At 72.5% G+C, this 56871-nt stretch carries 52 protein-coding genes, 3 pseudogenes and 2 riboswitches (2 of these 57 running past the window's edge); of the genes and pseudogenes, 31 read left to right on the forward strand and 24 right to left on the reverse strand.

Translation table 11 applies throughout. The features are described from left to right. Together ABZU69_RS20675 and ABZU69_RS20680 are read left to right on the forward strand one after the other, a co-directional pair. On the forward strand, positions 1-164 hold the 3' end of the coding sequence (locus tag ABZU69_RS20675; protein ID WP_354965953.1) for a bifunctional cytidylyltransferase/SDR family oxidoreductase. It extends 1354 nt beyond the left edge of the window; the window shows 164 of its 1518 coding nt (coding positions 1355-1518); its start codon lies beyond the left edge, outside the window; its stop codon occupies positions 162-164. 40 nt (positions 165-204) lie between these two features. Next, a complete protein-coding gene (locus tag ABZU69_RS20680) occupies positions 205-1875 on the forward strand; it encodes a CDP-glycerol glycerophosphotransferase family protein (RefSeq protein ID WP_354965954.1) in 1671 nt (556 codons plus the stop codon). Positions 1876-1892: 17 nt separating this feature from the next. Here the strand turns inward: ABZU69_RS20680 and ABZU69_RS20685 are convergent, their stop codons facing one another. The 4 genes from ABZU69_RS20685 to ABZU69_RS20700 all read right to left on the reverse strand — a co-directional run bounded on the left by ABZU69_RS20685 (position 1893) and on the right by ABZU69_RS20700 (position 5631). Beyond that, the gene (locus tag ABZU69_RS20685; RefSeq protein ID WP_354965955.1) at positions 1893-2639 is read right to left on the reverse strand and encodes an alpha/beta hydrolase; all 747 of its coding nucleotides are present in this window, start codon (positions 2637-2639) and stop codon (positions 1893-1895) included. A gap of 165 nt (positions 2640-2804) precedes the next feature. Further along, entirely contained in the window at positions 2805-3650 is an 846-nt protein-coding gene (locus ABZU69_RS20690) for a C39 family peptidase (RefSeq protein WP_354965956.1), read from the reverse strand. A gap of 226 nt (positions 3651-3876) precedes the next feature. Continuing rightward, positions 3877-4018: riboswitch (cyclic di-AMP (ydaO/yuaA leader) on the reverse strand. Positions 4019-4311: 293 nt separating this feature from the next. Continuing rightward, the gene (locus ABZU69_RS20695) at positions 4312-5076 is read right to left on the reverse strand and encodes a hypothetical protein (protein WP_354965957.1); all 765 of its coding nucleotides are present in this window, start codon (positions 5074-5076) and stop codon (positions 4312-4314) included. A gap of 150 nt (positions 5077-5226) precedes the next feature. Beyond that, a complete protein-coding gene (locus ABZU69_RS20700) occupies positions 5227-5631 on the reverse strand; it encodes a hypothetical protein (RefSeq protein ID WP_354965958.1) in 405 nt (134 codons plus the stop codon). A gap of 396 nt (positions 5632-6027) precedes the next feature. Between ABZU69_RS20700 and ABZU69_RS20705 the strand changes: the two genes are divergently transcribed. From ABZU69_RS20705 to pseI, 4 genes are all read left to right on the forward strand, one after another. Next, positions 6028-7353, forward strand: coding sequence for a polysaccharide pyruvyl transferase family protein (locus ABZU69_RS20705; protein ID WP_354965959.1), 1326 nt, complete (start codon positions 6028-6030; stop codon positions 7351-7353). A gap of 89 nt (positions 7354-7442) precedes the next feature. After that, positions 7443-8567: a glycosyltransferase gene (locus ABZU69_RS20710; protein WP_354965960.1), complete on the forward strand. Its 1125-nt coding sequence runs from the start codon at positions 7443-7445 to the stop codon at positions 8565-8567. Beyond that, positions 8564-9067: a GNAT family N-acetyltransferase gene (locus ABZU69_RS20715; RefSeq protein WP_354965961.1), complete on the forward strand. Its 504-nt coding sequence runs from the start codon at positions 8564-8566 to the stop codon at positions 9065-9067. Before ABZU69_RS20710 ends, ABZU69_RS20715 begins: the two co-directional genes overlap by 4 nt. Continuing rightward, a complete protein-coding gene (pseI, locus tag ABZU69_RS20720) occupies positions 9064-10110 on the forward strand; it encodes a pseudaminic acid synthase (protein WP_354965962.1) in 1047 nt (348 codons plus the stop codon). Before ABZU69_RS20715 ends, pseI begins: the two co-directional genes overlap by 4 nt. Before the next feature lie 63 nt (positions 10111-10173). Here the strand turns inward: pseI and ABZU69_RS20725 are convergent, their stop codons facing one another. From ABZU69_RS20725 to ABZU69_RS20745, 5 genes are read right to left on the reverse strand one after another with little or no spacing between them, the layout of a single operon-like run. Continuing rightward, positions 10174-11397, reverse strand: a complete 1224-nt coding sequence (locus ABZU69_RS20725; protein ID WP_354965963.1) for an acyl-CoA reductase — start codon at positions 11395-11397, stop codon at positions 10174-10176. Next, complete coding sequence (locus ABZU69_RS20730) at positions 11394-12443, reverse strand: acyl-protein synthetase (protein WP_354965964.1); 1050 nt, start codon at positions 12441-12443, stop codon at positions 11394-11396. Before ABZU69_RS20730 ends, ABZU69_RS20725 begins: the two co-directional genes overlap by 4 nt. Beyond that, the gene (locus ABZU69_RS20735) at positions 12437-13831 is read right to left on the reverse strand and encodes an AMP-binding protein (RefSeq protein WP_354965965.1); all 1395 of its coding nucleotides are present in this window, start codon (positions 13829-13831) and stop codon (positions 12437-12439) included. The genes ABZU69_RS20730 and ABZU69_RS20735 overlap by 7 nt, the downstream gene beginning before the upstream one ends. Beyond that, complete coding sequence (locus ABZU69_RS20740; protein WP_354965966.1) at positions 13828-14577, reverse strand: SDR family NAD(P)-dependent oxidoreductase; 750 nt, start codon at positions 14575-14577, stop codon at positions 13828-13830. Before ABZU69_RS20740 ends, ABZU69_RS20735 begins: the two co-directional genes overlap by 4 nt. Then, positions 14558-14800: an acyl carrier protein gene (locus ABZU69_RS20745; RefSeq protein WP_354965967.1), complete on the reverse strand. Its 243-nt coding sequence runs from the start codon at positions 14798-14800 to the stop codon at positions 14558-14560. Before ABZU69_RS20745 ends, ABZU69_RS20740 begins: the two co-directional genes overlap by 20 nt. A 207-nt stretch (positions 14801-15007) precedes the next feature. Between ABZU69_RS20745 and pseB the strand changes: the two genes are divergently transcribed. From pseB to ABZU69_RS20775, 6 genes are read left to right on the forward strand one after another with little or no spacing between them, the layout of a single operon-like run. Continuing rightward, positions 15008-16030 (forward strand): UDP-N-acetylglucosamine 4,6-dehydratase (inverting), encoded by a 1023-nt coding sequence (gene pseB, locus ABZU69_RS20750; protein ID WP_354965968.1) that lies wholly within the window; start codon positions 15008-15010, stop codon positions 16028-16030. Then, positions 16027-17187, forward strand: coding sequence for an aminotransferase class I/II-fold pyridoxal phosphate-dependent enzyme (locus tag ABZU69_RS20755; protein ID WP_354965969.1), 1161 nt, complete (start codon positions 16027-16029; stop codon positions 17185-17187). The genes pseB and ABZU69_RS20755 overlap by 4 nt, the downstream gene beginning before the upstream one ends. Before the next feature lie 10 nt (positions 17188-17197). Then, positions 17198-18040, forward strand: a complete 843-nt coding sequence (locus tag ABZU69_RS20760; protein ID WP_354965970.1) for a hypothetical protein — start codon at positions 17198-17200, stop codon at positions 18038-18040. A 40-nt stretch (positions 18041-18080) separates the two neighbouring features. Continuing rightward, positions 18081-19844 (forward strand): class I SAM-dependent methyltransferase, encoded by a 1764-nt coding sequence (locus ABZU69_RS20765; RefSeq protein ID WP_354966128.1) that lies wholly within the window; start codon positions 18081-18083, stop codon positions 19842-19844. Positions 19845-19875: 31 nt separating this feature from the next. Further along, positions 19876-20607: a glycosyltransferase family protein gene (locus ABZU69_RS20770; protein WP_354965971.1), complete on the forward strand. Its 732-nt coding sequence runs from the start codon at positions 19876-19878 to the stop codon at positions 20605-20607. Beyond that, positions 20604-21656 (forward strand): spore coat protein, encoded by a 1053-nt coding sequence (locus ABZU69_RS20775; RefSeq protein WP_354966129.1) that lies wholly within the window; start codon positions 20604-20606, stop codon positions 21654-21656. Before ABZU69_RS20770 ends, ABZU69_RS20775 begins: the two co-directional genes overlap by 4 nt. 57 nt (positions 21657-21713) lie before the next feature. On the opposite strand, the gene ABZU69_RS20780 is transcribed toward ABZU69_RS20775, so the two are convergent. Then, complete coding sequence (locus tag ABZU69_RS20780; RefSeq protein WP_354965972.1) at positions 21714-23687, reverse strand: hypothetical protein; 1974 nt, start codon at positions 23685-23687, stop codon at positions 21714-21716. A gap of 191 nt (positions 23688-23878) precedes the next feature. Between ABZU69_RS20780 and ABZU69_RS20785 the strand changes: the two genes are divergently transcribed. Together ABZU69_RS20785 and ABZU69_RS20790 are read left to right on the forward strand one after the other, a co-directional pair. Next, complete coding sequence (locus ABZU69_RS20785; protein ID WP_354966130.1) at positions 23879-24487, forward strand: alpha-ketoglutarate-dependent dioxygenase AlkB; 609 nt, start codon at positions 23879-23881, stop codon at positions 24485-24487. A gap of 104 nt (positions 24488-24591) precedes the next feature. Next, complete coding sequence (locus ABZU69_RS20790) at positions 24592-24750, forward strand: hypothetical protein (RefSeq protein WP_354965973.1); 159 nt, start codon at positions 24592-24594, stop codon at positions 24748-24750. A 55-nt stretch (positions 24751-24805) separates the two neighbouring features. On the opposite strand, the pseudogene ABZU69_RS20795 reads toward ABZU69_RS20790, so the two are convergent. The 4 genes and pseudogenes from ABZU69_RS20795 to ABZU69_RS20810 form a co-directional block, all read right to left on the reverse strand. Next, positions 24806-26887 (reverse strand): annotated as a pseudogene (locus tag ABZU69_RS20795) (DNA gyrase subunit A); the annotation flags it as partial. A 393-nt stretch (positions 26888-27280) separates the two neighbouring features. Then, positions 27281-28171 (reverse strand): annotated as a pseudogene (locus ABZU69_RS20800) (LAGLIDADG family homing endonuclease); the annotation flags it as partial. A 3-nt stretch (positions 28172-28174) separates the two neighbouring features. Beyond that, a pseudogene (locus tag ABZU69_RS20805) lies at positions 28175-28576 on the reverse strand (DNA gyrase subunit A); the annotation flags it as partial. Positions 28577-28608: 32 nt separating this feature from the next. Continuing rightward, positions 28609-30666 (reverse strand): DNA topoisomerase IV subunit B, encoded by a 2058-nt coding sequence (locus ABZU69_RS20810; RefSeq protein ID WP_354965974.1) that lies wholly within the window; start codon positions 30664-30666, stop codon positions 28609-28611. A gap of 274 nt (positions 30667-30940) precedes the next feature. Here ABZU69_RS20810 and ABZU69_RS20815 point away from each other — a divergent pair, with 274 nt between their 5' ends. Then, positions 30941-31672: a hypothetical protein gene (locus tag ABZU69_RS20815; protein ID WP_354965975.1), complete on the forward strand. Its 732-nt coding sequence runs from the start codon at positions 30941-30943 to the stop codon at positions 31670-31672. Here ABZU69_RS20815 and ABZU69_RS20820 read toward each other — a convergent pair. Then, the gene (locus ABZU69_RS20820; RefSeq protein WP_354965976.1) at positions 31644-32261 is read right to left on the reverse strand and encodes a uridine kinase; all 618 of its coding nucleotides are present in this window, start codon (positions 32259-32261) and stop codon (positions 31644-31646) included. The two genes, ABZU69_RS20815 and ABZU69_RS20820, sit on opposite strands and share 29 nt — an antisense overlap. A gap of 96 nt (positions 32262-32357) precedes the next feature. On the opposite strand from ABZU69_RS20820, the gene ABZU69_RS20825 reads away from it, so the two are divergent. Further along, on the forward strand, positions 32358-33614 hold the full coding sequence (locus ABZU69_RS20825) for a hypothetical protein (RefSeq protein ID WP_354965977.1): 1257 nt from the start codon (positions 32358-32360) through the stop codon (positions 33612-33614). Positions 33615-33726: 112 nt separating this feature from the next. Continuing rightward, positions 33727-34590, forward strand: coding sequence for an alpha/beta fold hydrolase (locus ABZU69_RS20830; RefSeq protein ID WP_354965978.1), 864 nt, complete (start codon positions 33727-33729; stop codon positions 34588-34590). A gap of 39 nt (positions 34591-34629) precedes the next feature. On the opposite strand, the gene ABZU69_RS20835 is transcribed toward ABZU69_RS20830, so the two are convergent. After that, positions 34630-34800 (reverse strand): hypothetical protein, encoded by a 171-nt coding sequence (locus ABZU69_RS20835; protein WP_354965979.1) that lies wholly within the window; start codon positions 34798-34800, stop codon positions 34630-34632. Between the two features lie 196 nt (positions 34801-34996). Here ABZU69_RS20835 and ABZU69_RS20840 point away from each other — a divergent pair, with 196 nt between their 5' ends. Together ABZU69_RS20840 and ABZU69_RS20845 are read left to right on the forward strand one after the other, a co-directional pair. Next, complete coding sequence (locus tag ABZU69_RS20840) at positions 34997-35626, forward strand: hypothetical protein (RefSeq protein ID WP_354965980.1); 630 nt, start codon at positions 34997-34999, stop codon at positions 35624-35626. 166 nt (positions 35627-35792) lie between these two features. Further along, on the forward strand, positions 35793-36164 hold the full coding sequence (locus ABZU69_RS20845; RefSeq protein ID WP_354965981.1) for a hypothetical protein: 372 nt from the start codon (positions 35793-35795) through the stop codon (positions 36162-36164). 54 nt (positions 36165-36218) lie between these two features. Here ABZU69_RS20845 and ABZU69_RS20850 read toward each other — a convergent pair whose 3' ends face one another. Next, complete coding sequence (locus ABZU69_RS20850; RefSeq protein WP_354965982.1) at positions 36219-37148, reverse strand: DUF72 domain-containing protein; 930 nt, start codon at positions 37146-37148, stop codon at positions 36219-36221. 132 nt (positions 37149-37280) lie between these two features. Here ABZU69_RS20850 and ABZU69_RS20855 point away from each other — a divergent pair, with 132 nt between their 5' ends. The 3 genes from ABZU69_RS20855 (at position 37281) to ABZU69_RS20865 (ending at position 39498) form a co-directional block, all read left to right on the forward strand. Further along, positions 37281-37784 (forward strand): DinB family protein, encoded by a 504-nt coding sequence (locus tag ABZU69_RS20855; RefSeq protein ID WP_354965983.1) that lies wholly within the window; start codon positions 37281-37283, stop codon positions 37782-37784. A gap of 123 nt (positions 37785-37907) precedes the next feature. After that, positions 37908-38714: a hypothetical protein gene (locus ABZU69_RS20860; protein WP_354965984.1), complete on the forward strand. Its 807-nt coding sequence runs from the start codon at positions 37908-37910 to the stop codon at positions 38712-38714. An 88-nt stretch (positions 38715-38802) separates the two neighbouring features. Beyond that, positions 38803-39498 carry a Pr6Pr family membrane protein gene (locus ABZU69_RS20865; protein ID WP_354965985.1) on the forward strand — a complete coding sequence of 232 codons (696 nt, stop codon included), beginning with the start codon at positions 38803-38805 and terminating at the stop codon, positions 39496-39498. Positions 39499-39512: 14 nt separating this feature from the next. Here the strand turns inward: ABZU69_RS20865 and ABZU69_RS20870 are convergent, their stop codons facing one another. Further along, positions 39513-41594 carry a glycogen debranching N-terminal domain-containing protein gene (locus tag ABZU69_RS20870; RefSeq protein WP_354965986.1) on the reverse strand — a complete coding sequence of 694 codons (2082 nt, stop codon included), beginning with the start codon at positions 41592-41594 and terminating at the stop codon, positions 39513-39515. Continuing rightward, complete coding sequence (locus ABZU69_RS20875) at positions 41591-41980, reverse strand: SCP2 sterol-binding domain-containing protein (protein ID WP_354965987.1); 390 nt, start codon at positions 41978-41980, stop codon at positions 41591-41593. Before ABZU69_RS20875 ends, ABZU69_RS20870 begins: the two co-directional genes overlap by 4 nt. Positions 41981-42047: 67 nt before the next feature. On the opposite strand from ABZU69_RS20875, the gene ABZU69_RS20880 reads away from it, so the two are divergent. Next, complete coding sequence (locus ABZU69_RS20880; protein WP_354965988.1) at positions 42048-42215, forward strand: hypothetical protein; 168 nt, start codon at positions 42048-42050, stop codon at positions 42213-42215. Positions 42216-42234: 19 nt separating this feature from the next. Here ABZU69_RS20880 and ABZU69_RS20885 read toward each other — a convergent pair whose 3' ends face one another. After that, on the reverse strand, positions 42235-42744 hold the full coding sequence (locus ABZU69_RS20885; RefSeq protein WP_354965989.1) for a DinB family protein: 510 nt from the start codon (positions 42742-42744) through the stop codon (positions 42235-42237). Positions 42745-42821: 77 nt separating this feature from the next. Between ABZU69_RS20885 and ABZU69_RS20890 the strand changes: the two genes are divergently transcribed. The 4 genes from ABZU69_RS20890 to ABZU69_RS20905 all read left to right on the forward strand — a co-directional run bounded on the left by ABZU69_RS20890 (position 42822) and on the right by ABZU69_RS20905 (position 46654). Then, positions 42822-43337 (forward strand): 2'-5' RNA ligase family protein, encoded by a 516-nt coding sequence (locus ABZU69_RS20890; protein ID WP_354965990.1) that lies wholly within the window; start codon positions 42822-42824, stop codon positions 43335-43337. 183 nt (positions 43338-43520) lie between these two features. Continuing rightward, positions 43521-45899, forward strand: coding sequence for a CHAT domain-containing protein (locus tag ABZU69_RS20895; protein ID WP_354965991.1), 2379 nt, complete (start codon positions 43521-43523; stop codon positions 45897-45899). Between the two features lie 10 nt (positions 45900-45909). After that, positions 45910-46236: a hypothetical protein gene (locus ABZU69_RS20900; protein WP_354965992.1), complete on the forward strand. Its 327-nt coding sequence runs from the start codon at positions 45910-45912 to the stop codon at positions 46234-46236. A 226-nt stretch (positions 46237-46462) separates the two neighbouring features. Continuing rightward, complete coding sequence (locus ABZU69_RS20905) at positions 46463-46654, forward strand: hypothetical protein (RefSeq protein WP_354965993.1); 192 nt, start codon at positions 46463-46465, stop codon at positions 46652-46654. 15 nt (positions 46655-46669) lie between these two features. On the opposite strand, the gene corA is transcribed toward ABZU69_RS20905, so the two are convergent. Next, positions 46670-47800: a magnesium/cobalt transporter CorA gene (gene corA, locus ABZU69_RS20910; RefSeq protein WP_354965994.1), complete on the reverse strand. Its 1131-nt coding sequence runs from the start codon at positions 47798-47800 to the stop codon at positions 46670-46672. A gap of 229 nt (positions 47801-48029) precedes the next feature. Here corA and ABZU69_RS20915 point away from each other — a divergent pair, with 229 nt between their 5' ends. The 4 genes from ABZU69_RS20915 (at position 48030) to ABZU69_RS20930 (ending at position 52905) form a co-directional block, all read left to right on the forward strand. Next, a complete protein-coding gene (locus ABZU69_RS20915) occupies positions 48030-49982 on the forward strand; it encodes an amino acid transporter (RefSeq protein ID WP_354965995.1) in 1953 nt (650 codons plus the stop codon). An 86-nt stretch (positions 49983-50068) separates the two neighbouring features. Further along, positions 50069-50180, forward strand: a riboswitch (SAM riboswitch). A gap of 268 nt (positions 50181-50448) precedes the next feature. Beyond that, positions 50449-51345, forward strand: coding sequence for an ABC transporter substrate-binding protein (locus ABZU69_RS20920; protein WP_354965996.1), 897 nt, complete (start codon positions 50449-50451; stop codon positions 51343-51345). 43 nt (positions 51346-51388) lie between these two features. Beyond that, positions 51389-52165: an amino acid ABC transporter permease gene (locus ABZU69_RS20925; RefSeq protein WP_354965997.1), complete on the forward strand. Its 777-nt coding sequence runs from the start codon at positions 51389-51391 to the stop codon at positions 52163-52165. Beyond that, entirely contained in the window at positions 52162-52905 is a 744-nt protein-coding gene (locus tag ABZU69_RS20930; RefSeq protein ID WP_354965998.1) for an amino acid ABC transporter ATP-binding protein, read from the forward strand. The genes ABZU69_RS20925 and ABZU69_RS20930 overlap by 4 nt, the downstream gene beginning before the upstream one ends. Before the next feature lie 59 nt (positions 52906-52964). On the opposite strand, the gene ABZU69_RS20935 is transcribed toward ABZU69_RS20930, so the two are convergent. The 3 genes from ABZU69_RS20935 to ABZU69_RS20945 form a co-directional block, all read right to left on the reverse strand. Then, positions 52965-54038, reverse strand: a complete 1074-nt coding sequence (locus tag ABZU69_RS20935; protein ID WP_354965999.1) for a hypothetical protein — start codon at positions 54036-54038, stop codon at positions 52965-52967. Between the two features lie 374 nt (positions 54039-54412). Beyond that, on the reverse strand, positions 54413-55990 hold the full coding sequence (locus ABZU69_RS20940; RefSeq protein WP_354966000.1) for a Na+/H+ antiporter: 1578 nt from the start codon (positions 55988-55990) through the stop codon (positions 54413-54415). A gap of 125 nt (positions 55991-56115) precedes the next feature. Continuing rightward, positions 56116-56871, reverse strand: the final stretch of a protein-coding gene (locus ABZU69_RS20945) for a BTAD domain-containing putative transcriptional regulator (protein ID WP_354966001.1). It continues 2571 nt past the right edge of the window; only the last 756 of its 3327 coding nucleotides appear in the window; its start codon lies off the right edge, out of view; it ends in the stop codon at positions 56116-56118.

The raw sequence follows: 56871 nt of genomic DNA on the forward strand, positions 1-56871 counted from the left end.
CGGAGGCCGTCGCCCAGTCCTCGCTCGACGTGCTGATCTCCGACCTGACCGGCCAGGTGATCGACGTACGCCGGGCGCCCGGCGACGGTCCCTCCCCGACCGTGCCGGCCCAGTCCGGGTCGGGTCGGGTCGGTTCGCCGGCCGGTGCGGCCTCCGTGAGCTGACTGACGGCGACGGACCCGGGACGGCAGCGAACGGAGCGACATGCGTGGTGATCTGGTCCGAAAGCTGGCCGCCCGGTGCCTGAGCACCGGCCTGGCCGTGCTGGCCTTCGTCGCGGTGGCGCTGACCGGCGCCACCGGATGGGGGTTGGCGCTGGCCGTCGCCGCACTGGTCGCGGCGGCCGCCGAGCAGCGGATCCGACCCGGCGCTGACCTCGTCGCCGAGACGGCGCTGATCGGCGCCGCCGTCCTGGTCGGATACTCCCGGCGGCTGGACGACGGGCTCGACCCGGCGCTCGTCGCCACCGCGCTGGTCCTGCTGGGGCTGGTGCTGCTGGTGGGGCCGCTGCGGACCGCCGGCAACCTGGAGATCCGGGTGGCCAACCTGCCCGTGCGGGCCTGGACGCCGCTGATCGCCGACCAGCTCGGCACCGCCCTGCTCGGGCTGCTCGGCGCGGTGACTCTCGCCGCCGCGGTGGCACTGCCCGCCGCCGTGGCGCTGGTCGCCAGCCTGCTGGTGGGCGCCTGCGCCGGAGCGGTCGCACTGGACCTGGCCCGGCGTCGCTTCCGGCCAGCCGCCGGCGGTGGGGCGGTGGCCCGCGCGCTGCGCCGGCACCAGCCGGAGTTCCTGCTCTACTTCTCCGCACCGCCCGGCTCGGAGTACCAGGTCACCATGTGGCTGCCGTACCTGGAGCGGATCGGCCGGCCGTTCATGGTCGTGGTGCGCGAGCCCGATTTCCTGGGGCCGATCTCCGCCGCCACCAGCGCACCGGTGGTCTACTGCCCCACCCTCCGGGCGATGGACGAGGCGCTGGTTCCGAGCCTGCGAGCGGCGTTCTACGTCAACCACGGGGCGAAGAACAGCCACTGCATCCGGTTCACCCAACTCACCCACGTGCAGCTGCACCACGGCGACAGCGACAAGGCGCCGAGCGCCAACCCGGTGTCGGGGATCTTCGACCGGATCTTCGTGGCCGGCCCGGCGGCGATCGACCGGTACGCCCGCGCCGGGGTGCAGATCCCGGCGGAGAAGTTCGTGGTGGTGGGCCGCCCGCAGGTCGAGGCGATCGAGGTACGCCCGGAGCCGGTGCGCGGCCTGGCCCACCCGATCGTGCTCTACACCCCGACCTGGACGGGGCACCACGCCGACGCCGACTACTGTTCGCTGCCGGTCGCCGAGGAACTGCTGCGCCGGCTGCTCGAGCGCGGCGCGACGGTGATCCTGCGGGCTCACCCGTACACCGCGCAGAACCCGGCCTCGGCCCGGCAGCTCGGCCGGTTGACCGAGCTGCTGCTCGCCGACCGGGCCCGCACCGGGCGGCAGCACGTGGTCGGCGCGGCGGCCCGGGAGCTGAGCCTGACCGAATGCGTCAACCGGTCCGACGCGCTGGTCTCCGACGTGTCCGGGGTGATCTCGGACTACCTCTACTCCGGCAAGCCGTACGCCGTCACCGACATGGGCGACGAGCGCGAGCGGTTCGTGGAGAACTTCCCGCTGTCCGGGGCGGGCTACGTGCTGCGCCGGGACATGTCGAATGTGGACGAGGTGCTGACCGCTCTGCTGGACACCGATCCGGCGGCCGAGAAGCGCTGGGTCACCCGCCGTCGCTACCTGGGTGACTTCCCCGTCGAGTCGTACGCCGAGGCGTTCCTGACCGCCGCCCGCCGGGAGTTGGCGCCGGCGAAGACCCTCGCCGCCTCCGCACCGGTCTAGGGCCGCCGCCGGACGGCTCAGCGGTACGCGTCCAGCAGCGCCAGCACCGCCCCCGGGTTCTCCACGTGCGCGTTGTGCCCGAGCCCGGGCAGGGTGACGACCGGTACGCCGAACTCCTTGAGCTGCGCGTCGGTGACCATCGGGTCCTGCTCGCCGCGGGCCAGCACCACCGGCACGTCGGTCGCCGCCACCAGCGCGGCGAGGTCGGGATCGCCGACGTCGAACGCGGCCGGATCCATCGCGAGCCGCCACCGGCCGTCGACCTGGCGCAGCCCGGCGTCCACCACCGGGTGGTCCGGCGGGAGCAGACCGGCGAGCCCGGAGACGCGCAGGTAGCGACGGGCCGCCTCGCTGCGGCTGGCGAACCAGCTGATCGGGCGGGTCGCGAGTTCGGCGGCGCGGGTCAGCTCGTCGGGTGACCAGACGGCCTTGATGCCCAGCCCGACCACCGCGTCCACCGGCGATCCGGCGGCGCGGGCGGCCAGCGCCAGGCCGACCACCCCGCCCAGCGAGTGCCCGAGCACGACGATCCGGTCGTCGGGGGCGAGGCCGTGGGCGATCCGCTCGGCGAACCCGGCGAAGGAGTACGACGGCAGCGGCGCCGACCAGCCGTGACCGGCGAGGTCCGGTGCCAGCCACCGCCCCGGCCAGTGCTGCTCAAGCAGCGGCGCCCAGGGCAGCCAGACGTCGCCGGTCGCCCCCATCCCGTGCAGCAGCAGCAGGACCGGCCCGCGGCTGGTGTGACCACGCGATTCATCCACCACGGCCGCAGTCTCCCACGGTTCGCCGACGGGTACGAGAGTCCTCGTCGGCGGCACGACGGCGAACCACCTCGCGCGGTACGGCTTCACCGGCTGTCGACCACATGAAAAGACGCCGCGGGCGCCGGCCCCTTGTGGGGGACGGCGCCCGCGGCGGCTGCGCCCGGGTCAGGCGGAGTAACCCCGAGTGGCGATCCAGTTCGCCAGGTCGATCGTTGTGATCCAGTACGACGGATCGGCGGCGTTCGCCGAGTCGGCGATCCGCACGGTCCGGCCGTTGTCCTTGTAGCCCACCACGGCGATGTAGTGCCCGCCGCCGTAGGAGTGCCAGCCACCATCGGTGTCGGTGGCGTCGCCGGCGATGTTGGCCACCACGCCCCGGCCGGCGGTGATCGCCGCGACCACGTCGGCCTGGAGTCGGTCCATCTGGGCCGGGCTGGGCGCGCCGGCGAACATCCGGGTCCGGTACGGGGAGCCCTTCACCTCGGCGTTGAGCACCCGGGTGGTGTCCAGGGCCGAGTTGGTGCCCATCTCGGTGGTGCCCAGCTCGACGCCGAGCTTGTCCTGGGTGCGGTCGATCCCGGTGGCGCTGAGCGCGTTGCGGGTGGCCGCCGGGCCACAGTTGTAGTACGTGTTCTGCGCCTGGTAGTCGTAGTCGAGCACCTTGGTCGCGGGCGGCTTCGGCGCCGGCTTACGGGTCAGGTCCGGGTTGCCGGTGGCCTTGGCGGCGGGCGACGCGGCGCTGGCCGTCGGGGTGGCGGTGCTCGGCGAGGTGCTGGCCGAGGGGGCCGCTACGCGAGCCTCGCCGCGGGAGGCGACGGTGTCGCTGCGCATCTCGGCGACCGTGGTCGCGGTGTGCTGGCTGGCCGGGGCGTCGTCGGTGCCGGCGATCAGGGCGCCGGTGGTGGTCGCGAGCGCCAGGGCCGCGGCGGAGGCGGCGACGATCTGGTAGGGGCGCTCGGTGGCGAGACGACGGAGCTGACGCTTCAGGGTGTGCTTCACGGGGTCCTCCACGGATCGGGGGGAGAGCGGCACACCGGGCCGGACCGATATCCGGGCAGGCGCCAGCGCGCGGACCGTGGTCCGCGGGTGGTGAACCGCTCAGGGTTGTGCCCGGCGTGGCCGGGCGGGAGAGGCGGTGACCCGGAGGGTCAGCTCACCGGACGGATGAGCGGGGGCACCGCGGCGCCGTGGAGGCGGAGGAACAACCGAGGGGTGGAGAGGTGCTGCACGAGGATGGAACTCCTTCCGACACCGCCTACCGGGTTAGCTGACGGATTCGGGCGGGAAGATCGCCCTACCGCGGGCCGTGGCTCGCAGATTCACCCCGGACTAACTGATGGGTCCCCGGTTCGTTGATCACGATTGAGCGGGTCGGCGCGGCGTCGCCTCTTGCGATCGGTTACCGCACCGGACGGGACGACACTACTGGCCGGCTCAAGCCCTGCCAAGCCAGGTTCACCTGCGTAAACCTGAAATCGAGCGCCAATTTCTGCGCGTATTGCCACTGACGTGACTCGATGGGACAACCGGTTGCGGCGGCGCCTCCGGTCGACAACCGGACAGGCCGTCGACAATGCCGCCGCATTTGCGCGAACATTGCGCCCGACCGTTCCAGCTGCCCGATCCGGCGTCGGTGTGACCGGGCTCACGCTTCCGGTCGGGACATTTCCGGTCAGCCCACCCGCGCCGGGCGCCAGCGCGCCGCGGTCGCCGCACGGGCCGCCGCGGTCGGCGCCGGTCGGACCGGCATCCGGACCGGCCGCAACCGGGCCGCCGCTGCCCACGCCTCCTCGGCGAGCGTGCGGGCCGCCTCGGCGGCCAGTTCGGCATCGCGCCACGTGGATCGTTCGCGCTCGGCGGCGGCCCGGTGCTCGACCCACCTGCCGTCCCGGACAGCGCGGCTCAGCAGCACCTCCTGCTCGACCGGGTGTCGCCGGGGATCCCAGCCGTTGCGGTGTGCGAAAACGTCGGTGAGCTGACGCATCGACAGGTCGCCGCGCCAGTGCGCCGCCATCGCCGCGCGGTGCAGGTAGCGCTCCCGGGCGGCGTACTCCGTCGGGGAGCGCGGCGTGCGGGGGGTGGGCAGCGAACCGGCGCCGGCGAAGCGGCGCGCGGCGCGGTCCGCCTCCTCGTACCCGGCCCAGGCCCGCTCGGCCGCCTCCTGCGCGGCCAGCCAGTCGGCGCGACGTCGGCGGGCGGTCTGCGCCGCGCCGGCGGCGGCGACGGCCACCTCCTCGGCGTACCGGCGCAGGTCCGCCGCCTCGACGGCGGCCAGTTCCCGGGCCGTGGGCGCCGGGGACTCCTCGTCGGTCGGCCGGTCCCGCTCGGGGCGGGCGATCAGCACGGTGAGCACGGTCAGGGCCAACAGGAGCAGTGCCGACCAGATGGCGGCGGCCTGCGGAACCTCGGTCAGGAACCGGTAGAGGACGGTCTCCATGAACGGCACCTCGGGGGGAAGATCGCTGCGGTGGGGAGCCGCACGGCCGACCCGGGCCGGGATTCACCGTGGCGGGCCACGGGCCGACGGGCGGGGTGTGCGGAGGTACGTGATTCGACAGGCGCGGTGGCGGGACGTCGTCCCGGTGGCTCAGAGCCTCGGCGGGGCCCGGGACGCCCGGGTGGCCGGATCGGCGGTGCGCGGCGATCGCTGCGGACCGGTCCCGATCGCGGAGGCGCCGGCCTCCGCCGGCACGGCGGCCTCGACGGCGGGTGCCGCGGCGGGCGCGTCCGGCGAGATCGGCGGGGCGGTGTGGTCGACGGCGACCGGAGCCGCGAGGTCGGCGGCGCCCGTGGGGGCGACCCATCCGGACGACGGAGAGCCCGAGGACACCACCGAGGTGGGCAGCGGGACGGCCGAGGCGGGCGGGGCGGCCGACGCGGGTGACGCGCCCGAGCCGAGGGCCAGGGCGGCGACCACGGCGAGGCTGGTCAGCATCCGCGTCGCCCAGCGCGCCACCCACCACAGCGGACAGGTGAGCGCGACGGGAGGCACGCCCCCACGCTACCGCCGGTGCCGTCCGGGCGCATCGACGCCGGGCGTGTCGGATACCGCCGCGCCGCCGGATCTGACCAGCGCGGACGCTCGTCGTGGACGTCGAGCGGCGGGCCGCTCAGCGGTCGGCGCACGCCGATCGGCGCTCGGTGTCGGCTGTCCCGCTCCGCTGGCGCGGCAGGACGGGAGCCGACCCGGCGCCGGCGGTCCCGGTGCCGCCCGACCGGGCACCGTACCGGCGGCGGTCGGCACCCGTCACCTCGCCGATGGTGACGCCTGCGTATGTTCCGGCTGACGCGTGTCCTAATATTCCGGGACCGGAGGTGACGGCTCGCCCGCCTGTCCAGGCCTGGGCGGTGCTGTGCCCGGGCGCCAGCAGACGAGAGGTGGAGCCCCATGCACCAGCGGATTCTGATGCGGGCGAAGAAGGGCCCCTTCGACGTCTACTCCCCGGAGGAGACGTTTCAGGGCAACTGGATCGGCGAGAACAGCGGCAACCTGGTCTTCAGCCACGCCGCGCACAAGATCCTGCGTACCAGCACCGCCGAGATCACCTCGACCGGCTTCAAGGTCGACCTACGCGACGTCGACCGCATCAACGAGCAGTACGACGTCTACGTCATCCCGCTGGCCAACGCGTTCCGCCGCAGTTACGCGCACCGCATCGAGGCGATGACCAAGCTGGTCGAGCGGTTGAAGATCCCGGTGGTGGTGCTGGGGGTGGGCGTACAGACGAATGTCGCGGGCGACCGGGAGTACCTGCGCCCGATCGACGGTGTGGTCAGCCGGTTCGTCCGCGCGGTGCTCGACCGCTCGCACAGCATCGGCGTACGCGGCGAGATCACCGAGGGCTACCTGCGCACGTTGGGCTTCTCGGCGGTCGACGTGATCGGCTGCCCGTCGATGTTCCTGCACGGCGACACCCTCGGGGTGGAGAAGGGCAAGGCGGCGCTGGAGCCGCACGACAAGGTCGCCCTGACCGTCTCGCCGTACGTGAAGTCCATGGGGAAGATCATCGCTTCGCACCAGCAGCGCTACCCCAACCTGCGCTACCTCCCGCAGGACCTGAAGACCCTGGGCACCCTGCTCTACGGCGACGCCCCGGAGGACCGGGGGAAGACCAGCACCATCCCGATCCACAGCTCGCACCCGCTGTTCACCGAGGACAAGGTGCGGATGTTCCTCGACCCGTGGACCTGGATGGACTACCTCGCCGGCTTCGACTTCGCCTTCGGCACCCGCATCCACGGCACCATCACCGCGCTGGTCGCCGGCACGCCCGGGTACCTGTTCGCGCACGACTCGCGCACCCTGGAACTGGCCCGCTACTTCGACATCCCGCACCGGGTGATGAAGGACGTGCCCGCCGACGTCGACGCCGCCGACCTCTACGAGGAGGCCGACTACACGGCGTTGAACAACGGTCACAAGGCCCGGTACGCCACCATGCTCTCGTTCCTGGCGAAACACGATCTGGGCAACTCGTTCGCCGACGGCGACAGCGCCAGTCGCTTCGACGCGCAGGTCCGGGCCACCACCTTCCCGCCCGCCGTACGCCCGGCCGCCGCCACGGCGACGGAGGAGCTGCTGGCCCGGGTGCAGTGGCTGCACGACCAGAACGGTGAGCTGCGGCGCGAGATCGCGACGTTGGGGGAGAAGCGGCTGCGGGCCCGGGTCGGGCGGGCCCTGCCCGGGCCGGTGCGCCGGATCCTCAACCGTTAACCCCGTGCTGGACCGCTGTTCAGGCGGCCCACGCTCGGGCGCCACGTGAGGTTCCGAGGCCGTCCATCCGCGTCGTCAATGGTGACGAGGTGGTCTTCGAGCCGACGCACGCCCCGCTGCTGACTATCGTCGTGCCGGTCTACGGCGTCGAGGCGTACCTGTACCAGTGCCTGGAGTCGATCCGGGCCGACATCCCGGCGGGTGAGGCGGGGGCGGTCGAGCTGATCGCCGTCGACGACGCCTCCCCCGACGGCTGCCCCGCGATGCTGCGCGCGTACGCCGCGGGTCGCGCCGGCGTACGCATCGTGCACCTGACCGACAACGTGGGCCTGGGGCTGGCCCGCAACGCCGGTCTCGACGTGGCCACCGGGCGGTACGTCTGGTTCGTCGACAGCGACGACTGGCTGCCGCCCGGGACGATTTCCGCGGTGCTCGACCGGCTGCGCCAGCACGAGCCCGACGTGCTGATGCTCGACCACCTCCGGGTGCACGAGGACGGCCGGCGCGAGGTCGACGCCAGCAGCCATCTGATGCGCGGCGTGACCGGCGCGGTCCGCCTCGCCGAGCAGCCGCAGCTGCTGCGGGTGCAGCACACCGCGTGGAACAAGGTCGTCCGTCGCGCCTTCCTCGACGAGCTGGAGCTGCGCTTTCACCCCGGCTGGTACGAGGACATCCCGTTCAGCCACCCGCTGCTGATCGGCGCCGAGCGGATCTCGGTGCTGGACCGGGTCTGCTACCTGTACCGCCGAGGCCGGCTCGGCGCCATCACCTCCACCCGCAGCGGCCGGCACTTCGACGCCTTCGACCAGTACGAGCGACTGATGGAGTGGGTAGGGCGCCGCCACCCCGACGAGCGGCTCCGGGCCGAGCTGTTCCAGCTGATGGTGAACCACTACCTGGTGGTGGCCGGCAACGACGACCGGCTGCATCCGCACCTGCGGCGCGCCTTCTTCCGCCGGGTCGCCCAGCACTACCGCCGCTACTTGCCGGCCGGCGGCTACCCCATGCCGGACGGGGTGGCCGGCCTCAAGCACCGCCTGGTCGGACGGAACGACTACCTCGCGTACGCGGCGCTGCGCCAGGCCCACCGGGTGGCCGGCCGGGTGCGGGGCGCCCGGGTCGGAACGTCGTCCGACGCGCCCGCCGAGGGCGCGCCGGCGGGCGATCCGGTGGCGGCGCCGAAGCGGCCGCGTGCGCTGGCGGGACGCGGATGATGGCACTGCTGCGCTCGGCCGACGACGGCGACCTGCACCTGATGCTGCGCTGGCGCAACCACCCGCAGGTGCGCGCGGTGAGCCTCACCCGGCACGAGATCAGCCTGGCGGAGCACACCGCCTGGTGGGCGCGGGTGCGCGCGGACCCCGACCGACGGGTGCTGGTACACCTGCACGAGGGTGTCCCGTCCGGGGTGGTCACCTTCTCCGGCGTCGCCTCGCCCGAGCGGGCCCTCACCTGGGGTTTCTACCTGGACATCGCCGGGCTGGACGCGCGGGACGGGCTGTTGCCGGCGTGGCTGTCGTTGGAGCGGGCCGGGATCGCGTACGCCTTCGACGTCCTCGGGGCACGGACGCTCGGCGGCGAGACGCTGACCACCAACCGGCCGGTGCTGGCCCTGCACCGGCGCTTCGGATTTCGCGTCGTCCGGCAGTACGAGCAGGACGTCGACGGCAGACCGCACCAGGTGGTGTGGACGGAAATGAGCAGAGGAACATGACAATCAAGATCGGACCGCACGTGGTCGGCGTCGGGGAGCGGCCGCTCGTGGTCGCGGAGATGTCCGGCAACCACAACGGCAGCCTGGACCGGGCGCTGGCCATCGTGGACGCGGTGGCCGCGAGCGGTGCGCACGCGTTGAAACTCCAGACGTACCGGCCGGACACCATCACCATCGACGTCGACGCGCCGGCGTTCCGGATCTCCGACGGGCACGACCTGTGGGGCGGTGAGCGCCTCTGGCAGCTCTTCGAGCGGGCCCACACGCCGTACGAGTGGCACGCGCCGATCTTCGAGCGGGCCCGCCAGCACGGCCTGACCGTCTTCTCCTCCCCCTTCGACCACACCGCCGTGGAGCTGCTGGAGGAGCTGGGCGCGCCGGCGTACAAGATCGCCTCTTCGGAGCTGGTGGACCTGCCGCTGATCCGGCTCGTGGCCAGCACCGGCAAGCCGATGGTCATCTCGACCGGCATGGCCACCGTGGGTGAGATCGACGCCGCCGTGCGAGCGGCCCGAGAGGGTGGCGCCGGCGGCATCGTGCTGCTGGCCTGCACCGCGTCCTACCCGGCGCCGCCGCAGGACAGCAACCTGCGCCGGCTGCCCGTGCTGGCCGATGCCTTCGGTCTTCCGGTGGGGCTCTCCGACCACACTCCGGGCATCGGCGTGCCGGTCGCCTCGGTGGCGCTCGGCGCCTGCCTGATCGAGAAGCACGTGACGCTGCGCCGGGCCGATGGCGGCGTCGACTCCGACTTCTCGCTGGAGCCGGACGAGCTGGCCGCGCTCACCGTCGAGTCGGAGCGGGCCTTCGCGGCGCTGGGCGGCACGACGATCGGGCCGACCCCGACCGAGCGGGAGGGGCTGCGGTTCCGCCGGTCCCTGTTCGTGGTCGCCGACGTGCGCGCCGGCGACACGGTCACCGCCGCCAACGTCCGCTCCATCCGGCCGGCGGGCGGGCTCCCCCCGGCCGACCTCGACCGGGTTCTCGGTCGCACCTTCAGCAGTGACGTGCCGCGCGGTACGCCGCTGGCCTGGGATCTGATCTGAGCCCTGATCCGCGACGGCGGGCCCGGTCCTGAGGGACCGGGCCCGTTGTGTCGTGGCGAACGCTCAGCCGTCGACGCTGACCAGCCGGACGAACTCGCGCAGCAGGTCGTAGCCGTCCCAGACCGGGGCGAAATTGAGCGCCGCGCCGAACGGCACGATCCGGTCGATGCCCCGGCCCCCCAGCTCCCGGGCGAATCCGACCAGCTCGGTCGGGTCGAACCCGAAGTGGGTCAGCGTCTGGTCCCGCCGGCGCAGGAACGGCACCAGCTCGGCCAGCTCCGCGATCGTGACGAAGCCGAACGTGCCGGTGCCGAGCCACTCCCGAGGCGCCGCGGCCGGCGTGTCCAGTTCCAGCGTCGCCACCAGGTTGTCGGGGAAGGCCATGCGGGACACTCCCCCGTCGGCGGCCAGGCCGTACGACCCGACCCGCTTCTCGACCGCCATCGCCGCGTCCACGTCCGAGCCCCGATCCCGGGCCGCGACGCTGAGCAGCGCGACGAACTCGGCCCGGACGGCGTCCGCGCGCGCGGCGTCGCCGACCAGGAACACCGCCCGGGGCGACGAGCACGCCGCCTGGTCGAACCAGTAGGCGTCGTTGGCGAACTTCGCGACGGCGTCCCGCCGGGCGGCGACCGGGGCGGCCTCCCAGCCGGCCACCGCCAGCACCGCGAAGGACGACCGGTCCGGGAAGGTGAGGTCGCGGGCCGCCGGAGCCAACGGGTGCCGCCGGACGGCCGTCACCGCCCGGTCGCCGCCCCAGATGACCCGGACGTCGCAGTCGGCGCTGAGCCGGGCGGTCACCGCGTCGTCGTGGCCGTAGGTGACCATGCGCTGGGTCCGGGCGACGACCGGGTCCGCCTCGGCGAGGCTGTCGTTCAACACCTCGAGTATCGCGTCGGCGGCCGCCGCCGACCGGGGCGACACCCGGACGACGTTGATGTTGCCGGCCAGCGCGGCCAGCGCCCAGGAGTAGACGAAGATGGTGTCCACGTTGGCCGGTGGGACGTGGAACACCACGCCCCGGGGAAAGGCCAGCACCCGCTCGTCGAGGCCGGCGCGCAGCCGCTCCACCCCGCGCAGCAGCTCCCGACGGCGCAGGAAGAAGCCGAGCGAGCCGAGCTCCGGGTGCCGCCGAGCCAGGGCCGGGGTCAGCAGGCGGCGCGACACGGCGGTCAGGAAGTCCATGATCCGCTCGTCACCGACCGTCAGCGGCGTCTCCGGGGGCGGCGGCACCAACTCGTCCACCGACAGCTCCGGCCCCGCCGGGAAGCGCATCCGTACGGTCATGACCGTCCTCCGACGTAGGTGTCGCTGCAACCGCGGGCCTCGGCGCGGGGCAGCCGGCCCAGGACGCTGAACCGCTTGCCCGGCCAGTGGCCGTCGTCGACGCCGTGCACCACCCCGAGGTCCTCGGTGAGCAGCACGTTGCCCGGGTACGAGGTGGGCAGGGTGCTCAGCACCTCGATCACGCCCGGTGTGCCGATCGGCGCCTCCCGCCAGGTCACCGGGTCGCGGACGATGACGTCGGCGAAGTCCGGGCAGTAGAGCGAGCCGCCCTCCGGCCCCTCCAGGAAGACGGTGCCGATCTGCTCGACCATCCCGTAGAAGTTGTGGATCCGGGTCAGGCCGGTGTCCGCACCGAGGCGGCGCCGGAACTCCGCGTTGTCCACGGCCTGGTCGGCGAGCTTCTTCCAGCCGCCGGAGTGCACCAGGATCCCCTGGGACAGGTCGAGGCCATGGTCGCGGGCCACCTCGTAGAGGTATCGCCAGACCATGAACGTGAAGCCGAAGACGAGGAACGGCGAATCCCCGTGCCGGCCGAGGAACTCCTTGAGGGCGGCCACGTCCGGCCGGTCGTCGGCGTCGAGCAGCCAGAGGTGGTCACGGCCGAAGTTCACCATGCCGAGCGCCCCCGCGCCGCGGGCGGAGTAGGAGCGCCGGTCGCCGACCACCCCGGAGCGGTCCACCACGACCATCGGCAGCCGTCGCGGTCCGAGCACCGTGCCGAGCGTGCGGGCCAGCATCCGGGACTGGGTGGCCGCGGCCGCCCGGTCCAGGTGGATCCGGCTGACCTCGCCGGTGGTGCCACTGGAGGTGAGCACCCGGATCACCTCGTCGTCGGGCACGCTGGACAGCTTGCGGGTCTTGAACAACCGCACCGGCAGCCAGGGCAGGTCGGCCAGCGTCGCCGGCTCACCGTCCTGGTCGAGGGCGTCCAGGATCCGGGCGTACGGCGGGCAGTGGCGCCGGTGGTGTCCGAGCAGCTCGACCAGCTCGCCGCGTAGCCGTTCCTCCTTTTCCGGCTGGGTGAGGGTGAACACGTCGGTCAGCACTGTGCCTCCAGCGCGCGGTAGTCGGGCTTGCCGGCGGGCGTCAGCGGCAGCGCGTCGACGCTGCGCACCTGGACGCCGGACGAGTGGGTGCCCAGCGCCGCCGCGACCTCGGTGCGGATCCGGGCGAGCTGGTCGGCGTCGGCCCCCTCGGCCACCACCACCAGCCGGTCCGCCCCGGCGATCGCGGCGAGCGGACCGTGGTGGCCGAGCGACCGTTCCACGTCGTCGAGGTTGACCCGGACGCCGAACACCTTGGCGATCCGCTTGATCCGGCCGGTGACGAACAGGAAGCCCTCCGGGTCCAGCCGCCCCAGGTCGCCGGTGGCCAGCGTGCCGCCCAGCTCGTCGGGGCGGGCCAGGTCGGCGGCGCTCTCGGCGTAGCCCATCATCACGTTCGGCCCGCGGTAGACGATCTCGCCCACCCGGGCCGCCTCGGTGGTCTCCACGCCCTCGTCGGTACGGATCGACACTGTGCCCCCGGGCACCGCCAGGCCGACCGACCCGAGCTTCGCCGGCAGCCGGTCGGACGGCAGGACGGTCATCCGGGCGGTCGCCTCGGTCTGCCCGTACATCACGAAGAACCGGCCCTCGACCTCGGTCATCCGGCCGTGGAAGTCGGTCACCAGGTCGGGGTGCAGCCGGCCGCCGGCCTGGGTGAGCGTCCGCAGCCGCTCGTACCGGCCGGGCGCGAAGCGCAGCCGGCGCAGCATCTCGTACTGGTAGGGCACGGCGGCGAGCGAGGTGACCCGGTGCCGGTCGACCGCGGACCAGAAGTCGCGGGAGGTGAGGCCGGAGCGTTCCAGCAGCACGGTGGCGCCGGCGTGCAGGTGGCTGGTGAGCACCGAGAGCCCGTAGGTGTAGTGCAGCGGCAGCGTGGTGGGCGCCACCTCGTCGCCGTCGAGGTCCAGCGCGGCGGCGATCGCCGCCGCGTTGGCCCGCACGGCCGAGCGGGACAGCCGGACCAGCTTGGGGTTGCCGGTCGAGCCCGACGTGGTGAGCAGCAGCGCCAGGTCGGGGTGCGGGGTGGGACCGGAGGGCCCGGTGCGCCGCCAGGCCGGGCCCGGCCCGACCTCTGCCGCCCGGTAGCCGTCCGGCGATGTCGGGTGCGTCAGCAGCAGGGCCGGGCGGAACCGGTCGACCAGGTCCCGCAGCGTGGCCGCGGGGATCTGTGGATCGAGCAGCGCCACCGGGCGGCCCGCCTGCCAGGCGGCGAGGACGCGCACCACGGCGTCGATGTCGGCGGGCACGGTGGCGAAGACCACGCCCGGAGGTTCCCGGTCGAGCGACGTCGCGAGGTCGGCGACCCGGGCGGCGAGGTCCGGGCCACCCAGTTGCCGTCCGGTGCCCGCGTCCACCAGCCGGGCGTCGGCGTGCAGCAGGTCGCTCACAGCGTCAACCCGCCGTCCACCCCGACCACCTGGCCGGTGACGAAGGCCGCGGCCGGCGAGAGCAGGAACGCGACCACCTCGGCCACCTCGGCCGGCTCGCCGAGCCGGCGCAGTGGGGTGGCGGCGGCGCGGGCCTGTCGGCCGGCGTCGTCCAGGTCGGCGAGCAGATCGGTGCGGATGAAGCCGGGCGCGACCGCGTTGACCCGGATGCCGGCGGGACCGAGTTCCTTCGCGGCGGCCCGGGTCAGCCCCTCGATCGCGGCCTTGCTGGCCGCGTAGACCGTCTGGCCGGCGGCCCCGGCCGAGCCGACCAGGGAGGCGGTGAGCACCACCGCGGGGCGCTCGCCCCGGCGCAGCAGGCGGACTCCCTGCTGCAGGGTGTGCGCCGCACCGGCGGCGTTCACCGCGAAGAGCCTGGTCACGGTCTCGTCCGACACCCCGCCCAGCAGCCCCGCCGCGTGCACGCCGGCGTTGACGACCAGGGCGTCCAGGCCGCGCCACCGCTCGAACAGGACGCGGGTCAGGGCGCGGATCTGGTCGGGGTCGGCCACGTCGCCGTGCACCGCCAGGTGCGGCCCACCGGGCAGGACGGCGACCGCCTCGGCGGCGGAGCCGGGCGACCGGCCGTGCACGGCGACCACGCAGCCCTGCTCGGCGAGCCGCCGGGCGACGGCCAGACCGATGCCCCGGGTGGATCCGGTGACCAGCACCCGGCGGGCCGGCGGATCAGTCGGTGAAGACGACACCGTGCTTCTCCAGGATCTGGCGAGCGCGGTCGAAGGAACTGAGATCAATGACCTCGTCGGTGTCCAACATGACACCGAACTCGTCCTCGATCGCGGCCACCAGGGACATGTGCGCGAGTGAGTCCCACTTCTCGATCCCGCGATATTCGAGACTGTCCACCGCGGCGTTGTCGGGCAGTTCCAACGCCGTGCGGAAGACGACTCTCAGTCGCTGCAGTTCCACTGGTCTTTCCTCCGTAACTGGTATGCACGACCGGCGTGCCGGCCGAGTGTAGCCGAGGTTCTGAACTGCTCAGCCAGGCCCCGAACGAGCGAAAAGTGTTTGCCTGCAAGGCATTCCGCATTCACTTCCCACGCGGCATCAGTTCACCAGGGTGCGTCGGGTTGTTAACCCGCCGGGTCTAGCGTCTCGATCCGGTTGGCCAGCCGAATGCCACCGCGGAAACAACCACGACCATGGGAGCACCAATTGAGCGAGCTGAATGGGTCCTCCATTCTTGTCACCGGGGGAACGGGTTCCTTCGGCAGGACCTTCCTCCGGCACGTCCTCGCCGAGGCCGACCCGGCGAGGGTCGTGGTGTTCTCCCGCGACGAGCTCAAGCAGTACGAGCTACGCCAGCAGCTCGGTGACGACCCCCGGCTGCGCTGGTTCATCGGCGACATCCGGGACCGGCACCGGCTGACCCGGGCGATGCACGGGGTGGACCACGTCGTGCACGCCGCGGCTCTCAAGCAGGTGGACACCGCCGAGTACAACCCCTCGGAGTACATCGCCACCAACATCACCGGCTCCCAGCACGTCGTCGACGCGGCGATCGAGGCTGGCGTCAAGAAGGTCATCGCGCTCTCGACCGACAAGGCGTCCAGCCCGATCAACCTGTACGGCGCGACGAAGCTGGTCGGCGACAAGCTCTTCGTCTCGGCCAACCACTACGCCGCCCATCACCCGACCCGGTTCGCCGTGGTGCGCTACGGCAACGTCGTGGGCAGCCGCGGCTCGGTGGTCCCGCTGTTCCGCCGGCTGGCCGCCGAGGGCAAGAGCCTGCCGGTCACCGACAAGCGGATGACCCGCTTCTGGATCACCCTGGACCAGGCCGTCCAGTTCGTCATGGACTCGTTCGACCAGATGCAGGGCGGCGAGCTGTACGTGCCCCGGATCCCCAGCATGCGGATCCTCGACCTGGTCGAGGCGGTCGCCCCGGACGCCACCACGCACGAGATCGGCATCCGCCCCGGCGAGAAGCTGCACGAGGAGATGATCGCGCCGGACGACAGCCGCCGGACGGTGCGCGCCGCGGACCGGTACATCGTCCAGCCGACCATCGCCGGCTGGGGCTACCAGCCGCCGGTCGACTGCGAGCCGGTGCCGGACGGCTTCGCCTACCAGTCGGACACCAACGACGAGTGGCTCAGCGTCGAGCGGTTGCGCGACATGCTCGGCCTCACCGCGTGATGGCGATGCTCCCCTACGGCCGGCACTCGGTCAGCGAGGACGACGTCGCGGCCGTCGCCGACGTGCTGCGCGGCGACTGGCTCACCACCGGCCCCCAGGTCGACGGGTTCGAGGCGGACCTGGCCAAGGTGACCGGTGGAGCCGGCTGCGCGGCGGTCTCCAACGGCACCGCCGCGCTGCACGTGGCGTACGCGGCGGCCGGTGTCGGCCCTGGCGACGAGGTGGTCGTCCCGCCGATGACCTTCGTGGCCACCGCGAGCAGCGCCGCGCTGCTCGGCGCGAAGATCGTCTTCGCGGACGTCGAGGAGGAGACCTTCACCCTCGACCCGGCCGCGGCGGCCGCCGCGACGACGTCGCGCACCAGGGTCGTCTCGGCCGTGGACTACGCCGGCCACCCGGCCGACTACGACGCGCTGCGAACCGCTCTGAGCGGCTCGGACGCGCTGCTGCTGGCCGACGCCGCGCACTCCATCGGCGCCACCTACCAGGGCCGGCCGGTCGGCTCGCTCGCCGACCTGACCACCTTCTCGTTCTTCCCGACGAAGCACCTCACCACCGGAGAGGGTGGCGCGGTCGCCAGCACCGACGCCGAGCTGCTCAAGCGGGCCCGCCGGTTCCGCAACATCGGGCTGGTCCGCGAGCGCGACGAGCAGCGCTGGCCGGACGAGGGCGGCTGGCACCAGGAGGTGCACGAGTTCGGGCTGAACTACCGGCTGCCGGACGTGCTCTGCGCCCTGGGCCGCAGCCAGCTGCGCCAGCTCGACGCCTTCCTCGCCCGGCGGGCCGAGCTGGTCGCCCGCTACAACGAGGCGCTGGCCGATCTGGACGGGGTGCGGCTACCGGTCCAGAAGTCGTGGGCCGAACCGGCCTGGCACCTCTACCCGATCCGGGTGCTCGACGGCCGCCGCCGCGAGGTGTACGACGCGATGCGCGCCGCCGGCGTCGGCGTGCAGGTCAACTACATCCCCGTGCACTGGCACCCGGTCTTCGCCGACCTGGGCTACCGGCGCGGATCCTGCCCGGTCGCCGAGTCGTTCTACCGTCAGCAACTCTCGCTGCCGCTCTACCCGACGTTGAGCGACGCCGACCAGGACCGCGTCATCGACGCGCTCGGTGCGGCGCTGCGGGGCCGCCCGGCGCGGCCCGTCGCCGCCTGATGGGACGCTGATGCACCACGCCAACCACTTCTACGGCCACGCCCACGTGCTGGCCCGCTACGCCGGGCTGGGCGACGACCACCCGCCGCGGATCAACGGGTACGTCCAGCACGGCTGGAACATCGGCGACGGGCTCGCCCCCGGCCACCCGTACGCCGAGGGCACGCCGAGCCTGCTCTGGTCGGAGCAGACCCGGCGGCGGGCCTGGTCGGTCGGGCGGCGCAACGTCGTCGTCATCGGCGCGCCCTTCGAGTACCTGCTGGCCCTGCGGCCCGAGGACCCGCCGGAGTCGCAGCGGCAGGGCACCATCTGGTATCCGTTCCACGGCTGGGAGGGTCAGCACGTCCGCGGCGACCACAGGGAGCTCATCGCCCGGATCCGCGACACCGAGCCGGGCCCGGTGACCGTCTGCCTCTACTGGCACGAGTACGGCATGCGGCGGGTCCGCCGGCTCTACGAGAACGCCGGCTTCCGTGTGATCTGCCACGGCTACCGCGGGCACTGGTGGAAGGACACCGACCCGCTCTTTCTCGACAAGCAGCTCACCGAGCTGCGTCGGCACCGCCGGGTGGCGTCGAACCGGCTGACCAGCGCGATCTTCTACGGCATCGCCGCCGGCTGCGAACCGGCGGTGTACGGCGACCCGATGGTGCTCGCCGACGAGGACCCGACCTTCGGCGGGACCGCCCGGATCCGCCGCCAGTGGCCGGAGCTGCACGGCGAGTCGGTGGACCTGCCGACCGCCGTCGCGATCGCGCGCGCCGAGCTGGGCACCGACCACCGCTGCACGCCGGCCGAGCTGCGCGAGCTGCTCGGGTGGGCGAACCTCCAGGAGGAACCAGTTGACCATTGAGACGGCACCCGTCGACCGGATCGCGCTGCCGGGCGGGGAGATGCTGGCCTGGTCCGACCTGCCGGAGCAGCGCCCCGCCGACGGTGGAGCCCTGGCCGCGCTGGCGGCGCGGATCGTGCCGCCCGGCGCCCGGGTGCTGCTGGCCGGCCCGCACGATCCGGGGATGCTCGACCGGCTCGCGCACGCCGAGGTCACCTGCCTGCTGCGCAGCTACCCGGACGCGGTGGCGATGGCCGCGCGTACCGCCCGGGTAGTGGTGGGCGGGCCGGCCGGCCTGCCGCAGGACGAGCGGTTCGACGTGGTCATCGCCGGCGCGGGCCTGGATCCGGTGGAGTCGGTGGAGGGCGCCCGGCAAGGCTGGGATGGCGTGCTGGGCCGACTGGCCGACGCGCTGTCCCCCGGCGGCACTCTGCTGCTGCGGGTGGACAACCCGCTCGGGCTGCACCGGCTGGTCGACACCGCCCCCTGGTACGCCCGACGCGACGACGCCGCCTGGACCATCGGCGGCGTCCTCGACACCGACCGTCCCGCGAACCGGGAGCAGGTGCGCGCCCGCCTGACCGACGTCGGGCTGCGCCCGGGCGCCTGCTTCGCCGCCTACCCGACCGCGCTGCTCGACGCCGACCAACTCGACCGGCGTACCACCTCCGGGTTCTTCGACGCGGTCCTGCACCACGCCTGCACGGGAGGCTTCACCGCCGCGACGGTGCTCCAGGACCCCGCCCGGCTGGCCGTGGACGCGCTGCACGCCGGGCACGGCGCCGCGCTGGCCCCGGGCTGGCTGGTGCTGGCCCGCAAGGCCCCGGCATCCGACGCCGCCCCGGCCCTCGGGTCGCCGGGCGACCTTCCGGTGGCGCTGCTGCAGACCGGCCCGCCCGGCTCCGACGTGGTGGAGGTGGTCGACGGGCCGGACGGCTGGCGGTGGCAGGCCACCGCCGGCGCCGACCGCACCGGCACGGCCGCCGCGCCGTTCGCCAGCCGCAAGGCGGCGTATCGGGACCCGTCCGCGCTCATCGGGCAACCGGTGCCCGACGGGCGGCTGCTGCGCACCCTGCTGCTCGACGCCGCCCTGCGGCGGGACCTGGAAACGCTGCGGGCGCTGCTGCACGGGTACGCGGACTGGCTCGCCGGGCAGGCCGGTGACGACGGCCGGATCGCCGGCGCCGCCGCGCTGGCCGGCACCGACAACGTGGTGGTCTCCGCCGGCCGGTACGCCGTGCTCGACCTCAGCTGGCGGGCCACCGAGGCGCTCCCCCGCGACGTGGTGCTCGCCCGGGGTCTGTGGCGGTTCGCCGTCGCGCTGCTCACCGGCGGGTACGCCCATCCCTGGGCGTCCACGCTGGACGTCGCGGGACTGACCGTGGTGCTGGGCGGCCTCGCCGGCCACGACCTCGACCGGGCGACGGTGTCGGCCGCGGTGGAGGCGGAGGCGGCGGTCACCGCCGCGCTCCGGGGGCTGGACGCCGACGGGCGGGTCACCCTCGTCGCCGAGCTGCGGTCGGTCGAGCCGACCGACCCGCCGGCCGGGCCGGGCGGCTACCAGCAACTGCACGAGGCGTGGCTGCGCCAGCGCGACGAGCTGACCCGGATGTCCGCGTCGCTGAGGTGGACCGAGGACCTGCTCACCTCGCGGGAGCGGGCGCTACGCCGGGCCGACGCGACCATCAACCTGCTCAGCGGATCGCTGAGCTACCGGGTCGGACGGCTGGCTCTCACCCCGGCGCGGCTGGCCCGGCGCGGGGCCCGCGTGGCCAAGCGGCGGGCCCGCCAGGCGCTGGCGCCGAAGCGGCAGGAGCAGCAGTGAGCGGCCGTGGCGGCACCGGACGGGGGTGCCGGTGATGCGGATCGTTGGGATCGTGCAGGCCCGGATGGGCTCGTCCCGGTTGCCGGGCAAGGTGCTGCGACCGCTCGCCGGCCGCAGCGTGCTGGGCCGGGTGGTCCGGGCCGCCCGGGACAGCGGGGTGCTCGCCGACCTGGTGGTGGCGACCAGCACGGACACGGTCGACGACGCGGTGGCCGCCGAGTGCGACCGGCTCGGCGTGCCGTGCCACCGCGGCCCGGTCGACGACGTGCTGAGCCGGTTCATCGGCGCGCTGGACGCGCACCCCGGGGACGCGGTCATGCGGTTCACCGCCGACTGCCCGCTGCTCGACCCGGAGATCATCACGCTGGTGGCCTCGGTCTACCGGGCGGTACCCGGGCTGGACTACGCGAGCACGTCGATCGCGCGCACACTGCCACGCGGACTGGACGTCGAGATCATCCGCGCCGACGCGCTGCGGACGCTGGACCGGCTCGCCACCGAGCACCACCGGGTGCACGTCACCTCGTACGCGTACACCCACCCGGAGCTGTTCCGGGTGCTCGGGGTGACGCTCACACCGGACCGGTCCGGACTCCGGCTCACCCTCGACACCGAGCAGGACTGGACGCTGGTGCGCGCGGTGACCGACCATTTCGGCGACGTCAGCGTGCCGCTGGCCAAGCTCGCCGACTGGCTCGACGAGCAGCCGGCGCTGCGCGCGCTCAACGCGGGCGTACGACAGAAGCGACTGGAGGAGTCCTGAGCACGTTACGCGTCGGGTTGCGCTGCGACGCCGGGCCGCGGCGCGGCGTCGGCCACCTGGTCCGCTCGCTGGCGTTGGGCGAGGAGTTCCTGGCCCGCGGCAGCCGCGTCGACATGTTCGGCGCCGTCGAGGGGGTCGGCTGGGCCGCCGCACAGCTCGCGGCGCGGGGCATCCCACTGCACCCGGGTCCGCGGACTGTCGCCGACCTGGTCGAGACGGCCCGCCGGCACCAGCTCGACGTCATGGTCGTCGACTCTTACGACCTCGAACCAACCGCGGCGGGCGCGCTGCGCGCGGCGGGTGTCCTGACCCTCGCCGTGGTCGACGGCGACACCCGGGGTCAGGACGCCGACCTGTACCTCGACCAGAACTTCGGCACGGACATCGCCGTGCCTCCGCGGCGGCTGCTCGCCGGCGCCCGGTACACGCTGCTGCGGGACTCGGTGGTGGCGGCCCGGCCGCCGGCGCCACCGCCCGCGGCATCGGTGAGCCGTCCCCGGGTGCTGGCCTTCTTCGGCGGCACCGACGCGGTCGGCGCCGCACCCGTGCTCGCCAGGGTGCTGCTGTCCACCGGACACCCGATGGACCTGACCGTCGTGGTGGGTCGGCCCGAGGTGGAGGCCGAGCTGGCGACCGTGACGACGGGCCGGGGGCAGTCGCTGCGCCCGGTGCCGCCCACCGACGAGCTGCCGGCCCTGATCGGCGCGGCGGACCTGGTGGTCAGCGCCGCCGGCACCTCCACCTGGGAGCTGTGCTGCCTCGGTGCGGCCGCCGCGCTGGTCTGCGTGGTGGACAACCAGCGCGAGTCGTACCGCCGGGTGGTGGAGCACGGCCTGGTCGCCGGCCTCGGTGAGCTGCCGGAACTGGCCGCCGGCGGGATGGCCGGGCGGGCGGCGCGGACGGCCGCCGCGCGGACCCTGACCGCGCTGCTCACCTCCCCGGCCCGCCGTGCGACCCTCTCCGCCCGGGCCTGGTCCACGGTGGATGGGCTGGGCCGACGCCGGGTGGCCGACGCCGTGCTGCAGGCCCGCGCCGCCACACCGGCCTGACCGGCACCGCGCGACCTCGCCGGGTCGCCGTACCTGCTCTCGTTGCGGCGACCCGGGTCAGCGCAGCGGTTCGAGTGTCACCCGGGAACGCAGCTCCGGACGTTCGGCGAGCAGCCGCTCGACCACCGCCGCGGCCTCCGGCCCGGTGGTCAGGAAGCGGATCGGCCGCCGCTCCCGATCGACCACCGCCGCGGCGCGGGCCGGTTCAGCGAGCGGCAGGTTGTAGAACGCCGGCGCGGACGCGCCGTGGGTGCCCTGCAGGGTGGCGAGGAAGAGTGTCTCCAGGTAGCCCTCCCGCCGGTGGTCGCTGACCACCACGGTCACCTCGCCGTCACGTACCGGCGCCTGGGCCAGCGCGCGGGCCGTCACGTCGGCCTGCCGGGGCCGCGCCAGCAGCCCCGACCACCAGGCGGCCGACCAGGTGGTGCTGCGGTTGCCGAACGGCTGGGCGAAGATCCCGCCGCCGCGCGCCAGACCGGCGATCCCCGCCGTCCCGACCACCAGCGAGAGCGCGACGAGCACCCGGGCGAGGACCACCGGGAGGGCGCCGGGGCGGCGGGCCGCCGCGACGCGCGCCGGCGGTGGCCGCAGCAGCAGCCCCGCCCCCGCGCCGATGAGCAGGACGACCAGCAACAGGTGCAGGGTCTTGCCGTAGTAGTAGCGCGGATCGGTGCCGAGCGCCCGGAAGTAGACGAGGAAACCGACGGCGAAGGCCAGCGCCGCGGCCAACGCACCCGCGTACCGGCGCCACACCGGCAACCGCAGGCCGCCGGCGAACAACCCGGCGCCGATCACCGCGGTCAGCGCCAGGTAGGCGTCGTAGCGCGGAAACACCCCGCCACCGGTGGCGACGTTGTCGACCTGGTCGGTGAAGAGGAGGCCGGCCACACTGGGCAGCGGGGTGAGCACGGCGGTCACCACCGCGACCGTGACGAGCAGCCACGGTCGCCGGCGCACCGCCCGCCGGTGCCGGACCAGCCAGGCCAGCACCAGCACGCCGACCACCGGCAGGAACATCAGGTACGCGAAGCCCACGCCGACGCAGAGCGCCCCGAGCAGGCAGAGCTGGGTGCCGGTCCGGGCCACCGGCCGGCAGACCAGCGCGATGAGGATCGCGGTGAGCGCCAGGCCGAGGCTCTCGCCCGGGTAGCCGTAGACCACGAACCGGGTGAGCTCGGAGCCGAGTGCGAGCGCGGTGACCGCGCCGGCCAGGCCGAACGCGCGGACCGGGTTCAGCAGCCGGCCGGCGATCCGGCCGGCGGCCCAGACCACGGCCAGCACCAGCAGCGCGTACGCGGAGATCGCCCAACCCAGGTAGTGGTCGAGGGTGCTCGCCGGTCCCCCGGCGGCGGTCGACGAGCGCAGGAAGGTGTCCAGCAACGCGGCCGTGACGTGGAAGCCCTGCGGGTAGTAGACCATCGCCTCCGGTGCGATCCGGGCCGCGGCGTCGGGGTCGGCGAAGAGGTAGCCGCCCACCGCCCGGATTCCCTCGACGGCCGCCAGGTGCCGGCTGTTGTCCTCGCCGACCATGGCGTACGCCAGCCGGCCGGCCAGACCGTCGGCGCGCAGATAGGGCCACGCCAGCGCCAGGCCGGACAGCACCGCGGCGGCCACCGGCGCCAGGTCGGCCGGGACCGGCCGGGGAAGGCGCGGCCGGCGGCCGGTGAGCAGGCCGAGCCCGAGCAGCGCGGTCAGGGCCGTGCCGGCGACGGGCACCGGGTGCAGACCCCACGGCCAGAACGAGAAGAGCAGCGCCGCGGCGCAGACCGCGCCGACCAGCAGCGCCACGGCCAGCACCAGCCGGTCGAGCAGGGTGCGCCCGACGCGCAGCAACCCGGCCGTCAGCAGCAGCACGAGCGGCGGCAGCAGCCCGGCGAGCCCGAGGGCGTACGCCAGCACCGGGACGACCCAGGCGGCGGCGAGCCCCGCCGCGATCAGGAGCGCCCGCCGGCGGGCCGGGACCGGTGGCGGCTCCACCGGCGAAGCCGTCGATCGGTCCGCCACCGACAGGCTGGTGGAACTGCTCTGCACTGGTCGTCTCCTCGCGACACCGCCCGCCCGGACCGGACGGAGCCGCCTCACGCTAGGGCCGCTCCGACGATGTCCGACGACACCGACATGTGCGCGAGGTGACCAGCGGGCGAAAAGACTCCCCGGTCGTACACCTGTACCAACACGGCGGGTAGGGTGAGCGTGTGTCCGGGCCCGCCTACCAGCCGTCGATGCTGGATCTCGCCGCCGCGGAGCCGTCGCTCGGCCCGCTGGCCGGGCAACTGCGTCGGCGACAGCTCTCCCGGGGCGCCTGGGTGGACCACCTGCCCGGCTGGGTCTCCGGCTCGGACGCCATCTTCGACACCCTGCTGCGGGACGTGCCCTGGCGGGGCGAACGACGGACGATGTACGACACCGAGGTGGCGGTGCCCCGCCTGCTCTCCTGGTACGGGCCGGACCGGCCGCTGCCGCACCCGCTGCTGACCGAGGCGCGCACCGCGCTCACCCGCCACTACGCCCCCGAGTTGGGCGAGCCGTTCGTCACCGCCGGCATGTGCCTCTACCGCTCGGGTCGGGACAGCGTCGCCTGGCACGGCGACACCCATGGCCGCTCCGCGCACACCGACACGATGGTCGCCATCGTCTCCTTCGGCGCGCCGCGGCCGCTGCTGCTGCGCCCGCGCGGCGGGGGCGCGAGCCTACGGTTCCCGCTCGGGCACGGCGACCTGGTGGTGATGGGCGGCTCCTGCCAGCGCACCTGGGAACATGCGATCCCCAAGACCGCCCGGCCCGTCGGCCCCCGGGTCAGCGTCCAGTTCCGGCCCGTCGGCGTCGCCTGAGACGCGCAGCGGCGGCGCGCGAGAGGCAGGCCGAGCGGATCGACGAGATCGTCCGCTCGGCCGCCCGGCCCAGCCGTTCGGCCCGGGGTCCCCAGGGGCGGGTGGTGCTCCCGTCGGCCACCGCGATCGCGCTCGGCGTGGTGGTGCTCTTCTCCGGGCTGGTCGGCAGTCTCCTCACGCTCCGCCCGGCCTACCCTGCGCCGACAATCGTCCGGCAGCCCGGGGCTGAGCGGGAGCGGGAGCGAGTCCCCAGCGGCACCTGATCCACCCCCGCCCCGACCCCCCTCGGGTGGGGGGTCGGGTCAGGCAGGAGGCGGGTCAGTCGCGTTCGACCAGGTGGCCGACCACCGTCGGGCCGAGCATCACGGCGAAGCCGGAGCCGTCGCGGCGCGGGTCGGCGGCGGGCAGCTCGACCGGTTCACCGGTGCCGGTCGCGCCCACCGGACGCGGCCCCACCCAGGCGACGACCACGTCCGTCTCGTCCTTGAGGAAACGGTGCGCGCGCACGCCGCCGGTCGCCCGACCCTTCGCCGGGTACGCCTTGAACGGCGTCACCTTGACCGTCGCCCCGGTGGAGGTGACCACCATCGGCTCACCGTGCCCCGGGTCGTCGGTGCGCACCGCGCTGAAGAAGACCACCCGGGCTCCGGCGGGCAGGTTGATGCCGGCCATGCCGCCACCCTTGAGGCCCTGCGGGCGGACCAGCCCGACGGCGAAACGCAGCAGCGACGCCTCCGAGGTGACGAAGGTCAGCGTCTCGACGCCGTCGGTCAGCCAGGTCGCCCCGACCACCTCGTCGCCGTCCCGCAGGCCGATCACCTCGAACTCGTCGGAGCGCACCGGCCACTCCGGCGCACAGATCTTCACCACGCCCTGCCGGGTGCCGAGCGCCAACCCCGGCGAACCGTCCGCCGGCCCGCCGAGCGGGGCCAGGCCGACCACCGTCTCCCCCGCCTCCAGCGGCACCAGCTCGGCGGCGGACATCCCACCCCGCAGCGACACCGTGCCCGCCTGCTCGGGCAGCACCGGCAACGGCAGTACGTCGATCTTGAACGCCCGGCCGGCGCTGGTCACCAGCAACACCCGACCACGGGCGGTGGAGTGCACGATCGCGCGGACCGTGTCGTGCTTGACCCGGCCGTTGCGGCGACGCCGCTCGGCGCTCTCCTCCGACTCGGCCGCGGTGCGGGCGACCAGCCCGGTCGCGGAGAGGATCACCTGACACGGGTCGTCGGCGACCTCCAGCGGCCCGGCCGGCGCGGACGCGGCCAGCACCTCCTTGAGGTCGCCGTCGACCAGCGTGGTCCGCCGCTCGGTGCTGAACTGCTTGACCACGGCCGCCAGCTCGTCAGAGACCAGCTTCTTGAGCACCCTGTCGTCGTCGAGGATCGTGGACAGCTCGGCGATCTCCGTACGCAGCCGCTCCTGCTCGGTCTCCAGCTCGATCCGGTCGAACTTGGTCAGGCGGCGCAGCGGAGTGTCCAGGATGTAGGTGGCCTGGATATCGGAGAGGCCGAACTGGCTCATCAGACCGTCCTTGGCGGCCTGCGCGTCGTCACTGCCCCGGATCAGCCGGACCACCCGGTCGATGTCCAGCAGTGCGATCAGCAGGCCGTCGACCAGGTGCAGCCGCTCCTGACGCTTGCGGCGGCGGTACGAGCTGCGCCGGGTGACCACCTCGTACCGGTGGGCCAGGAACACCTCCAGCAGCGCCTTCAACCCGAGGGTGCGGGGCTGCCCGTCCACCAGCACCAGGTTGTTGACGCCGAACGACTGCTCCAGCGGGGTGAGTCGGTACAGGTCGGCGAGCAGGGCCTGCGGGTTGACCCCCACCTTGCACTCGACGACGAGCCGGGTGCCGCTCTCCCGGTCGGTGAGGTCCTTGACGTCGGCGATGCCGGTCAGCCGCTTGGTCTTGGTGACCTCGTTGGTGATCGCCGCGATGACCTTCTCCGCGCCGACGCCGTACGGCAGCTCGACCACGGTGATCGCCTGGCGCCCCCGGCTGCCCTCGAGGGGGCCGATCTCCACCTTGCCGCGCATCCGCACCACACCGCGCCCGGTCTCGTACGCCCGGCGCACCTCGTCCAGGCCGAGCAGCACGCCGCCGGTGGGCAGGTCGGGGCCGGGAACGAACTCCATGAGCTTGTCCAGAGTGGCGTCCGGGTGGTTGATCAGCCAGCGGGCGGCGGTGACCACCTCGGCCAGGTTGTGCGGGATCATGTTGGTGGCCATCCCGACCGCGATCCCGGACGCGCCGTTGACCAGCAGGTTGGGGAAGGCGGCCGGCAGCACGGTCGGCTGGGTCAGCGAGCCGTCGTAGTTGGGCTCGACGTCGACGGTGTCCTCGCCCAGCTCACCGACGAGCAGCATCGCCTCGCGCGACATCCGCGCTTCCGTGTTGTGGTTTACGAAACCGCCGGCGATGAAGGAATGGTCCTCGGAATTGACACGCACCGAGTAGACCTCGGCCGGCTCGCTAGGCGTCACCTCGGTGACGCGCTCGAACCGGTACCCAGAGTCCATGATCGGAAGGATGGTCGCCAGGAGCTCTGGATTCTTGATGCGATCGATGATGCGGAGGCGCTCGGTCTCCCATCGCTCGACGCGATCGAAGTTGTGGGTCGTAAGCCACTTGCGTCCGCTACCGCGGCGGTCGAAGTCCAAGGTGTCTCGCACGTACGTGGCAACGAACGGAACGTGGTCTTTGCTGAGCCGATGCGGACGCAGCGGTGCGTGTCGCAGAACCTTGTCCAGCTTTGCCTGCTTAGTGCGGAGGAATCCCACGCGGTTGGCGAATGCTTTGATGTTTCGCAGACCGGAAATCACCAAACGGTGCTCGACCGAGCCGCTGGGACGTGTGTAGCGGCGCCAGCAGGCAACGACACCGAATTCCGCGAGCAGCTCTTGGGCCTCCCTGGTGAGTCGCTCACTGTAGCTGGTGTACTGGACGGTGAAGCTGTCCTTGGCGACGCGCACCCCGCCGTCCCCCTCGAAGAGGGCCATGAGGAAGGCACGCTTGACGCCCCAGCCACCGTTCCAGACGAACTGCGGGACGAACTTGTCCCGGGCCTGATGCCCGATGAACTCGGCCAACGGACTTGCGCGGAACGCGTCCATACCGCCGGCATAAAGCTGAACATCAATTTCCTGAATGCGCTTTCGGTCGCGACGGGTCTCTCTCTCGCTGACGTAACGCCGCCCACCAACCACTTGGTCGTACGCGTGCAGGACCTCACCGAAGAAGTGCTCGTCGGTGTTGTTGAATCCGGCTCTGGACTCATTCGCGAAGCCCTCGGACGCCCACGCCCCGCCGAGAACGCCCAGCGAATACTCACGAGCTGTGGGAATGACCTGGGACCAGGCATTTCGTGCCACACAGACGATCGAGTCAACTGCGAGTTCGTCGAGCCGTCGCCACTGGAAGAGGGGAACACCCATGGGTGACTCAAGACAGAGCACCAGGTGATTCTCGCTGCCTCGGAGCGAGAATCCGGCTTCCGTGGCGATCCGGATCGTCGGATGGACGCCCGAGTTGAACACCTTGTCAACATGGACGGCTTTACCGTCCTTGTCGAGCACCTCGAAGTCGGCTTCGGCTTCGCTGTCTGACGGGAGGTTCACCAGGTCAGCGATCCGAGGGCTGGTGCCGTCCGCAAGTCGGATGCGGGTGTCTCCGGTAATGCAGTATCTCGAGGCGGCCGGGCCATCGTCTGGAGATCCAAAATTTCCATGCCCGTCGATGAGCGGCACGTTGAGCGAGAAGTCCTGCGCGAGACGCACCATGGCGTCGTAAATCGCCGTGTCGCCGTGTGGATGGTACTTGCCCATCGCATCACCGACAATTCGGGCAGACTTCACATGCGCGCGGTCGGGGCGGTAGCCCTGCTCGTACATCGACCAGAGAATGCGCCGGTGCACCGGCTTGAGGCCGTCGCGGGCGTCGGGCAGGGCACGGGAGTGGATGACCGAGAACGCGTACTCCAGGTAGGAGTCCGAGACCTCGGTGACCAGCGGATTGTCGAAGACCCGCGCGCCGGCCTGGTCGAACGAGGAGAGATCGACCTTGTTTTCCTTGCGGCGTGCCATGACTCAGCTTTCCCCTCGGACGGTACGCGTGCTCATGCGTCGATCGCCTCACGGTCGACCCGGTCGGCGGAGTCGATCAGCCAGTTGCGGCGCGGCTCGACCTTCTCCCCCATCAGCAGTTCGAGGATCCGCTCGGCGGCGTCCACGTCGTCGAGGGTGATCCGGCGGACGGCGCGGGTGGCCGGGTTCATCGTGGTGTCCCACAGTTCGTCGGCGTCCATCTCACCGAGGCCCTTGAACCGCGGGATCGGGGTGACGATCTGCTTGCCGGACTTCTCCAGCTTGCGGACCGTCGCCTCCATCTCGGCCTGGGTGTAGGTGTAGGTGGTCTGCGGGTTGCGCCCCTTGGTGGTGATCTTGTGCAGGGGTGGCATCGCGGCGTAGAGCCGACCGGCCTCGATCAACGGCCGCATGTACCGGGCGAAGAGGGTGATCAGGAGCGTACGGATGTGCGCGCCGTCCACGTCCGCGTCGGCCATGATCAGCACCCGGCCGTAGCGCAGTGCGGACAGGTCGAAGGTGCGCCCCGAACCGGCGCCGAGCACCTGGACGATCGCCGCGCACTCGGCATTGTCCAACACCTGCTGGAGGTTGGCCTTCTGTACGTTGAGGATCTTGCCCCGGATCGGCAGCAGCGCCTGGTATTCCGAGGAGCGGGCCATCCGGCTCGTCCCGAGGGCGCTGTCGCCCTCGACGATGAAGAGCTCGCTTCGGTCGATGCCGATGGCCCGGCAGTCGACCAGCTTCGGCGGCATCGACGCGCCCTCCAGGGCGGTCTTGCGCCGCGCGGCGTCCTTCTGCTGCTTCTGGGTGAGCCGCACCCGCGCCGCGTCCACGATCTTCTGCAGCACGGTGCGCGCCTCGGCCTTGGTGCGCTTGTCTTCCAGCCACGCCTTGATGTGTGCGTCGACCAGGGTCTGGATCACCTTGGTGATGCCGGTGGTGGACAGCTCGTCCTTGGTCTGCGAGGTGAACTGCGGCTCGGGGAGCCGCACGTGCACCACCGCCGTCATCCCCTCCAGGACGTCGTCCAGGGTGGGCGGCTCCTCCTTGGCCTTGAGCAGCCCGCGGGTGTTGCGGACGGCGTCGGCGAGGGTGCGCGCCAGGGCCCGCTCGAAGCCCTTGCGGTGCGTGCCGCCGTGTGCGTTGCGGATGGTGTTGGTGAAGCACTCGACGGTGCGCTCGTAGCCGGTGCCCCAACGGAACGCCACCTCGACCTCGGCGCGGCGCTGCACGTTGGACTGCATGACGCCGTTGGCGTCGGCGGCGTTCTCCCGGTACGTCCCCTCGCCGGTGACCAGCAGGGTGCCGGAGACCGGGCGGTCGCCGGCCGGGGCGAGGAATTCCACCATGTCGCTGAGCCCGTTGGGGTAGTGGAACGTCTCCTCGGCGGGCGCCTCGCCGGTGAGGTCGCGCAGCAGGTATCGCACGCCGGGGACCAGGAAGGCGGTGTTGCGCAGCTTCATCCGGACCGCGTCGACGTCGAGTGCCGCGCCGGTCTCGAAGTAGCGGGTGTCGTGCCACCAGCGGATCGAGGTGCCGGTGGACTGCCTGCGCTTCATGGCGCCGACCACCTGGAGCCCAGGGCCGGCGGTGAACGGCGCGTCCGGCCCGTCGCCGTCGAAGATCCCCGGCACGCCGTGCCGGAAGGACATCGAGTGGATCTTGCCGGCGCGGCGGACGGTCACGTCGAACCGGCGGGACAGCGCGTTGACCGCGGACGCGCCGACGCCGTGCAGGCCGCCGGAGGTCTTGTAGCCGGAGCCGCCGAACTTGCCCCCGGCATGCAGCCGGGTGAGCACCAGCTCGACGCCGGAGATGCCGGACTTGGCGTGCACGTCGGTGGGGATGCCCCGGCCGTCGTCGTCGACCTGCACCGAGCCGTCGGCGTGCAGCGTCACCTCGACGTTGGTGGCGTGACCGGCCACACCCTCGTCGGTGGAGTTGTCGAGGATCTCGTTGACGAGGTGACCCACGCCACGGCTGTCGGTGGAACCGATGTACATGCCGGGCCGCTTGCGGACGGCGTCCAGCCCCTCAAGGTGGGTGAGGTCATCGGCCCCGTACAGGGTGTCAGGCTCTGCGGTCAACTGGTCGTACTCCCCGGTCTCGGCGGTGTGCTGCCGGTCACCGGCGACATCAGCCGGCGTGGCGCGCCGCAGCGAGCCTAGCCCGAGGCTAGGACAACTCCCGGAGGACCTACGCGACCCGCCGTGCCTCGGGCCGCGGACGTGAGCCAACGAACAGCCCGCAGTGGTCCCGACCGGTCGGCCGGCGGCGGTCGCGGGGCCACGGAGGGGCCGTTCGGTCGGTACGCTGACCGGCGATCGCGCCCGGCACGCGCCGGCGCGGGGCGGGAGCCGCATGGACGAGGACAAGACGACTCGCGACACTTCCCGGCGCGCCATCGGCACGCGGGCCCGACGGTGGCTGCTCGCGGGCACCCTGCTGGCGGGGCTGCTCGCCGCCGTGGCCGTGACCCCCGCGATGGACCCCGCCGACCGCACGTTCGCCGGTCTCTCGGACACGGTCCAGAGCCTGATGTCGGTCATGACGCCGCTCTTCGGCATCCTCCTGGTGCGCGACCTGCGACGGGCGCCCGACGCCGTCCGGGTCATCCCCACGGTGCTCGCGGTGGGGCTGCCGGCCGTCGTCATCGGCGTCGTCGGGGTGCTGATCTGCGCGGCGACGCTCGCTCTCACCCCGGCCGACGTGGCCGACGACCCGTGGCGGCACGTCGGAACGATCGCGGTGGGCAGCGTGCTGGTACAGGTCGTCGCCGGGCTGGTGGGCACCGGGCTGGGCCTGCTGCTGCGGTCGACGGTGGTCGCGTTCCTCGCCACGATCGTCCTGCCGTTGGGTCTGTTCGGGCTGCTGGGCGCGGTGGACGCTCTCCGTCCGGCGCAGGTGTGGCTCACCCCGTTCGGCAGCGTGCGCAACCTGCTCTCGGGGGAGATGAGCGTGCTGCGGTGGGCGCAGTGGTTCTGCGTACTGCTGGTGTGGGGTGTCGGTCTGAACGCCGTCGGTGCGGTGGCGCTGAGGCGTCGCGAGCAGCCCGACCGTGCGCTCAGTGCGGCAGCAGACGGGGACGGGTGAGGTTGGTGTTGTCCACGATCGCGTCGACCTGTGAGAGCGGGTCGGCTTCGGCGAGGTAGACGCTTGCGGCGGCAAGGTAGCGGAGGTCGTCCAGCTCGGGGCGGAACGCGAACACACCGTCCACGATGAGCACGGCGTCGGGGGGCGCCTCGGTGACGACGTCGGTGTGCGTGCGCTGCGTGAGTGGGTCGCGCAGGCAGAGCACGCAGGCTCCGGATCCGGCCGGCCCGGCGGGTTCCAGCAGCAGGGCCCGGATCGCCGGCAGGTCGAACGCGTTGCGGTGGTAGCCGGGCCCGGAGGTCCGGTCGTACCGGTGCCGGTCCGACCAGGGGCGTTTGAAGTCGTCCAGGCTGGCGCGCAGCACCTGTCGACCAGTGGCGGCGACGCGCTGGGCCAGCTCGTGTCCGAGGCTGGTCTTGCCGGCGGCGGTCAGGCCGTCGACGCCGACCCGGAGGCGACCGGGTCCGATGGCGAGGATCCGGTCGGTCAGCTCGTCGACCAGCGCGGTCCGGGTGGCCAACGCGGGCGCCGGTAGGGGTTGCTGCCAGGTGGAGACCGAACGGTGCACCGGGGCGGGCGTGTCTTTCATCGAGCGATTTCGCTACGAGCCATTGACGCCCATCGCACGGGGGTGATCTGATCGCGCTCTCAGAGAATCTTTCATCTTTCGATGGAAGGGAGCCCCATGGCCAGGTTCCGGCGTACCGCGCTCGCCGCGGCACTCACGATTGTCACGGCGGCGCTGTCGACCGCCGTCGCGCTGCCCGCCCCCGCGTCCGCCGCGCTCCCCACCGCCGCCGTGGCGCTCGGTGACAGCTTCATCAGCGGCGAGGGCGCCGGGGCGTACACCCCGGTCGTCGACGTCAACGGTGTCGCCCAGGGCTTCCCCGGCTGGACGGCGCCGAACAACAACGCGTTCTTCTGCCACCGTTCGGCGAACGCCTCGTTGAACCAGGCCAACCTGCCGGGCATCCAGAACCGGTTCAACCTGGCCTGCTCCGGCGGGCAGCCACACGACATCGCCAACGCCTCCCAGGCACGGGCCAACGGCCGTACCGTGGCCTCGCAGCTCAACCAGCTCCGTGCCGTCGCGCAGACCCAGGACATCGACCTGGTGCTGATCGGCCTGGGTTCCAACAACAGCTCGTTCACGTTCGGCAGCGTGGCGGAGAAGTGCGCCAACCGCCTCATCGCCGACGCCTGGACGGGCTGGTGGGAGTTCTGGGCGTACCTGGGCGGCCCGGCGGAGCAGAAGCCGTGCACCGACGCCGACCTGGCCACCGCCGCGCAGCTCAGCGCCGCGACCGCGGAGACCACCGCCGCGGTACGACAGCTGCTGACCACCCTCGACCAGGTGGACGCGGACGGGCAGCACCGGATCGTGTTCCAGGACTACACCAACCCGCTGCCGATGGACCTGAACCCGACGTTCCACACCGAGGACGGCCGGGACGACACCCGGGACAAGTTCCGTGACCTGGGAGCCGAGCGGTACGCGGCCGGTTGCCCGATCCACCGGGCCAGCCTGATGCCCGGACACCGCTTCTCGCAGGGCCTCGGCACCCTGGTGAAGTCCACCCGGGACACCCTGGCCGCCGAGTTCCCCGCCGCCGACCTGGTCTACCTCAACGTGCAGCGGGCCTTCGACGGCGCGCGGCTCTGTGAGTCGTCGACCAGCCCGACCGGCGCGCTGGCCACCCCGATCCGACTCCAGGACAGCCCGAACGGCACCTTCGTCACCAGCCTCTCCGGCAAGGACAAGATCGCGATCCAGCGAATCGCCAACACCTGCGTCAGCTACTTCCAGACCTGCCAGGAGTCGTGGCACCCGAACGCCACCGGGCACCAGGTGCTCGGCCAGTGCCTCAGCGGCGCCGCCACCACCAGCGCCCGGGCGGTGGCCTGCGTGCGGGCGAGCAACGGGACGATCTCGGTGTCCTGACCGGAATCGTCCCCGGAGGCCCCGCCATCCGGCGGGGCCTCCGTCGCGTCGGACGGACGGGAGCCGGCAGCGGCGGCTACCCGCCGGTAATGTCGGCCCGTAAGCTGGGCCCGTGAACGGGGACACGGAGTACGCGCAGGAATTCGTCGACGTCGACGGCGGTCGCCTCGGCGTGCAGGTGTATCCGGAGCCGGCCGGTCCGGCGGGTGCGCCGGTGGTGGTGATCTGGCCGGCGATGGGGGTCCGGGCCCGCTACTACCGGCCGTTCGCGGCCGCGCTGCGCGCCGCCGGGCTGGCGGTGGTCGTCGTCGACCTTCGCGGCACCGGGACGAGCACCCCCGCGCCGAGCCGCGCCGACCGGCACGGCTACAGCGAGCTGGCCAGCGACGTCGGCACCGTACTGGCCGCGCTCAAGCCGCGGCTGGACGGGCGTACCCGACTGCTGCTGGGGCACTCGCTCGGCGGGCAGGCCGCACTGCTGCACCTCGCCCTGCACGGTGGTGACTCGGTGGACGGGCTGGCGCTGGTCGCGGTCGGCGTCCCCTACTGGCGAAGCTATCCGGGCCGGCGCGGCCTCGGCGTGCTGCCGTACACCCAGGGGATCGCCGCGACCGCGGCGCTGCTCGGGGTCTGGCCGGGCTGGGGTTTCGGCGGCCGGCAGGCCCGCGGCGTGATCAGAGACTGGGCGTACACCGCGCGGACCGGCCGGTTCCCCCAACTGGACGGCACGGACACCGAGACGGCGGTGCGCGCGGTACGAACACCGGTGCTGGCGGTCAGCGTGGACGACGACCAGTACACACCGCACGAGTCCATGGACCACCTCTGCGCGAAGCTCACCGCGGCGCCGCTGACCCGCGAGCGGTACACAGTGGCCCAGGCCGGCGCGGCGCTGGACCACTTCACCTGGGTCCGCGCGGGCAACCCGCTGGCACAGCGGGTTGCCCGCTTCGCCGGCGAACTGCCGCGCCGCTGAGAGGTGCCGGCCGGCCGTCATGCGGCCCGGCCGGCCCGCTCACTCCTCCTGATCCAGCGGCACCAGGTCGCCGTCGCGCTCCACCCGGACCTCACCGTGGTCCTTGCGCGGCGGCACCTCCGCGGTGCTCTTGTGCGGATCGTTGTCGGGGTGCATGAGCACCGCGTCGGTACTGGCGGTCTTCTCCCGGCTCTCCTCCGGCTGCGACATCCCGTTCCCCTCTCCTCAGCGTCGGTCGAGATCTACCCACCACGGACCGAACGACTCCTGCCGGCGACGAGGCGGCAACCCAGGGCCCGGACGTCCTTGGAGTACCGGATTCGGCGCGGACCGGCCGGCCAGGGACGGGGTTAGCCGCCCGGGCGGCGGGTAAGCCGCAGCGCCCGACACGGCGGAAGGGGATCAGATGTCCGAACGGCATACCGCACTGCGCTCGATGCACGATCTGGGTCTCGCGGCCTGGTTCGGCGGCTCCCTCATGGGAGCGCTCGGCGTCAACGGCGCGGCGGCGAAGATCAGTGACTCCACACAGCGGCTCCCGGTCGCCTCGGCCGGATGGTCCAAATGGACCCCGGTCAACGCGGCCGCCATCGGCGCCCACCTGGCCGGAGCGGTCGGCGAACTGGTGACGGAGAGTCCACGGGTGGCCGGTCAGTCCGGTGTCGCCCGCGCCAGCACCATCAAGACCGCGCTGACGATCGGCGCGCTCGCGGTGACCGGCTACAGCCGGTTGATCGGCATGCGGTTGGAAAAGGCGGGCGCCCCACCGGTGAACGGCGCCACCGAGCCGAACCACCAGACACCGGCCAGAGTTGCCGCCTCGCAGCGGCAGATGAGGCTGCTCCAGTGGGCCATCCCGGCGCTGACCGGGACCCTGGTGGTGGTCACCTCGTACATGGGTGAGCAGCAGAAACCCGGCCAGGTGTTCCGGGGGATGCTCGGCCGGGCCGGCATGCTGATGAGCGCCCCGAAGGGGATGGCGAAGATGGCGGGCATGAACGCCGGCAAGCGGCAGATGGCGATGGCCGGGCGCTGAGCGCCGGGCTGGCCGGCGTCCCGCCGGCACCTCGACGGCGGGGCGCCGGCCGGCTCGGCGCCGCCGTTACGACCGGGCACGGCGGGCGGCCGCGACCGGGCGAGCCGGACGGCCCGGGGAGGGCAATCGTCCGCCGGTAGCGGCGGACCCGACGAGCGGGGTGGCCATGACGGCGCACGAGGGACCCAGTGGCAGCGGCGACCGGTTGGAGCCGGAGGCGGTCGAGCCGTGGAAGGCCGAGGACGGCTTCGACGCCGAGCCGCCCTGGGGCGTGGATGAGCACTCGCCGATGGACGAGGGCAGCGAGGAGACGGCGGTGCCCGAGGGGCAGCGGGGTGATCGCCGCGCCGGCGCCCCGGCGGGTCGGTCCGGCCCGGCCGGCCGGCACGGCTTCGGCTCGGTGGAACCGACCCGTACCACCGAGGCCGGACCCGGCGCGCCCCCGGACCCGGCACCCAGCCGCCGCTCCTTCCCGGACGATGCGGACATCGACGAGCGGGCCCAGGACGCGCTGCGGACCCGAGGCCGGCGCTCCTGACGGCACCACCTGACGTCGCCCGGACCGGGACCCCCGGGCGCCGGCGCCCGACCCTCAGCCGGTCGACGTGGCGCGGGCCGGGACGGTCTGGCGTTCCGGCCCGGCTCCGAGAATGTTCTCGGCGAGCAGTTGCGCCAGCCGGGTGGCGTCGCGCTGTGCCTGACCCGCGCAGCAGTTGTTGAACAGCACGTGCAGCTCGTCGGCCGGGCCGGCCAGCTCGGCCAGCAGCCCGGCCCAGTGCCGCAGCTCCTGCTCGGCGTACGCGTAGCGGAACTTGTCCTGCTTGTCGCCGTCGCGCCAGGCATCGCTGTGGCCGTGGAACCGGACGATCGCCGGCTCCGCCGTGGTGGTCAGGATCGGCGGCACCGATGACGGGTGGCCCTGCGGCATGTCGACGCAGACCAGCGAGAGGTCGCGCGCGCGCAGCAGATCCATCGTGGCCGGTGCCGCCGCTTCGTCGAACCAGGACCCGTGCCGCAGCTCCACGGCGACCCGCCACGGCCGGCATCGCCGCACCAGCTCGGCGATCCGGCGTTCGGCGGCAGCGCCGCGTACCAGCCACGGCGGGAACTGCAGCAGCACGACACCCAGCTTGCCGGCCGCCGCGATCGGATCCAGCGCCGCCCGGAACCGGGACCACAACTCGTCGTACGCCCGCTCCGGCAGGTCGCGGCGACGGATCCGGCTCGGGCCGGCGGCCGGGCGCAGGTCGCGAGGCAGCGCGGTGACCGGCGTCGGGTGACCGGTGAAGAGGCTGAACGCCTTGACGTCGAAGGTGAACTCGGCCGGTGTGGCGTCGACCCAGCCCTGCGTGACCTCCGGCGCGGGGATCGCGTAGTAGGAGGTGTCCACCTCGACCAGTGGGAACCGGCCGGCGTAGTAGGCGAGTCGGCCGGCGGGGGTGTTGGCCGAGCGCGGGTACCACCCGGAGCGCAGCAGCGACTGATCGGCCCAGGACGACGTGCCCACCTTAATCACACCCATGTCATTCAGTGGACCGCTCCGCGCCGGGATCGGCAACCGCTGGCGGCCCGCGCCGCCGTCGTTTCGGATCCGGGATTGTCGGTGCCGACTCCTACGCTGGCGCCGAGCGGACATCGACGGAGAGGTGGCACCATGACCAGCACCGAGCAGCTGACCGGGGAGCGGGCCGACCTGCTGCAGACACTGCGCCGACACCGGGGTTTCCTCCTGCACACCGTCGACGGGCTGACCGACGAACAGGCGTCCACCTGCAGCACGGTCAGCGAGCTCTGCCTCGGCGGCCTCATCAAGCACGTGGCCGGCACCGAGCAACGGTGGATGCTCTTCGCCGTCGGCGGCGCGGAGGCGATGCAACGCGAGGAGATCGACTGGGCGGGCCAGTTCCGGACGACGCAGGGCGAGACCCTTGCCGGGCTCGTCGAGCGGTTCCGGCAGGTTGCCGACCAGACCGACGAGCTGATCGCCACCCTCGACCTGGACGCGGCGCACCCGCTGCCGCAGGCACCCTGGTTCGAGCCGGGGGCGAGCTGGACGGTCCGTCGGGTGCTGCTGCACCTGATCGCCGAGACGTCTCAGCACGCCGGGCACGCCGACATCCTGCGCGAGGCGATCGACGGCACCAAGACCATGGGCTGAGCGGGCCGACCGGCCACCGGCGTTCGCCAGCGGTCCCCGTCGTCCACCTCGCGTGTCACCCCGGTTCCGCCCCGCGCGGGCGGATGTGACACCGCGCAGGTGGGCGGCGCTGAGGGACACGAGATGAACGCAGACCGGATGAACCAGGAGACCGCCGAGCGGCTGCTCGGCGGGTCCGTCGAGCCATCGGCCGGGCCACGACCGGTCGTGCTGCTGCTGACCGCGGCACGCGCCGCGCCGCGCCCCGCGGAGCTGGCCGGTGAGGACGTCGCCGTGCTGGCCTTCCGTCGGGAGCGCCACGGCCGCCTCCGTGGCGAGTCCGCCCAGCAGGCCGGGGAGGGCGTCGCACCGGCCGGTTCCCGACCGACCGCCGGCCGTTCACGCCGCCTCGCCCTGTTCGGCGGCAGGGCCGCCGTGGCGGCCCTCGCCCTGGCCGTTGGCGGCGGGGTGGCGTTGGCGGCCACCAACGGCGCTGCGCCCCGTCCACCGCGCCCGCCCATGGTCACCGTGCCGGCGCTCACCGGTCCACCCGCCGTGCCCGCCCCCGCCACGGGTGGTGGGCAGCTCATATCGGGCGCACCGGACACGAGCGGGCCGGTGCCGCCCACCTCGGTCGCCGCTGAGGTGGCGGGCCTGTGCCGGGCGTACCAGGCGGGCGCCGGGGACGACCACGGCCGGGCCCTCGACAACCCGGCCTTCTCCGGCCTGATCGCCGCCGCCGGTGACCGGCAGCGGGTGGCCGACTACTGCGTGCGGGTCCTGGCCGCCGAGCCGGCGCCGGGCCGGGCGACCGACAAGCGACCAGGGACCACGCCGAGTCGGCGCCCACAGCCGCCCGGCCCCCGGGACAACCGACCCACCGCTGCCGGACCGGACCGCACCCCACCGGGCAACGGCCGGCACTCCCCGCCGGGCGGCCCACCGACCTGACCGGCCGGGACGCCCGCTGGCGACTCCCCCGCCTCGTACGGCTCGTCCAGCTGAGCACGGGTCGCCCGTGGACTGATAACTTGCCCCGATGAGTCTGCGGCGGCGACGCGCGGCGGCGGTCCTGCGCCTGGTGGTGGTGCTCAGCGTGCTGGCCGGGATCGCACTCACCGCGCTCGGCCCGGCCACCCTCACCGGGCTCCTGCCGTACTTCACCATCCAGAGCAACGTCGCGATCGGCGCTCTCGCGGCGTACGCAGGCCTCAGCGCATGGCGGGACCGACCCGATCCACCGTCGGCGCTACGCGGCGCGGTCACGCTCTACATCACCATCACCGGCGTGGTCTACCACCTGGTGCTTGCCAACCCGGCCAGCCCGTTCGCGATGGCCCAGCCGGACCGGGCCGCCGGCGAGGCACTCGGCAACCAGTTGCTGCACACGGTGGTGCCGCTGCTGGCGGTCGCCGACTGGGTGCTCTTCGACCAGCGCGGCCGGCTGCGCCTGCGGTACGCGGCCTGGTGGCTGGCGTTTCCACTGGGCTACCTCGGTTTCGCCCTCCTGCGGGGGCTGGTCGTGCACGGCTACCCGTACCCGTTCCTGGACGCGGGCGAGCTGGGCTACGCCGGGGTGGCGATCAGCGCGCTCTCCTTCGCCGTCGCGTTCTGGCTGCTCGGCCTGCTCTTCGTCGGCATCGACCGCACATTCGCTCGGCGCACCGCCACCCGACCCACACCGACCGTGCACGGTACGCAGGAAGTAGGCGTCACCGCCGACGGCGTGCCCTGATGCACCTTCCGCGATCACCGAAGTCGGCGATGGGCGATGGTCATGGGGGAACGGTCTCCGGCGTACGCGTCGGTGAGACCCCAACGGCCCGGGATGTCCAGCAGCTCGACCCTGCCGAAGCCCGCTGGCAGGGCCGGATTGACCAGAAGGTTGTCGCCGGTGGGCCGCAGCCCCAGCAGGGTGCCCAGCAGCATCAGCAGCGCACCCGAGGACCACGACTGCGGACGACCGGCCGCCGGCAGCTGGACGGGGTACTTCGTGGTGCTGCGCTCGTAGCCGGCGATCAGCTCCGGCACCGCCCCGCCGAGCGTCTGCGCCATGTCGAAGATGCCGGCCGCGATCCGGCCCGCGTGCGTGTCGAAGCGGTAATGCCGCAACCCCGCCGCGATCAGGGCGTTGTCCGACGGCCACACCGCCCCCAGGTGTGAGCCCACCGGGTTGTACGGCTGCTGCCCGGTGGCGAAGGTGCGCACCCCCCAGCCGCTGAACAGTCGCGGGCCGAGCAGGTGCTCGGCGACCGCCTCGGCGCGGTCGTCCGCGACGATCCCGCTCCACAGCAGGTGCCCGATGTTGGATGACAGCGCGTCGGTCGGCTCGCCGTACGGGTCCAGCGCCAACGCGTAGTACTCCCGTTCCGGCAACCAGAAGTCCCGGTTGAACCGGTCCTTCAGCTCGGCCGCCTCCCGCTCCAGCCGGTCGGCGTACCCGGGGTCACCCCAGAATTCCCGGGCCAGCCGCGCGCCGCGCCGTTTCGCGTCGTAGGCGTAGCCCTGCAACTCGCAGGTGGCCCGGGGAAGCGCCGGTTGCCGGCCACAGGCGTCGGTGATCGCGTCCGGGGAGTTCTTCCAACACTGGTTGATCAGGCCGTGCCGCTCGTTGCGGCGCTGGTAGCGCATGTACCCGTCGCCGGTCAGGTCGCCGTACTCGTCGATCCAGTCCAGGGCCATCCGGGTCGGGTGGCGCAGCTCGCGGACCAGGTCCACGTCGCCGGACCAGCGCTCGTACTCGTCGAGCAGGACGACGAACAGCGGAGTGGTGTCCGCCGCGCCGTAGTACAGCGCGTCCGGCCGGTCGGCGAACGCGGCCGACTCGCCGTAGCGGAGCTGGGCGACAATCTTGCCCGGCTCCTCCTCGTGCTCGTCGTCGAGCTGGCCGCCCTGCAACAGCGCCAGCAACCGCAGCGTCGCGGGGGTCAGCTCGGGGGTGAACGCCATGGTCTGCAGGCAGGTGAAGATGCTGTCCCGCCCGCAGAGCCCCATCGCCCAGGGCAGGCCGCCGACCGGCACCCGGGTGTCGTGCGCCAGCGGCAGGTAGCGCAGCGCCGCCAGGTCGGCCAGGCTGCCCCGGTAGGTCTTCTCCAAGCCGTCCCGTTCGGCCACCAACTGTGGGGCACGGTCCATCCAGGCCGCCAGCTCCTCACGCATCCCTCCGTGTACGTGCTCCCGGTGTGACTCCAGGTCCTTGCGCAGGTCCCGGCCGCCCTCGCCCTGGATGTTCATGGTGACGTGCAGGTCGGTCTCCCACTTCCCCTCGGGCTCGATCCGGATCCGGAACGTCATTCCCCGCTCGTCGACGTCGGCGGGAGCCGTGCTGCTGATGGTGGTTGCGCGGACGAACCGCTCCCGCTCGTACCGCAGCACGAGCTGCCCGCGCGCGGAGTCGGCGGCGACGCCGACGTCCCGTCGCCGCAGCTCCAGGCCCTGAGCGACGTCGGCCAGGTCGGCCAGGTCGGCGAAGTCGTTGCCCATGTCCATCCGCACGGTGAACTCGGCCGGCTCCGCCGAGTGGTTCAGCAACGTGATGCGCTCGTTGAAGCTGTCGTTGATCGAGCGGTGCCGGATGACCGACACGTCGGCGTCGACGTAGTGACTCGCCGCGCCCGGGACCAGGAAGAACCGGGTCTCGAAGTACGTCATGTCGTCGCGGGAGAGCACGTTCAGCTCTTCCCCGCCGACCTTGAGCACCCAGCGCGACAGGAAGCGGGTGTCGAACGAGAAGAGCCCGACCGGACTTCCCGGGTCCTCCGCCACGTCGCCCTGCCCGTCGCTGATCGCGAAGGCGTTGCCCGCGATCACGTGCACCCGTTCGCGGCTCACTGTCGCCCCTTCCGCCCGGCCATCGCGGCCCGACCCAGCTCGCGCGGATGGCGGGCACCGGCCGGCCCGGGGAAGATGCGCCGCAGCAGCAGCAGCAGCTGCAGGTTTCCCTGCACGGTCAGCTCGTTGCGCAGCAGCGCCGTCGCCACGTGGGTCTCCCCGCTCGCCAACCGGTCGAAGACCGCCGGGTCGGCGCGGATGACCAGGTCCGCGTCGTCGCTCGACTGGGTCACCCGCACGTGCTGGTCGGCGACGGTCAGGTACCAGTGCTCGGTGCGGCCGTCCTCGCGCGCGTCCAGCCGGAGTGTCCCGGAGGTCGTCTCCGGCAGGTCGGTACGCCGGCCGGAGTCCAGCTGTCGCAGGTATTCCGCCACCGTCACACCCATCACGTCCCCTCCTTCGCTTCCCCGCAGGATCCCCCGCAACGGGGTGAGGCCGGCTCACCCGGACCGGGTGACGACCACACCGGCGCGACTCCGGGCAGCGGCCGCACGGCACATCGTGCCGCTGCCGGCCGGGATGGATCCGGTGGACGCCGCGCCACTGACCGACGCCGGGCTCACCCCGTACCGGCAGATGCGCGATGGCACGCTGGACGGCCGGGCCGTGATCGTGCCCTGAGCCCGGCGGTCGCCGCCGGTCAGTCGGCTCCGATCAGGCCGCGGACATAGCTGGCCTGGCCGACGTGTTGCAGGTCGTCGTGGGCGACGCTGACCAGCCGGACGCCGAGGGTGACCGGTGGATCCCACGCCTCGTCGACCACGCGGTCCAGGTCCGCCGGGCGCAGACCGGCCAGGAACGGGCGGGTCCGCCCCGAGACCGCCTCGTAGTAGTCGATCAGCGCCTGCGCGCTCTCCGGCCGCACCGCGGCGACCTGCGCGGGCGAGTGGCCGTAGCCGGTGTCGTCCGGGTCGGCGGTGAGCCCGAACCGGCCCGCCCAGTCGCCACTGACCCAGATCTGGTCGGTGTCGAGCAGGTCGGCGACGTGATCGTCCTGGATGCGGGTCAGGTGCCAGACCAGCCAGCCGATCGTGTTGGCGCCGAGACCGGGCGCCCGATGCAGCTGCTCGGGGGTGAGGCCGTCGACCGCCGCGCGGACGAGGTCGGGCAGGCGGTCGTACGCCTCGGTCAGCAGATCACTCACGTCCACGGGTCACGCCTCCTGGTCTGTTTCCGATCAGGTACCGCCTGAGTCGTCGGGCAAACCTCTGCCGTTACGGTGATCAGGTGGTCGCCGCGTTGGAGCTGTATCTGGATCCGGACGCCACCCGGCGGATCCGGGTGCTCTGGGACGCGCTGGAGGCCGAGGGCGTGCAGAGCATGCGTTCGCTGTTGGAGCAGCGCCACCGCCCGCACGTCTCGCTCGCGGTGGCGCCCCGCTTCGACCCCGAGCAGGTCGCCGCGGCGCTGCGCGGCACGGTCGTGGCCGCACCGCTGCGGCTCGACTTCCAGCACGCCGGCCAGTTCGTCGGCCGGGTGCTGTGGCTCGGCCCGACGGTCACCCCGGAGCTGCTGGCGCACCACCGGCTGGTGCACGACCGGCTGGCCGCTGCCGGCATCACCCTGGTCGAGCACTACCAGCCGGGACGCTGGGTTCCGCACTGCACGCTCTCCATGCGCGTACCGAACGTGCTGATGGCCGCCGCGGTGCGCCGCTGCCTGGAGGTGCTGCCGGTTGCCGCGACCGTGGTCGGCGCGGCGCTCACCGACCACGCCCGCGGCATCGCCCACCCGCTGCCCTGACCCCGCTGCCACAAGCCACCGGCGCACCGGCGTTGGAGACACGAGCCCTCTGCAATCCGTCGGGGCCCAACTGACCGAAGCCGGACAGTCTGGCATCGCTGTTTCCCATGGGTGGCAACATCGGGCTTCCTGTACGCCCACATTCCTCAATATCCCGCGCGGACAACGCAGCCCGGAGGGCAGATGTCCTGGGTCCCGACCGCACTCGCCCGCACCGTCAGGCGCGCGGAACGTATTGCCTGTGTCGCTGTGCCCGAAATCGGCTCATCGTCCAACGAGGCCAGCCGCGCGGTCGCCGAGAAGCTGGACGCTCACCTCAACGACAAAGACGGAAATGCGCGAGTCGACAACGCCCCCGCGTTCCAACTTCTGAGCTATCTCGAGGCGCTCACCGCTCTGGACCGCGGGGACCACCACAAGGCCGTGTTGGGGTTGTTTCCCACTGCGGCGGCGCGATACGTGGAGCGCGGTTTCGGCAGTGGCAACGGGCGGCCTGATCCGTTGCTCGCCAACGCGCTCTTCCTATTCGGGCGCGAATACCTTCGTTACGCCCAGTGGTCGCTCTCAGGGGAGTTCTTCTACCACGCGACCACCGCGACCAACAAACCCGAGCTCGCGAGCCGCAATGCGACATTGGCGTTGATCTGCCTCTACAATTCCGACGATCCGGGGACCTACCGAGAGCTGCGATCTCAGATGGACGAGGCGGCGGAAATCAACGAGGCCCTGCGCCGCGTCATCGCCGCCATGGACATCATTCAGATGGGCGATCAACTGCCGAGCGACCTTGACTGGTTCATGCCGTTGTGGAACTTTGGCAGGCTGGCCGGGTCGCTGATCACCGAACGGGCCATCATGGCTCTCAACGACGCGGGCCGCCATGAAGAGGCGCTGGTCCACTGCGACATCACCCAGGAAATCCTGGCGGACACTCCCTCCGAGCAGTGGATACACGCAGCGATTCGGCAGCAGCGCGCGCGGGCGCTCTACGGGACAGGTACTGTTGAGGAGTCGCTGAGCGAGGCCCTGGCAGCGTGGGACCTTTCGGAGGACCTCCGTTATGGAGCCTGTGATCATCCTCTGCGCGAGTCGATGTGGATGCGCTACCTGCCGGCCCGCCAGATCGCGCTGGGCTGCGCGGTGCGGAAAGGCAAGCCGGAATTGGTCGCCGCGTTCATCGAAAAGGACCGTCTCCGCGCCTCGCTCGCCGCGACACTTGAGACGGTCAGCTCGCCCGGTCCGGTGACCGAGGTCAAGGCGACGAGCCCGGCAGGGTCGGGTGAGGCGTCCGCCGCCGGTCCATCGGAGAGCACGGCACCGGCTGCGTTCTTCTCGGCGCTCGAGGACGCCATGAACGCCACGACGCTGGTCCCGCCAGCCGCCGCAGGCGGACATCACTTCCAGGACAGCGTGCCGTGGTGGTTCGGCATCTCCCGATACGGATCATCCGTCTACTGGTCCGTACTGCAGCACGGCGTTCCCCTCGAATGTGGCGTGATCGACCTGACCAGCGACCACAGTCTCAACGATGTGCTCCTCGGCATCGACGCAGATGTGGGAGGGTTCGCCTTCGGCGTCACGTCGGACGGTGCTCCACCAACCTTCGACCCGATACACCACCTCTCCGAATGGGGGACCGCCGACGAACGGATCGCGTCGTTGTCGCTCGGCCGCCTGCTGCCACCGTCCCTCGTCACGGCAATGACGGCGGCGTCCGTCGAGCAACCCGTTGAGCTCGTCATCGCGGCCGGGTCGGGGCTGAGCGGCGTCCCGTGGCCGATCGCGCAGGTCGGCGGAACGGATCGCGACGGGTTCCGGCTCGTGGAACGGGCACGCATCCGACACTCGATCTCGCAGCAGGTCGACGAGCGACGCGCGACCCAATCGCCGAGCGCGCCACTCGACCTCCTCGTGGCTGTCGATGACCCGCAGGGCGATCTCAGCGGATCAAGCGCTTTCCTCGCCTCCAACGCACGCCAATACTTCGGAGCCACGTCCGTCCCTCGCAGCGACGCCAAGGCGGCGCTGCGGGAAGCACTACATGAGGAGTGCGCCGGGCATCCGCCTGGAATTTTCTACTACCGTGGGCACGCCCACTCCTGGAGCGACCCCGCGCGCGCATGCCTCGACCTACCAAAATCGCTCGAACCAGGGGAAGACTCTCTCGCGATCTACGCCGGCGAGTTCTTCGGCCGCTTCGAGGATGGCAGCGCGTACCTGCCTCTGCCATCCCGTGTCGTGCTGTCCTGCTGTTCGAGCGCAGGGCGGTCACTGTTCGGCGGCGAAGCGGTGGGCCTGGCCGCGGCCTGCATTCTCGGAGGCGGGGCACGCGAGGTCGTCGCGACCGGATACGACATTCCGGACAGCTCCTTCGCGACAGCCTTTGACGACCTTCTCGCGGAGGCGATGACCTGTCCGCTCCCCCATGACCTTGCGCTGCGACGACTTCAGCTGCGGATGTACGACGAGTGGCGGATCTTCTCCGTCCGTGGCGGTGTCACCTCGGACGAGGACATCACTCATCCACACCCCATGGTCTGGGCGATGTATCAGGCGATCTAGGGAGCGAAACATGATCTACCTTTGCGTGCCGTCGGAGTTGGCGAGCGAGCTGGTCACGTCCGGGGCTGCCCGCCAGAGGCCCAAGCCGAGGGGCAGCATCGTCGAACTCATCGTGACGGGCGCCACCGGCGCGGCGACATTCGTCTCGCTCCTGCAGGGACCAGAAACTGTGCTGCGGATCGCCCGCGCGTTCCGCGCTGTCGCGCTGAAGCGGCCGGACAAGCGGATCGAAGTTCACATCAAGGGGCCGAAGGGCGAAGTGCATCTTTTTGACTGCGACCGCGACACCCCACTCGAGGAACTGGCCGCACTCGTCAAGAGGGATCTCCTGGGCTGACCGTGGTTCAGCCGGGCCTCGGGGCGGGCGCAGCCGCACCACTGGTGAGCCTCCCCCCGGGGCGGCGAGAGTCGGGAAATTGAAAACCAGGGGTACGGACGAGCCCGGGCGTGGGATGGTGCGAGATGGCTGCTGTACCGGTGGAGATCTGCCCGCACGCGGGCGGCCCGGCCGGAGGCGCGGGCGCACGTCGCGCCGCCCGGGGCGGCTTCGACGAGGAGAGGCAGTGCCCATGCAGGCTCAGCGCAGGCCACCGCGTACGGAGCGGAACCAGACCCGGGACGACCAGACCGGCGGCGGCATGACCGGAGCGGCCACGCCCCTGACCATCTGGGCCGCCGCCGTGCTGCTCGGCCGGATCAGTGCTGGCGACGACGACAGCGAGGACGAACGGCACATCCTGCGCGGCATCGAGTGACCCTCGCCGGTCCGGTCACAGCCAGCCGCGCCGCTTGAAGATCAGGTAGAGGCTGCCGCAGACCAGGGCCATCAGCAGGAGCGCGAACAGGTAGCCGTAGCGCCAGTTCAGCTCCGGCATGTGCGCGAAGTTCATCCCGTACACCGTGCCGATGAGCGTGGGGGCGAACAGGATCGCCGCCCACGAGGAGACCTTCTTCAGCTCCTCGTTCTGCGCGTAGCTGGCCGCGGTGAGACTGCGCATCTCCTCGTTCTGCTGCTGCGAGACGAGGGTGGCGTTGACGGTGAGGATGTTCTGCAGCAGATGCCGGAAGCCGTCCACCCGCTCCACCACCTGGGTGAGGTGGTCCGTCACGTCCCGCAGGTAGCGGCGCAGTTCCTCGTCGGTGCCGTAACTGCCGGCGCCGGCCGCCAGCGCGTCGAGCACGGCGAGCAGCGGACGGGCGGCCCGCTGGAACTGGATGACCTCGCGGCTGAGCCCGTAGATGCGCCGGCTGGCGTTCGGGTCGCCGCCGAAGACCTCGGTCTCGATCTCGTCGATGTCGTTCTCCAACCCGGCCACCACCGGTGCGTACCCGTCGACCACCTGGTCGAGGATCGCGTACAGGATCACCTCCGGGCCCTGGGCGAGCATCTGCGCGTCCGCCTCCAGCCGCCGCCGCACCGCGGCCAGGTCCGGTGCCTCACCGTGCCGGACGGTGACCACGAACCCGGGCCCGATGAACAGGTGCAGCTCGGAGAACTCGACCTCTTCCCGCAGGTCGTCGTAACGGGCGGCGCGCAGCACCACGAAGAGCGTGTGCCCGTACCGTTCCAGCTTGGGCCGTTGGTGGGCGTTGATCGCGTCCTCCACCGCCAGGTCGTGCAGCCGGAACTCCCGGGCCAGCGAGGTGATCTGGTCGATGTCGGGCCGGTACAACCCGATCCAGGCCATCGCGTCGCTCTGCTCCTGCAGGCAGCGGTACGTCTCGGCGAGGCCGACCGGCGACGCGAACCGGTGCCCGCGGATGTAGACGGCACTGTCCACCAGGCCGCCGGTGGGCGGCGTGGGCGGCTCTACCCGCGGCGGCTGGCCGACGCGGACCTCGTGCTCGTCGAGCCGGCGGCCGAAGCCACCGCCCGGGCGGAACCGACGGCCGCCGACCATGACCCGCTCCCTCCCCGGACGCACCAACCGGCGACTGCCCGAACCGCCCGGGGCATGTTCGGGGCGGGACGCCGGGAGGCGCTGCTTCCCCCGTGACCACGACCCGAAACCCCGCGACGCGCCGTCCGCCCGGGTGCCCGGGCGGGCGAGTTCCCCGCACTGGCGGACTGGCCCGGGTCCGCTGGCGGATACTCGCGGTGACCGTGGGCGGACGACGGGGGAAGCGCCGATGGAGGTCGACAGGCGCGCCGGCCGCCGGGCCGGTCGACTGCGGGCCTGGCTGATCGACGGCGGTTCGGAGCAGGCGGCGCAGCGGCACGGCCCGCACGGGCGCCCGCCGGAACATCGCCACCACTCGTGGTGGAAGGTGATGTGCCTGACCGGCGTCGACTACTTCTCGACGCTCGGCTACCAACCGGGCATCGCCGCGCTGGCCGCCGGCGCGCTCTCCCCGGTGGCGACCCTGGTGCTGGTGCTGGTGACCCTGCTGGGTGCGCTGCCGGTCTACCGGCGGGTGGCGGTGGAGAGCCCGCACGGCGAGGGCTCCATCGCGATGCTGGTACGCCTGCTGAGCTACTGGCCGGGCAAGCTGTTCGTGCTGGTGCTGCTCGGTTTCGCGGCCACCGACTTCATCATCACCATCACCCTCTCGGCGGCCGACGCGACCGCGCACATCGACGAGAACCCGTTCTGGCCCAGCGCGCTCAGGGGACACGAGGTCCTGGTCACGCTGCTGCTGGTGGCGCTGCTCGGCGCGGTGTTCCTCAAGGGGTTCGGTGAGGCCATCGGGATCGCCGTCGTCCTGGTCGCGGTCTACCTGGCACTGAACGCGGTGGTGATCGCCGACGGTCTGTGGCGGGTGGTGACGCACCCGAGCGCGGTCGCGGACTGGACCAGCGCGCTGACCACCAGCCACGGGGATCCCCTGCTGGTGATCGGGTTCTCGCTGCTGGTGTTCCCGAAGTTGGCGCTGGGCCTGTCCGGCTTCGAGACCGGGGTGGCGGTCATGCCGCACATCCGCGGGGACCGGCGGGACTCGGAGGACCGCCCGCTGGGCCGCATCCGCGGCGCCCGCCGGCTGCTCACCACCGCGGCCGCGATCATGAGTGTCTTCCTGATCACCAGCAGCGTGACCACCGCCGTCCTGATCCCGCCCGAGGCGTTCCAGCCGGGCGGGCCGGCGAACGGCCGGGCGCTGTCCTACCTGGCGCACGAGAACCTCGGTGAGGTGTTCGGCACGGTCTACGACCTGTCCACCATCGGCATCCTCTGGTTCGCGGGGGCCTCGGCGATGGCCGGGCTGCTCAACCTCGTACCCCGCTACCTGCCCCGCTACGGCATGGCGCCGACCTGGGCCCGGGCCGTACGGCCACTGGTGCTGGTCTTCACCGGGGTGGCGTTTCTGATCACGGTCGCCTTCGGGGCGAGCGTGGACGCGCAGGGCGGCGCGTACGCCACCGGGGTCCTGGTGTTGATCACCTCGGCGGCGACGGCGGTGACCCTCGCGGCGCGGCGGCGGCGCCAGCGTGGCCGGACGGTCGCGTTCGGGATCATCGCGATCGCCTTCGTCTACACCACCGCGGCGAACGTGGTGGAACGTCCCGACGGCGTGAAGATCGCGGCCTGCTTCATCGGCGGGATGATCGTGGTGTCGCTGCTGTCCCGGTTGTTCCGCGCCTTCGAGTTGCGGGTCGACCGGGTGGAGCTGGACGCCGAGGCCACCCGGTTGATCGACGAGTGCAGCGGGCGCCGCGTCCGCCTCATCGCGCACGAGCCGGCCACCCGGGACCGTGCGGAGTACCGCGACAAGCTCGCCCAGACCGTGGCGGACAACGACTTCCCGGCCGACAGCGCGGTGATCTTCGTCGAGGTGACGGTGACCGACCCGTCGGACTTCGAGACCGAGCTGCTGATCCGTGGCAGCGTGGAGCACGACCGGTACCCGGTGCTGAGCCTCGCCAGTTCCGCGGTGCCCAGCGCGGTGGCCGCCCTGCTGCTGGATATCCGCGACCGGGCGGGGCGGTGCCCGCACATCTACTTCGAGTGGACCGAGGGCAACCCGGGCGGCAACTTGCTGCGCTACCTGGCGTTCGGCCACGGCGAGATCGCCCCGGTCACCCGGGAGATCCTGCGCCGCCAGGAACCCGACCCGCGCCGCCGTCCGCACGTGCACGCCAGCTGACCTGCCGACCGGACGCCAGTCGCGGACGGTGAGCGTGGTCATAACGACTGGACGATCCGCCTCCCCGGGCTGCTAGCCTCGGCGCAGGTCATGAGCGCCAGCGCGAAGCCCCGGCTCGCTGGCCGGCAACCCTCCTCCGCGGTGGGGTGCCCCGGGTGAAGACCAGGCACCGGCACGACGTCGGTGCAAGCGTGGCCTGGCACCCAGGTCAGCACAGACCCGGGAGAGCCATGCGCATCCTCAGCACCACACCATCAGCCGACGCCGCGGATTCCCGCACCGGCTGGCCGACACCGGCACTGACCCGCAGGCGGCACGTGGACCTGATGCGGGTGTGCAGCGCCGCCTGTCGCGGCCGCGCGTACTAGCGCACCCCTTCCCGAACCCATCCCAGCGGTACGCCCACCGGGCGCACCGTCGGCGGCGCACATCTGCGTCCGCCGCTGCGCAAACTTCGGAGACACCTGTGCGATTCCTTCCTGCCCTGACCCGCGCCGCGGCCCTCGGCGCGGCCACGATCCTGGCCGCCACCGCGCTCACCGCGTGCGGCGACGACACCTCGTCCGACGCCGCCGCCAACCCGTACGGTCTGGCGCAGCCGGGCGTGCTGCGCGCCGGCACGCTGACCGACGCGCCACCGAACGTGTACCTCAAGGACGGCAAGTTCACCGGCTTCGACAACGACCTGCTGACCGCAGTGGCCAGCAAGCTCGGCCTGAAGGTGGAGTTCGTCGGCACCGACTTCTCCGCGCTGCTCTCCCAGGTCAACAACCACAAGTTCGACGTCGGCAGCTCCTCGATCACCATCACCGAGGCGCGCAAGAAGACGGTCGACTTCGGCAACGGCTACGACTTCGGCTACTTCGGCCTGGACGTGCCGGCCGGCTCGCCGATCACCGGCTTCGACCAGCTCGCCGGCAAGCGGGTCGTGGTGGTGCAGGGCACCGTCCAGGACGACTACGCCACCGGCGAGCAGCTCAACCCGGTCCGGGTGCCGGACTACAACGGCGCGATCAACCAGCTCAAGGCGGGCACCGCCGACGCGTGGATCGCCCCGGCCGAGATCGGCGAGACGTCGGCGGCCGACAGCAACGGCAAGATCACTGTGGCGGCCAAGCAGCTCAGCCCGGCACCGACCGCGTACGCCGTCGCCAAGGGCGGCGACAAACTGCGGGAGGCGCTGAACAAGGGCCTCGACGAGGTGATCGCGGACGGCACCTGGAGCCGGTTGCAGGCGCAGTACTACCCGGGTCGGCCCGTACCGGCGGACTTCCGCCCGGGCAGCGGCACGGTGACCGTGCCGGCCGCACCGTCGGCGTCGGCGTCGGCGTCGGCGTCGGCGTCGGCATCGGCCGCGTCCTGAGACACCCGGTGACGAGCGAGCGGGGCGGTAGGAGAGGCGACCAATGGATCCGTTGAGCACCCTGTGGGAGACCTTCTTCGACTGGGACGCGATGCGCGAGGCGCTGCCCGAGATGCTGACCGTCGGGTTGCCCAACACGCTGATCCTGGCGGTCTCCGCCGCCCTGCTCGGCTCGGTGCTGGGCCTGCTGCTGGCCGTCGCCGGCATCTCCCGCAGCCGGTGGCTGCGCTGGCCGGCGCGGGTCTACACCGACGTGTTCCGGGGGCTGCCGGCCGCGGCGACGATCCTGCTGATCGGCGTCGGGCTCGCGCCGCTGGGCATGCAGGTCTGGGGACCTGACCCCTACCCGCTGGGCATTCTGGCGCTGTCGCTGATCGCGGCGGCGTACATCGGGGAGATCTTCCGCTCCGGCATCCAGTCGGTGGAGGCCGCACAGTTGGAGGGAGCCCGGGCGCTCGGTTTCTCCTGGGGCGAGGCGATGCGGATGGTGATCATTCCGCAGGGCATCCGGCGGGTGCTCCCGGCCTGGGTGAACCAGCTCATCGCGCTGATCAAGGACTCCAGCCTCGTCTACTTCCTCGGCCTGGTGGCCAGCCAGCGGGAGCTGTTCCGGATCGGGCAGGACTACGCGGCCACCACCGGCAACGAGTCCGCGCTGCTGCTGGCCGGGCTCTGCTACCTGGCGCTGACCGTTCCGCTGACGCACGCGGTCAACTGGATCGACCGGCGGCTGCGCCACGGCCGGCCGGCCACCGCGCCGGCCGACGAGGACGACACCGAGTCGGCGCTGACCGGCGCGACGGAAGGGGACCGGCGATGACCGCCAGCACGACCACCTCGGTCAGCCTCGACGTACGCGACGTGCACCTCGCGTTCGGACCGAACCGGGTGCTGCGCGGCGTCGACCTGGCCGTGCCACGGGGCGCGACGGCCTGCGTGATCGGGCCGTCCGGGTCGGGCAAGTCCACTCTGCTGCGCACCATCAACCGGCTGATCGAGCCGGACCGCGGCGACGTGCTGCTGGACGGGCGCAGCGTGCTACGCGACGACCCGGACGCGCTGCGGCAGCGGGTGGGCATGGTCTTCCAGCAGTTCAACCTCTTCCCGCACATGAGCGTGGTGCGCAACGTCACCCTGGCGTTGCGCCGGCTGCGCAAGCTCGGGGAGGACGAGGCGGAGGCCGTCGCGCGGGCCCAGCTGGAGCTGGTGGGGCTGGCCGGCAAGGCCGACGCCCGGCCGGCGCAACTCTCCGGCGGCCAGCAGCAGCGGGTGGCGATCGCCCGGGCGCTGGCCCTGCGGCCGGAGGTGATGCTCTTCGACGAGGCCACCTCGGCGCTCGACCCGGAGCTGGTCAAGGGGGTGCTCGGGGTGATGGCCGACCTGTCCGCCGGGGGCATGACCATGGTGGTGGTCACCCACGAAATGGGCTTCGCCCGGCAGGTCGCCGACACCGTGGCCTTCATGGACCGGGGCGTGGTGCTGGAGTCGGGGCCGCCGGAGGCGATCTTCGAGCGGGCCGAGCATCCCCGGCTGCGCCGGTTCCTCGCCCAGGTGCTCTGAACCGTTAGGAAGGGGCCCTTCCTATACACGAGGCGTTAACAAGGTGCCCTTCCTTCGCGTCAGGCGGCCTGGCGGCGCAGGTGTGCGGCGAACGCCTTCAGGTCGCCGAGCAGCACCAGGATGGCGTTGCGGTAGGCGACCGACGCCCACAGGTGCAGCTCCTCGTCGTCCAGCCCGCCGAAAGCCAGCGACAACGCCTTGCGGTGACGCCGGTCGAGCACCTTGTGCGGGCGGGCGAGCAGGTCACCCTCCCGGCGCAGGACCTGCAGGTAGGCGGCCACCGCCTCCTGGTAGTGCCGGCCGGCCACCCGCTTTAACAGGGTGAACTCGAAGACGTTCAACGCCGCCTCGGATTCCCAGTAGGCGTCGTCCCGCTCCGGCGCGCTGGCGACGTGCCGGCCCATCGCGTGCCGGGCCTCGTAGAGCAGCAGCACGCCCCGGCCGGTGGTGCTCAGCGGCCGGCGTGGCGCCGGCAGCCGCAGCGTGCGCACCGGCGCCGCACCGGTCAGGTCCAGCGCGCCGGAGTACGACGGCATCCGCTGCGCCCCCGGTGCCGGCTCCGGCACCAGGCAGGCCCGCTCCTGATACGCCACCCGTCCGCCGGTTGGCAGCGCGCGTACCGCCGCGGCGTGCAGCTCGGCCAGCGGTCGGTCGTCCGGGGTCCGGCCCGGCGGGAGGGTGAGGACGAGACCCTTGGCACCGGGCACCGGCACGCCCAGGACGCAGGAGTTGCGCAGGAACGCCCAGGTCGCCGCCGCCGCACGGACCCCGCTCGCGACGGCCTGCGCGTCGGCCCGCCAGTCCTGGGCGATCCGCAGCCGCTGCTGGAGGTCCGCCGTCGCGGCGGCGTCGTGCGGGTACAGCTGCCGGATCGCCCGGGGCAGCGACTCGAGGCGCAGATCCAGCGGGTCGCCGCTCGGTGCGGGCACGGCGTGCCGCGAGCAGTCGGCGTCGGTGTGCGGGTCGCCGGTGACCGCGTGGCAGTCGGCGAGCCAGCTCCCCCCGGGCTGGCCAACCGGCCGGGCGAACGCCAGGTGGGGCAGCCGGCCGGTGCGTAGCACCGTCTCGTAGTGCGGTCGGGTGCGGGCGGTCCGCATCAGGTCCAGTGGCAGCACGGGCGACAGCGCCAGCACCGCTTCGAAGATGGCAGTGCGGGCAGGCCGGGCCGCCGGGGTCGCGCACCCGGTAGCGGCGCAGATGGTCGACGCCGGGCTGCTCCCACTGCACCCCGATGACGCCGTCACCCTGCGCCATCAGGTAGAGGAATTCTGTGCCGCCGCGCTCCCGGGTGACCGAGGTCAGCTCGTCGAGGAACTCCCGTTCGGTGACCACCCGCAGGTCGGCCTCCGTCCCCCCGCTGGTCATGAGCACCCCCTCGCGGGCCGAACGCATCGACGAACGCCGAATCGGTTCCACCGTACCCGGCGGCGGGGTGGCCACCCGCCCCGTGCGCGGCCCGGGAAGTGTCGCCAATCCGTCGCTCCGCCGCCCATCGCGGCGGCCGCGATCATTCTGTGGACTCGCGGCCCAGCAGCCGGATCTCTTCGTTGTCCAGCGCGGCCTGAAGGTCGAGCAGCACAAGGTCGTCGATCTCCCGACGGTCGCGCAACCGGGTGATCTCCCGCCGTTTGTGGTCGAGGACGGCGAGGCGCAGTTGGCGTTCCAGACGGAGTTCCTCCGCGGTACGCCCAGAGCCCTCGTTGGCGTCCTCCAGGTGCCGCTGGTACTCGTCCTGTAGCCGGCGGACCGCCTCCTCGTCGGCGCCGACCTCGGCGGCGGCCTGGGGCAGCGCGGCCAGGCCCACCTCGGTGGCCCGCACGCGTGCCTGCCGCAACTCGTCGGCCCGCTCGGGATCGCCGGCGAGCCCCGCCCAGCGCACCACCACCGGCAGGGTGGTGCCCTGAACGAGCATGATCAGCACGATCACCAGCGAGGTGACGAAGATGATCAGGTCGCGTTCGGCCACCGGTTGACCGGAGACCGTCGTCGCCGGGACCGCCAGGGCGGCGGCGAGCGAGACGGCACCCCGGAAACCCGACCAGCCGGCGACGGTGCCGACCCGCCAGCCGCCCCGACCCTGGCTCACGTTCATCACCACTCGCCGGTTTACGAGCTTCACCGATTCCGCCGTCAGGTAGACGAAGAGCAGCCGGGTGACGAGGACGACCACGGTGACCAGCAGCACGATCGTCAACGCGCGCTGCGGCGAGGCGCTGGTGATGCTCCTCACCGCCCGGGGGATCTGGGTGCCGAGCAGGACGAACAGCCCACCGTTGATCAGGAACGTGGACAGGTCCCAGAACGCGTACGCCAGCACCCGCGACCGGGCGCGGATCACCCGGGGGCCGGCGTAGGCCAGCATCAGGCCGGCGACCACGACCGCCAGCACCCCGCTGGCGTGCACCGCGTCGGCGAGCAGGAACGCGGCGAACGGCGTCAGCACGCTGAGCGCGCCCTCGCGCAGGGGATCGTCGAGCCGTTTGCGGATCAGCACCACGGCGGCGCCGACCAGCAGGCCGGCGATCACTCCCCCGGCGCTGGCCCCGACGAACTCCTCGCCGATCCCGAGCGCGCCGGGTTCCGCTTCCTTGGTGAGCAGGCCCACGGTCACCGCGAAGAGCACCAGCGCGGTGCCGTCGTTGATCAGGCTCTCCGCGTGCAGCGTGGTCAGGAGCTTCCGGGGCAGCCGCTTGGCCAGCCCGGTGACCGCGGCGGCGTCGGTCGGCGCGAGGACCGCCCCGAGCACCCAGGCGGCGGCGGGGTTCACGCCGAACGCCTGCGCGGTCAGCGACACCGTGACCATGGTGAGCACCACCAGCACCACGGCGAGCAGCCCGATCACCGGGAAGTTGGCCCGGATCTCGCGCAGGCTGATGGTGAGACTCTCCCGGTAGAGGATCGCCGGCAGGAAGATCAGCAGTACCAGGTCCGGCTCCAGGGTCAGCTCGGACAGCGGCGGCGCCAGCCCGAGCAGCACCCCGAACGCGATGAGCAGGACCGGTGGCGCGACCCTGTACCGGCCGCCGAGCGTGGTGCCGACCAGGACGGTGACGCCCAGCACCACGATCAGGACGAGCACCTCCACGCGTACCCCCTTGATCCACGGCGGACGGCGGCGGCGCCGCTGGTTTCCATCTGACCGCACCCTGCCGGTCGGTTCCCGGGGAACCGCCAAGTCGCCCCGGCCGGCGGTGACTCCGCCGCCCGTGGTCAGGCCGGGGAGGTGGCGGCGCGGGCCCGGGCGGTGACCGCGCGGGCGGTACGGCGGTGCCCGGCCGCCTCGTCGTCGCGGCCCAACGCGGCGGCCAGGTCGGCGAGGTACCCGGCCACCGGGCCGACGGTGAGCACCCCGCTGCCGGCGGCCAGTTCCTCGGCGGCCGGCCGGAGTTCGGCGGCGACGCGCTCCATCGTGGCCCGGTCGCCCAGGGCGAGCGCCGCGCGGGCGGTGACGCAGAGCCGTGCCTCCCGCAGCAGGTCGTGCGGTCCGTCCGGGAGGGCCCGCAGGGCCGCTCCGGCGGCGTCCCGGTCACCGGCGGCGACGAGCAGCAGCGGTCGGACCCACGGCTCGTGGGGGCCCCAGTCCAGGCCCGCCCAGTCCTCGCCCTGGAGCCCGGGGACGGGCCGGTCGACGACGCCGTCCGGCCCGGCTGCTGACCGCTCGGCGTCGACGGCGGCGGTGAGGCGCAGCCCGAGCAGGGCGAGCGGGAGCAGCCCCCGGGTCAGGCCCGGCATCGCGTCGGTGGGCAGCCGGTCGACCGCCGCCCGGTACGCGTCCGCCGCATCGGCATACTCGCCGGCCAGCGCCAACCGCAGCGCGGCGTACCACCGGGTGAAGACACCGACCAGCGGTAGCTCGTACCGCTCCGCGAGGCGGTCGGCGGCGCGGGCGTGCGCGTCGGCGCCGGCGCGGTCGGCCAGCGCGCAGCGGGCCTGCACGAGGACGAGGTGGCCCAGCACCTCGAAGGT

The organism is Micromonospora sp. NPDC005206 (genome assembly GCF_040608175.1).
Classification (GTDB): domain Bacteria; phylum Actinomycetota; class Actinomycetes; order Mycobacteriales; family Micromonosporaceae; genus Micromonospora.

Excerpts from the sequence above, each read along its gene's own strand:
- ABZU69_RS20820 (WP_354965976.1), bottom strand. The coding sequence starts at position 32,261 with ATGAAAGACACGCCCGCCCCGGTGCACCGTTCGGTCTCCACCTGGCAG.
- ABZU69_RS20765 (WP_354966128.1), top strand. The coding sequence starts at position 18,081 with ATGCTGGCCTGGTCCGACCTGCCGGAGCAGCGCCCCGCCGACGGTGGA.
- ABZU69_RS20865 (WP_354965985.1), top strand. The coding sequence starts at position 38,803 with ATGAGTCTGCGGCGGCGACGCGCGGCGGCGGTCCTGCGCCTGGTGGTG.
- ABZU69_RS20725 (WP_354965963.1), bottom strand. The coding sequence starts at position 11,397 with ATGACCGTACGGATGCGCTTCCCGGCGGGGCCGGAGCTGTCGGTGGAC.
- ABZU69_RS20705 (WP_354965959.1), top strand. The coding sequence starts at position 6,028 with ATGCACCAGCGGATTCTGATGCGGGCGAAGAAGGGCCCCTTCGACGTC.
- pseI (WP_354965962.1), top strand. The coding sequence starts at position 9,064 with ATGACAATCAAGATCGGACCGCACGTGGTCGGCGTCGGGGAGCGGCCG.
- ABZU69_RS20760 (WP_354965970.1), top strand. The coding sequence starts at position 17,198 with ATGCACCACGCCAACCACTTCTACGGCCACGCCCACGTGCTGGCCCGC.
- corA (WP_354965994.1), bottom strand. The coding sequence starts at position 47,800 with ATGGTCGGCGGCCGTCGGTTCCGCCCGGGCGGTGGCTTCGGCCGCCGG.
- ABZU69_RS20915 (WP_354965995.1), top strand. The coding sequence starts at position 48,030 with ATGGAGGTCGACAGGCGCGCCGGCCGCCGGGCCGGTCGACTGCGGGCC.
- ABZU69_RS20680 (WP_354965954.1), top strand. The coding sequence starts at position 205 with ATGCGTGGTGATCTGGTCCGAAAGCTGGCCGCCCGGTGCCTGAGCACC.
- ABZU69_RS20835 (WP_354965979.1), bottom strand. The coding sequence starts at position 34,800 with ATGTCGCAGCCGGAGGAGAGCCGGGAGAAGACCGCCAGTACCGACGCG.
- ABZU69_RS20925 (WP_354965997.1), top strand. The coding sequence starts at position 51,389 with ATGGATCCGTTGAGCACCCTGTGGGAGACCTTCTTCGACTGGGACGCG.
- ABZU69_RS20895 (WP_354965991.1), top strand. The coding sequence starts at position 43,521 with ATGTCCTGGGTCCCGACCGCACTCGCCCGCACCGTCAGGCGCGCGGAA.
- ABZU69_RS20715 (WP_354965961.1), top strand. The coding sequence starts at position 8,564 with ATGATGGCACTGCTGCGCTCGGCCGACGACGGCGACCTGCACCTGATG.
- ABZU69_RS20825 (WP_354965977.1), top strand. The coding sequence starts at position 32,358 with ATGGCCAGGTTCCGGCGTACCGCGCTCGCCGCGGCACTCACGATTGTC.
- ABZU69_RS20695 (WP_354965957.1), bottom strand. The coding sequence starts at position 5,076 with ATGGAGACCGTCCTCTACCGGTTCCTGACCGAGGTTCCGCAGGCCGCC.
- ABZU69_RS20845 (WP_354965981.1), top strand. The coding sequence starts at position 35,793 with ATGACGGCGCACGAGGGACCCAGTGGCAGCGGCGACCGGTTGGAGCCG.
- ABZU69_RS20785 (WP_354966130.1), top strand. The coding sequence starts at position 23,879 with ATGCTGGATCTCGCCGCCGCGGAGCCGTCGCTCGGCCCGCTGGCCGGG.
- ABZU69_RS20855 (WP_354965983.1), top strand. The coding sequence starts at position 37,281 with ATGACCAGCACCGAGCAGCTGACCGGGGAGCGGGCCGACCTGCTGCAG.
- ABZU69_RS20875 (WP_354965987.1), bottom strand. The coding sequence starts at position 41,980 with ATGGGTGTGACGGTGGCGGAATACCTGCGACAGCTGGACTCCGGCCGG.
- ABZU69_RS20860 (WP_354965984.1), top strand. The coding sequence starts at position 37,908 with ATGAACGCAGACCGGATGAACCAGGAGACCGCCGAGCGGCTGCTCGGC.
- ABZU69_RS20930 (WP_354965998.1), top strand. The coding sequence starts at position 52,162 with ATGACCGCCAGCACGACCACCTCGGTCAGCCTCGACGTACGCGACGTG.
- ABZU69_RS20815 (WP_354965975.1), top strand. The coding sequence starts at position 30,941 with ATGGACGAGGACAAGACGACTCGCGACACTTCCCGGCGCGCCATCGGC.
- pseB (WP_354965968.1), top strand. The coding sequence starts at position 15,008 with ATGCCACCGCGGAAACAACCACGACCATGGGAGCACCAATTGAGCGAG.
- ABZU69_RS20850 (WP_354965982.1), bottom strand. The coding sequence starts at position 37,148 with ATGGGTGTGATTAAGGTGGGCACGTCGTCCTGGGCCGATCAGTCGCTG.
- ABZU69_RS20900 (WP_354965992.1), top strand. The coding sequence starts at position 45,910 with ATGATCTACCTTTGCGTGCCGTCGGAGTTGGCGAGCGAGCTGGTCACG.
- ABZU69_RS20840 (WP_354965980.1), top strand. The coding sequence starts at position 34,997 with ATGTCCGAACGGCATACCGCACTGCGCTCGATGCACGATCTGGGTCTC.